This is a genomic window from uncultured Brachybacterium sp. (assembly GCF_947500705.1).
GTDB lineage: Bacteria > Actinomycetota > Actinomycetes > Actinomycetales > Dermabacteraceae > Brachybacterium.
This window is the reverse complement of sequence record NZ_CANMSY010000013.1, coordinates 1-56391: the sequence shown is the minus strand read 5'-3', so window position 1 is coordinate 56391 and position 56391 is coordinate 1. Positions and strand designations below refer to the sequence as shown.

Below are 56391 nucleotides of genomic sequence, written 5' to 3'. Positions count from 1 at the left end.
GGCGGCTTCGAGGCCCTGCTGAACGCCCAGGACGGGATCGAGGTGGTCGGCACCGCGGACGACGGCTCCGGGATCACGGAGGTGGTCTCTCGCACCCGCCCGGACGTGGTGCTGATGGACATCCGGATGCCGCACGTCGGAGGGCTCGAGGCGACCCGTGAGGTGCTCGGGATGCCGGGGACACCACCGAAGATCATCATGCTGACCACTTTCGATGCGGATGAGTACGTCTTCGCGGCGCTGCGGGCCGGCGCGAGTGGATTCCTGCTCAAGGATTCCACACCCCAGGAGCTGGTCCACGCCGTGCGGGTGGTCGCCGCGGGGGAGTCGCTGCTCGCGCCGCGGGTGACCCGGGCGTTGATCGCAGATTTCGTGGCCCGTCCCGAGCCGCCTGATGGTGCGGATGCAAGCCTGTCGGTGCTCACCGAACGGGAGCTGGACGTGCTGCGACTGGTCGCCCGCGGGATGGCGAACCGCGAGATCGCCGCCGAGCTGGTGATGGCCGAGCAGACTGTCAAGACGCACGTCTCCCGGGTGCTCGGAAAGCTCATGCTGCGCGATCGCACCCAGCTGGTGGTCGCCGCCTACGAGTCGGGACTGGTCCGCCCCGGCGAGTGAGCGGCCCGGACGGGCTCAGCCCAGCGCCGACCACAGCAGGACCCCGGCGCCGACGAGGCACAGCACCGAGATCACCAGCAGCAGCACGCCGGTCCACGTCACCCGGCCGCGACGCGGAGACGGAAGACGCGGAGACGGAAGACGCGGAGACGGAACCGGTGGCGCAGGCGCCGCGGGCTGCCCCGGCGATTGCTGCATCGCGGGCCTCCGCCTGGTCGGATCGTGCACGAAGCGCTCCGTGGTGTTCGCCGACGAGCCCGTCGCACTCCCCGAGCTGCCCGAGGTGCCAGCAGGATGCTGTGGCTGCACGGGCTGCACGGGCTGCACGGGCTGCACGGGCAGCACGGGCAGCACGGGTGGCGCTGGGGGAAGGCCGGCGGAGGACGCCGCCGGTGGCGAGCTCGCGGACTGGGACAGGGCCGTCAGCCGCTCGTGAAGGCCCGGCGCGAGTCCGGCGAGAGTGCCGGGTCCGTCGAGAGGAACTTCTGGCAGAGAGTCCGACGTCTCGATCTGGTCGGTGACGACGAAGAGGGCACCGTTCGCGGTGCGCGACCACGAGGTCGCCGGGGACGACGGCGGGGGGATCCGGTCCCTGGCCTGCGCTGCGTCCGGTCGGGCCGACGGATCGGCGGCCAGCATCTCCTGCAGCAGCCACGCGAGTGGCCGTGCCACCGGGTCCGAACTGGGGGCGAGAACATCGTGCAAGCGTCCGGGAAGCTCAGCAGGCAGCAGCCGCTCCCGGGGCTGCGGCGGCGCGAGGGTCTCGAGAGCGCAGGCCGCGGCGGCCCACACATCCTGGGAGGCCGAGGTGCCCAGTCCCTCGAGAACCTCCGGTGCCATGAAGCCCGGGGTGCCGTGGGCGAAGCCGGTCTCTGTCAGCCGCACGTCCGTGTCGTGCAGGGCGATCCCGAAATCGGCGAGCAGCAGGTGCGGGGAACCATCCCCGGTGGGTTCCAGCAGGAGGTTGGCGGGCTTGACGTCGCGATGAACCCAGTTCGACTCATGCATCGCTGCCAGCGCGTCCAGCAGCTGTCGCAGCAGCTGGGCGACCAGGGTGGGCGACAGCGCGCCGTGCTCCGTGAGGGCTCCGGCCAGCGTGCCGCCGTGCGCCAGCGGCATCACCAGCACGATGGTGTCGTCCTCCGCGACCCAGGTATAGGGAGGGAGGAGGTGAGGGTGCTTCCCCAGGCCCTGGGCGGAGCCGACCGTCTGCTCCCGCACGAAGCGCAGCACATCGGCGCCGTCGCGCTGACGCATCACCTTGGCCGCGCAGACCGCTCCGTAGCGACGGTCGATCGCACGCCACAGGGAGCCCGATGCACCCCGGGCGAGGGGAGCGAGCAGTTCGATACGACCAGCGATGACATCGGACATGATGGACGTCATGGTAGGGCACACCGTCCGCAGCTATCGGCCCGAGGGCACAGGATCTGGCACCCTGTCGTCTGAAGAGTTCCGCCCCGTCCACCGACCTCAGGAGAACGCATGAGCCGTACAGCGCGCGGCCCCGGCAGACAGGATGCCTCCGTCCCTGCCGCCGTGCTGATGCTCGTGGCAGCTCTCGTGCTGTGGGGAGGGCTCCCTGCCGCGCAGGCTGAGCCGACGCAGGATCCGGCAGCAGCGTCGGGCCATGCCTACCAGGCTGTCGGACCGGCGGTCGTCGGCGCGGGCTCCCAGGCCCAGGCGCCGCTGCTGCTGCCCGGGATCCACCTGGACACCTTCGCCCTCGGGGCCCAGAGCGACCGGGACGATGCCGGCACCTCGAAGTACTACCGCATCGCGGTGGGCAATGGGCAGCGGGTGCACGCCGCGGCGACCATCGCCGCTCCGCCGTACGTCGATGGGGTGCCCGGAGGCACTGATGAGCTGGGGCTGGCAGTCACCTTCCTCACCGCGGGCGGTGATGTGTGCGAGGACAGCGGGATCGATGACGTCGGTCAGTGGCAGACGGGCGACGGCCCGATCACCTCGAGCGTCGTCTCCGGTGTGATGAGCTTCGACGGCTGCCCGGGTGAGGAACTCTTCCTGCGGGTCACCCGCACGGGATCGCGGGCGAACGACAGCCCCCTGCCGGTCGAGATCCAGGTCGCGATCGAGCCCGCCGGAGTGGGCGGCGGTTCACCCGCGGTCACCGAGGAGATCGAGGATGACGGTGCCGCCCCGGTGCCGCCCGCACAGGATGAACCATTCACTGCCGGACGCTCCTTCGCGACGGCGCCGGAGGTCGCGCCCGGTTCCTACGTTCTGGAGCTGGTGCCGGGGGAGGTGGGCCTGGTGCGGATCCCGGTGCAGGAGGGACAGCGCCTGCGCTGGCGCGTCGAGGTGACGTCCCAGCCCGAGGGCGCCGGTGAGCTCGCCCTGCGCGTCACCAACGCCGCCCGTGAGCAGGTGACGGCGGGCGGCGGCAGCTGGCGGATGACTCCTGATGACCGGGTGGCAGGCGGGGGTATGACCACCCCGGTCGATCGCGGGAACCGCAGCTCCGAGCTGTCGTCCGTCGCCTCGGCCTGGCTCCCGGGAATGCAGACCGTCCTGCTGCAGCGACTGCAGCGCCCCGCCGATGCGGAACCGGCCGGGGAGGAGCCCGTCACCGTCGTGCTCACGCTCGAGGTGGAGGGGGAGGTGGCCGAGAACGCGCCCGAGGGATCAGTGCTCGAGCTCGGGGAGACCACCCTCGAGCGCGGCCCCCTGGCCTCACTCGGCATCGAGGCCTCGTGGGGCCGACTGGCCATGTTCGCCGGTGCCGGGGTGCTGACGGTGCTGGGCCTGCTGGCGGGTATCGCGGGCGTGCTGGTGCTGCGCCTGCGGAGGCCCTAGCTGCTCCACGCCTCCCAGAGCCGCGCGTAGTCCCCGCCGCGGGCGACCAGCTCGTCATGGGTGCCCTGCTCGACGACGGCGCCGTCGGCCATCACCAGGATGCGATCGGCGATCCGCGCCTGCGAGAGCCGGTGCGCCACGATGACCGTGGTGCGGCCCCGAGCCACCTCGAGCGCGGCCCGCTCGAGCACCCGTGCTCCCGAGGAGCCCTCGTCGGCCGTGGCCTCGTCGAGGATCAGCACCGCGGGATCACGCAGGGCGATCCGGGCCAGGGCGAGCTGCTGTGACTGCTCGGCGGTGAGCCGGGCGCCCTTCTCGCCCACCTGGGTGTCCAGACCCTGGGGGAGCCGGTCCACCCAGGTGAGTGCATCGACCCGGCCCAGCGCCTCCCGCAGTTCCTGATCGGTGGCCTCAGCGGCCGCGAGCTTCAGGTCCTCCCGCAGGGTCCCGCGGAACACGTGGACGTCCTGGTTGACGATCGAGGCGTGCGACCTCATCGCCTCGAGGTCGGCGCGCACGAGGTCCGCGCCGCCGTGGAGCACCCGGCCGTGGCGCGGCTCGAGGGTGCCGGCGAGGATCGCGGCCAGGGTGGACTTGCCGGCACCGGAGGCGCCCACCAGCGAGATCGTCTCCCCGGAGGCGATGTCCAGGTCGAGCGGCTGCAGGATGATCCGTTCGACGCCCTCCTGGTCGGAGGTGTAGGCGTGGGAGACCTGCTCGAGCCGGATCGAGGCGTCGGCGGGGCGTTCGGTGCCGGGGGAGGCGGCGGGATCGATCGAGGTGATCACCCCGACCATCCGGGACAGGCTCGCGAGCGCCGACTGCACCTCATCGAGATTGAAGATCACCGACATCATCGGCCAGAACAGGGTGACCAGGTAGATCGCGGCGGCGGTGACCAGACCCACCGGTGCCCCACCGACCTGCACCATCACGAAGCCCAACAGGAGCACCATCGCCAGCGCCAGGTTCTCCGGCACGTTCAGGCCCATCACCAGGCGGCCCACCAGGTACATCACGCGCATGTTCAGGACCGAGGCGGTCTCCGAGAGCACCGCCACGTGGCGGGTCTCGCGCCGTTCGATGCCGTAGGCATGGACGGTGGGGATCCCGTGGATCGCCGAGAGCAGACCCTGGGCGCGGGCCCCCATCGCGATCCGCTCCCGCCGATAGATCGGGGCGGTGCGGCGCAGGTACCAGGTCGCGGCGAGCACATACATCGGCACGATGATGACGACCATCAGCAGCAGCCAGGGAGACAGGGTCGCCATCCCCACCAGCGTGATGAGGACCAGGAAGCCGAGCTGGATAAGGTTCGGCACCAGGTTGTTGACCGCGCGCGCGGCGACATCGACGTCATCGGCCACCCGCGAGAGGGCGTCCCCGATGCCGGTGCGCTCCATGGTCTGCGCGGGCAGGTCCAGCGCCCGATCGATGACGTCCTCGCGCATCCCGGCCAGGATCCGCTGGCCGAGCGCCGAGACCATCGCCCAGCCGAGCGCCATGAGCACCGCCTGGAGGATGCCGACGCCCAGGATCTGGCCGCCCAGCAGCCACACCTGGTCCTTCGGGCCGCCATGGACCACCACATCCACGGCCGCGCCGATCAGCCGCGGCAGCATCGCCGCGGCGACTGCACCGCCGACGGTGATCAGCAGGGTGGCCAGCGCCGAGCCCCAATGCTCCCGCAGCCGGGCCGCGATGAACCGCACGGAGGTGCGGGCGTCGGCGATCGGCAGCAGCTGAGCATGTTCGGCGAGCTGCCGGCGTGCGGTGGCGTCGTCCCCCAGCACCTCATCCAGCGGGCGCTTCCAGTCGATGTCGCTCATCGCCGCACCACCTCCGCGTAGGCCTCGATCCCCATCAGGTCTGTGTGCGCGCCCTCAGCGGCGACCGCTCCGTCCTGCATGAACACGACCCTGTCCGCCTCCCGCAGGAGTGCCGGGGCGCGAGTGACCAGCAGGGTGGCCCGGTCCGTGCGGCGGCGAGCGGCGACCAGCGCCTCGGCGATGTTCTGCTCGGTGACCGCGTCGACCGCGGTGGTGGGATCGTGGAGCACCAGGACCGGAGCATCTGCCGCCACCGCCCGGGCCAGGGCGATACGCTGGCGCTGGCCACCGGAGAGGTTCGAACCGCGATCCAGGATGCGGGTGTCATAGCCCTCGGGCAGGATCCGCAGCAGGTCCTCGGCTCCAGCGGCGTGGAGGGCATCGTCCGCCCACGAGCTGTTGCCGGCGTCCGTGGTGCCGAGGGGTGCACGGGTGGCCAGCTGCTCGCGCAGGGTGCCGTCGAAGAGGTCCACCACGTGCGGTTCGACCAGCAGCACCGAACGCAGCCTGAGTCGATCGGCGGGGGTGATCGGGGTGGTCCCCACCCGGGCTCCCGCATCGACGTGGCCGCTGACCGCGTCGATGGCGGCGTCCGCATCACGAACGTCCGCGCAGGCCAAGGCCACGACTTCGCCGTCGGCCACCGCGAGCTGCGGCAGCTGCAGGCCCCCCGCGGCGCCGAGCCGGCCGGTCACAGCGCCGAGCCGGCCGGTCACGGCGCCGAGCCGGCCGGTCACGGCGCTGAGCCGGCCGGTCACAGCGTCGAGCCGGCCGGCAGCCGAGCCGGAAGCGGCACCTGCACCTGCACCTGCGCCGGCGGCGTCGCCGCGGTCGTCGCGCTGGACGGTGAGCACCTCCAGGCCCAGCTCCGGGTCATCGACCGAGCGACCCAGGTCCGTGTACAGATCGCGCACCCGTCGCGCCGAGGTGGACATGCTCGCCCACCACACCGGTGCCCCGGAGAGCCCCTGGAGCATTCCCATCACGTAGCGGGCCACGCCCACCACCGCGATCAGCACGCCGAGGGAGAGGGCGCCGTCGAGGGTGCGCAGCGCGGCGAGCACCACCACGGCGGCGAGCATGGTGCCGGTGACCAGGGTGGTCAGTCCGGAGGAGATCCCTGAGTAGCGGGCATTGACCAGTGCCGCCTGCAGAGCGATCTGGGAGCGTCGGCGGTAGGTGGCGCGGGCTCGGCTCTGCACGCCCAGCCCCTGCAGCACTCGCAGCCCGTGGACCAGGTCCGTGGCGGTCGCGGCGGCCTCCGCCGCCTCGGACTGCTGATCGTCGTAGCGGGCAGACAGGGTCGGGGTGATCACCCGGATCACCACCACCATCACGACGATCCCGCACAGCATCGCGAGGCCCAGCCAGAGATCCGACACCGCGAGATAGACCGAGGCGGCGAGCACCGCGATCGTGGAGGGAACCACCCACGGCAGCATGTCCAGCAGATCAGAGGCTTTGTCGGCGTCCGACGTGGCGATCGAGAGCACCTCTCCGGCGGGCCGCTGCACCGCCAGCGAACGAGGGTCGAGCACGGCTCCGGTCAATCCCACCCGCAGGCGATGGCGCTCGAACATGCAGGCCTTCTGCGACTGTAGGAAGGTCCAGACCCACAGCAGCACTCCGAGGATCCGCATGACGATCAGCCCCACCGCGCCGAGCACCGTCAGCCGCAGGTCTCCGGCCAGGATGCCGTGGTCGATGACCAGGCCCAGCACGATCGGCATCAGCAGCTCGATGCCCTCGGAGAGCGTCGCCAGCGGTAGCACCACCGCCAGCATCCGGCGGTGGTTGCGAACGATCGAGCGCATCACCCCGGGAGCGGAGGCACGGGGCAGAGCGGGAGCCGCGGCAGCGGCGGGGGGACGGGAATCGAGCACTCCCCGATCAAACCTGTCCGCCCAGCGCAGTGCAATGTTTTTTGGCGTCGAGGGGTGTCGTCCCGGTCACCTCCCGGGGCTTCTTCCCGGACGCCACTGCGGTCACCACGACGTCGCCTGCCCGCGCGGAGCCCGCGAATGACAGAATGGCGACATCACCCCCGTATCGAGGAGACCCTGTGACTGCGCGCCCCGTCGAGCTGTTCGTCGACCCCGTCTGCCCTTTCGCCTGGATGACCAGCCGCTGGCTGCTGCACGCTGCGGAGGTCCGCGAGATCACGCCGAAGTATTCGGTGATGTCCCTGTCCGTCCTCAATGAGGGTGCTGAGCTGGACTCGGGCTACCGCGCGATGCTCGACGACTCCTGGGGACCGGCCCGCCTCGCGATCGCGATCGACCGGTCCGAGGGCAATGAGGCGTTCGCCCGCTGGTACACCGCCTGGGGCGAGCGCTACCACGTCGGCGGTCAGAACAACGACCGACGGGCCACGGCGATCGCCGCGCTCGCCGATGCAGGACTTCCCGACACTCTGATCGGCGCCTACGACCCAGTCGCCGGCGACGAGACCGACACCGCGCTGCGCTCCTCCCATGAGCGAGGGATCTCGCAGGTGGGCAACGACGTGGGCACACCGGTGATCTCCTTCGGCGAGGGCACCGCATACTTCGGGCCGGTCGTCTCCCCGGCACCGAAGGGCGAGGACGCCGGGAAGCTGTTGGACGCGCTCTCGACCCTGGCCTCCATCAATGGCTTCTACGAGCTCAAGCGCGCCCGCAGCGGCGGCATCGACTTCAGCTGACCCGACGACGGCCGGCCTGAGGGATGGTGACGGCTCCGCCGTCGTCCCGTCGCAGGCCGGCCGCTCCGCGACCCTCCCCGTACGCCCCGAAAGAGAGACCCCTGACATGCGCGTGCACATCGGCACCGACCACGCCGGCTTCGAGCTCAAGAACCGCCTGGCGGCGGTGCTCGAGCAGAAGGGCCACGAGGTCACCGACCACGGTGCCCACGAGTACGACGCCCTCGACGACTACCCGCCCTTCTGCACCGACGTCGGCGAGGCCGTGGTCGCGGATCCGGAGTCGCTCGGCATCGTGATCGGCGGCTCCGGCAACGGTGAGCAGATCGCCGCGAACAAGGTGGAGGGTGTGCGCGCTGCGCTGGTGTGGAACGAGGACACCGCACGTCTGGCCCGCCAGCACAACAATGCGAACGTCATCTCCGTCGGCGCGCGTCAGCACACCGAGGAGGAGCTCGAGTCGCTGATCGACATCTTCCTCGCCGAGCCGTTCCCGGGCGAGGAGCGTCATCAGCGCCGGATCGACCTGGTGGGCCTCTACGAGCGCACCGGCGGGTACTCGCAGTCCGCAGCGCCCGCCACCGAGTAATGCCCGAGGGTCACACCGTCCATCGGCTGGCCGCCGCCTTCGCGCAGGCCTTCGGCGGGCAGAGGGTGCGCACCTCGAGCCCGCAGGGCAGGTTCTCCGATGCCTCGCAGCTGGACGGGATGGTGCTGCTGGGCGCGGAAGCGGTCGGCAAGCATCTCTTCCTGTCCTTCGCCCCGGAGGAGGACGTCGAGCACGATTCCCCGGCGGTCCGGCACGTCCACATCCACCTGGGCCTGTACGGTTCGTGGACCTTCGCCGGCGAGCCCGGCTTCGTCGATGCCCACGCGATCGGCGCACCGCGGCTGCGGATCGGGGAGCAGGAAGTGGAGCTGGACGGAGAGTCGCTAGGGAGCGAGGCGCTGGACGGAGAGGCAGGGCGGACTGGCGCCGCCTGGTGCCGCGGCCGACCGTCCGGCTGCGGGTCGCCGGGCCGCAGGGGCTCGCGGACCTCACCGGGCCCACCGCCTGCGAGATCATGGATGCACTGGAGCGGCAAGCGGTCCTGGACCGCCTGGGTCCGGATCCGCTGCGGGCCGACGCAGACCCCGCGCGCTTCATCGATGCGGTGCGCCGCTCCCGCACCACCATCGGTGCGCTGCTGATGAATCAGAAGATCGTGGCCGGGATCGGGAACATCTACCGTGCCGAGCTGCTGTTCCGGGCCCGCCTGGACCCGTTCGTGCCCGGGAGGGATCTGAGCACCGGGACGCTCGAGGAGATGTGGGAGGACCTGGTCGCGCTGATGACCTACGGGGCCCGCACGGGCAGGATCGTCACCACCCAGCCCGAGCACCGCGACCTCGAGGCCCGCATCGTCGAGCGCTCGCGCGGCACCCGGCAGAACGGGGATGAGGATCCGGACGCGGTCTCCCGCGAGCGGTCCTTCTACGTCTACCACCGCCAGACCCTGCCCTGCCGGCTGTGCGGCACCACGGTGCGCTCGACGGATCTCGCCGCCCGCACCGTGTTCTGGTGCCCGCGCTGCCAGAGCGTCCGCAGCCGCCGCGCGAACTGGACCCGCGAGCACCCGGCGGCGCCGTGGGCGCTCACCCGCGGAGCGGCCGCGCAGGAGGCGGCGTGAGCATCCCGCCGCCACCCGCCACGACGGCCGAGGGCCTGCTCCCCGTCGGCGACGGACACGAGATCTTCTGGGAGGAGTCCGGCACCGCCGAGGGCGTGCCCACCCTCTACCTGCACGGCGGCCCGGGCGGTCGGCTCACCCCCGGATACCGGCGCAATTCCCCGGCGGACCGTGCCCGGATCATCGGCCTGTGCCAGCGCGGCGCGGGCCGCTCCACCCCCTTGCCGGGGGCTCCCGGACCGGTGGATCTGACGGGCCACACCACCGCCCACCTGGTGGCAGACCTCGAGGCGCTGCGGGAGCACCTCGGGATCGACGCCTGGATCGTGCAGGGTGTCTCCTGGGGGAGCACCCTCGCCCTCGCCTATGCCCAGCAGCATCCCGAGCGGGTGCTCGGCGTGGTGCTCTTCGCCGTCACCACCACCTCCCGGCGCGAGATCGACTGGATCACCGAAGGGGTCGGCGCGCTCTACCCTGAGGCCTGGGACGCCGTCGCCGCGCTCGCCGAGAAGCACACCGGATTCGACCGACGCGACCACGGTCCGGAGCGCCTGCGACTCATCGAGGCCTACCGACAGATGCTCATCGGAGCGGACCCAACCCTGGTCGATGCCGCCGCCCGTGCCTGGATGACCTGGGAGGATGCACACATCGGGATCGGTGGGGGAGGACCCTCCGCCGCGCATGCCGGAGCCGGGGACGAGCCGGTGACCGAGTACGAGCGCGGCTTCGCCCGTCTGGTCGCCCACTACTGGGCCCACGACGGGTTCGTCGCCGACCGGGCCGTGCAGTCGGGTGGTGAGCAGTGGGATGGCGCGTCCGGAAGTGGGCTCCTCGGCGGGATGGCACGGCTGGCGGGCATCCCCGGGGTGCTGATCCATGGCCGCCGCGATGTCTCCGGCCCTGCCCTGACCGCCTGGGAGCTGCACCGGGCCTGGCCCGGCAGCGAGCTGATCATCGTCGAGGAAGAAGGCCACGGCGGACCGCTGATGGTCGAGCACTGGCGCGCCGCCGTCACCCGGATGGTCGACGCACAGCTCGCGCGCCGGCAGTAACCTTCTCGCCATGCCTGTTCCCGACTCCACCCCTTGCGCGCACTCCGGCTCCGTGCTGCGCCACGCCGCCCTCGCCGACATGGACCCCCGCACGCTGTACCTCCTCGCGAAGCTCCGCCAGGACGTCTTCTCCCTCGAGCAGCGGGCCACCGACGTCGATCTGGACGGCCGCGACCTCGACCCCACCACGACACTCATGTGGCTCGAGCTGCCTGACACGGAGTCGGCGGCGCTGGGCCTGCCGGGTACGCCGGTGGCACACCTGCGCGTGCTGCGCGAACCGGAGGGCGTCGTGAGGATCGGCCGAGTGGCCGTGCACGCCGCGCACCGTCGTGGCGGGTACGGACGGCAGCTGATGCGCGCCGCGCTCGAGCATGCCCGCGAGATCGCACCGGACGCCGAGGTGCACATCGACGCCCAGGCCTACCTCGAGCAGTGGTACGCCGCGATGGGCTTCGAGACAGTGGGCGGGCTGTTCATGGAGGCCGGGATCGAGCACGTGGCGATGGTGCTGAGGCCGAATCGAGGCTGAATCGCGGCGGAGAGGCCCGACGCGACAGCCGGGCGGGTGCGCCGGGCTACTTCCCGCGAGACTCGATCAGCGCCACGATCTCCGCGCGCTCGAAGTACTTCGCGGTCTCCAGGGCGCTGGGGGTGCCCAGATCCGGATCGGCGCCTGCCTCCAGGAGCACCTGGGCGACGTCGGTGAAGCCCTTGAAGGCGACGCCTGCGAGCGGGGACTGACCGCGATCGTTGCCGAGATTCACATCGGCCCCGCGGGCGGCCAGCTCACGCACCAGATCGGCGTGCCCGTGGTACGCGGCGAGCATCAGCGGGCTGTTCCCGGAGCTGTCGCGCAGATCCACCGGTGCGCCCTGATCGATCAGGGCCAGCAGGGGAGTGCTGTCGCCGTTGCGGGCGGCATCCAGCAATGAGTTGGCCAGCGCGATCGCGGCCTCGTCGGTGATGGGTTCGTGGTCCGTCATGGCTTGAGAATACTGCGGACCTCTGCAGGGCACCGCGCGCCACCATGCGCTCTTGGCTGCGGAGAGGGGTGGCTGAGCGGGTCGGCAGGGCTCACCCCACCAGCACTTCCGCGAGCAGCGGCCACACCGCGAGCCCGAGCGCGATCACGACGCCCAGCAGGTCCGCACGCCGCAGCCGGCTGGGCAGCGCCCAGGTGCGGGTGGTCGCGGTCGCGAATCCGCGCGAGTCCATGGCGAGCGCCTGCTCCTGGGCGCCGCGCAGGGCGTCGACCAGCAGGGCCAGGGTGGCGTTGGCCAGCATGCGCGGGGAGGTGCGGCTGCCGAGCCCACGCAGCACCCGGGCGTGGGTGATGATCTCCCACTGCCGTCCCAGATGACCGGCCCGGACCAGCCCTGCGACCGAGGCGGCGATCATGCGGGCGGGCATCCGCAGCCGACCGCCGAGCGCATCCCCCAGTGCGGTGGGATCCACGCTCCCGAGCGCCAGCACTCCGGGCGCGACGAACACGGTGATGCGTGCGGCCTCCTTGGCGCCCAGCAGCCAGGCCTCCCCGGAGAGGGAAGGCGCATCGCCGAGCAGCGCGGTGGTCCAGGCCAGGCCTGCGGCCGAGAGCAGGATCGGGGTGAGCCGCAGCAGCCCGCCGCGGAAGGACCGCACCGCCAGCGGTCCCAGCAGCACGATCGGAAGCAGCGCCAGCAGCCCGCCCTGCCAGCTCTGCACCGCGAAGGAGCCGATCGCGGCGAGGATCCCGATCAGGCTCAGCACCAGGGGGTTCAGTGCATCGGCCGGGATCGTGCGAGCGCGGGGGACTGGGCCGATGGTGCGGTCGGGTCTTGTGCTGCCTGCCTCATCGCTGTCATCTGCCTCGCCGTCCGCTGCCTCCCGCCCGCTCAGGCGGTGCTCGACATCGCTCCGCGCGATCAGTGCCGGGTCATGGGTGGCGGCGACGACGGCGCAGCCCTCGGCCCGTGCGGCATCCAGCAGCTCGAGCACCGCCAGATGGCGCGCGGCGTCTAGCCCGACGGTGGGCTCATCGAGCACCAGCAGACGAGGATCCTGGGCCAGGGCGGCGATGATCGCGAGGCGTCGCTGCTCCCCGCCGGAGAGGGTGTGGGGGTTGGCCTGCCCGAGTTCGCTCAGGCCTGCTCGCTCCAGCAGCTGATCGGCGAGCTGCTCATCGCGTGCCCAGGGGGAGGCGAGCACCTCCTCGCGCACGCTCGCTGCGACGAAGGAGTGCGCCGGGTTCTGGGGCACGAAGGCGACCTGCTCCGGCGAGGGCCGCTCGACGCTCCCTGCGGAGGGAGCGGTCAGCCCGAGCAGCGTGCGCAGCAGGGTGGTCTTGCCGCTGCCGCTGGGGCCGGTGACCACGCTCAGCTCCCCGCCGCGCAGCTCGAGGTCCAGATCCTCGAGCACAGGCCGTCCGCCCCGCTCCGCGGCGACGCCACGCAGAGCCGCGATCACCTCACCGTCTCTCTGCGTGAGCAGCGCTGGTCGGACGGGAACGGTGGGGGAGTGGTCCAGACCGGCCGCGATCTCGTGGGGTGGCCCGTCGGCCATGATCCGTGCCTGCTCGCCGAGCACGATCAGGCGATCCACATGGTCCAGCCACGGCGCGAGGCGGTGCTCGGCGACCACCAGGGTGCGGCCCGCCGCGGTCGCCAGGATCGAGGCGCGCACCGCGGCGGCGGTGTCCCCATCGAGCATCGACGTCGGCTCATCCAGCAGCAGCACAGAGGGATCCAGTGCGAGCGATCCCGCCAGTGCGAGGCGCTGCTGCTGCCCGCCGGAGGCGTCCAGCGGCGCGCGGCCGGAGGGGAGATCCACCATGGCCGCATCGAGTGCGGCCGTGGTGCGTGCCTGGATCTCCTCGCGCGGCAGCGCGGCGTTCTCCGGACCGAAAGCGGCTTCGCGGCCGACGGTCGCAGCGACCAGGGCATCCACGGGATTCTGCAGCAGCAGGCCCCGCTCGCCGGGGCGGGCGGGGCCAGGGGTGCTGCCGGTCAGTTCCCCGGCCTCCTCGTCCAGCAGTCCGGCCAGGGCCCGCAGCACGGTGGACTTCCCGCTGCCGCTGGCCCCGGCCAGCAGCACGCGCTGCCCGGCAGGGATCTCCAGGTCGAGGTCGAGAACGGTGGGCTCGGTCCGGGAGTACGGATGCCAGGTGAGCCCCCGCAGGGACAGGTTCGTCACGCCCGGGCGTCGTCCCGAGACATGCCCTCAGCGGGTGCGCCAGCCGGTCCTGCTGGTCCCGCTGGTCCCGCCGATCCCGCTGATCCGGCTGGTCGCCCAGCGGCTGCTGCGGCCCGTGCCCGCTGGGCGCGTTCCCTGCCCGCCGGCATCGCGTCCAGAGCACCGGTCGCGGCCAGGGCGCGGCTGGCCGCCCATCCCAGCACGCCGCACAGCAGCGCCCCGGAGAGCAGGAAGAAGCCGAGCATCACGAGGGAGTAGGTCCAGCTCATCTCCTGGTAGTACGCGAACTTCTCCCACCCCCATTCCAGCAGTGCCGAGAGCATCCCGCCCAGCACCGCGACCGGCAGCGTGAAGCGGCGATAGCGGAAGGCCAGGAACGCGAGCTCCACGCCCCCGCCCTGCATCAGGCCGGAGATCGCAGTGCCCCAGCCCCACTGGCTGCCCAGCAGCATCGACAGCACAGCCGCGATCATCTCGGCCAGCAGCGCTGCGCCGGGCTTGCGCACGATCAGGGCGGCCAGGACGGCGGGCAGGAACCAGATCCCGGCCAGCAGTCCCTCGGCCGGTTTGAAGGCTGCGGTGAGCGGGCCGATCAGGGTGTACAGCTGCCCGTACCCCAGGAACGCGACGCCGAAGGCGGCGCCGATCAGAACCGTGACCAGAAGATCCACGGTGCGGAAACGAATCATCACTTCTCCTTCCTCAACGGAAGGGGCGTCCAGCGCCGAGGGCGCTGCACGGATATCCCGACTCCCTACGCCGGTGTGAGCCGGATCAGGTTCGAGGGTCTGCGCTCGGTGCGCACTCTCAGCACCGCTCGGTGCTCCCCTGTCAGTGGATGACAAGGAGCCACTCTACCCCGGCCGGCGCTCCTGGGCTGCCCCGGCGGCGCGACCGGCGGGGGCCCTCAGCGGCGGGCGCGGATCGCCTGGTCGACGGCCTCGGCCGTCGCCTGCGGATCCACCGGGGAGATGATGAAGTGGGTGGTGCCGCGGCCGACGATCTCGACCATCAGGCCGGGCCGGGTGACCATCACCCGATACGGGGCACGGGTCTCGTCCAGGGTGAAGATCTTCCGCCTCCCGACCGGGGTGAGCTCCTCGGCCTGGGGTGTGATCACGGTGCCGCGCCGCCACCCATAGCCGCCGAGGGTGACCCCGGCGCGCTGGGCGGGCAGGTCGCGCAGCTGCACGGTGCGGAACTCCTCGAGCGGCCATGGCTTGCGCGGCAGGAAGCCGCCGAGGCTCACGGTGAGTCCGTGCTCGTCGACGATGAAGCGCGTCCACTGCCCCATCCAGGTCCACACCGCCAGGGCGAGGAACAGCGCGACCACCAGGAGGACTCCCGGCAAGCTGGATCGCTGGGCCATCAGCACTGCGAGGATCACGCCGAACACCAGCGTGATCCCGATCCGGGTCCAGCCGATCCGGGAGGGCCGGGTGCGTCCCAGGTAGAACGGCGGCTCGGGCCTCACCAGATCGTCACCCGCTCCTCGGGAGCGCGGTACATCGCATCCCCCTCGACCACGCCGAAGGCGGTGTGGAACTCCTCGAGATGCCCCACCACCGTGTTGCAGCGGAACTCCATCGGCGCGTGGGGGTCCACGGCCAGGCGACGGATCGCCTCCTGGTCGCGGTTCTTCCCGCGCCACACCGTGGCCCAGGACCAGAACACGCGCTGCAGCCCGGTGAAGCCGTCGAGCTCGGCCTCGACGTCCGCGGCGTCGTGGCTGGCGAGGTAGGCCTTCACCGCGATCGAGAGGCCGCCCAGGTCGCCGATGTTCTCACCGATGGTCAGCGCACCGTTGACGCGATGCGCATCATCGAGGTCCCGGGGCGAGAGCTCGGAGTACTGGGTGATGAGCTGCGCGGCACGGGCGTCGAAGGCCTCGCGGTCCTCGGGGGTCCACCAGGAGAGCAGGTTGCCGTCGCCGTCGTACTTGGAGCCCTGGTCATCGAAGCCGTGACCCACCTCGTGGCCGATCACCGCGCCGATCCCGCCGAAATTCACGGCGTCGTCCGCCTCTGCATCGAAGAACGGCGGCTGCAGGATCGCGGCGGGGAAGACGATCTCGTTGCGGCCGGGGTTGTAGTAGGCGTTGACCGTCTGCGGGGTCATGTGCCACTCGGTCTCGTCGATCGGGCCGCCCACCTTGGCGTACTCGATGGCCGCTTCGAAGCGGCGCGAGGCGCGGGCGGTGGCCACCAGGTCGCCGGGGACGATCTCGAAGCCGTCGTAGTCACGCCACACCTCGGGGTAGCCGATCTTCGGCGTGAACTTCTCGAGCTTGGCGAGCGCCTTCTCACGGGTCGCCGGAGTCATCCACGGCAGCTGCTCGATGGAGTCGCGATAGGCGTCCATCAGGGCGTCGACCAGTTCGGTCATCCGCTCCTTGTGGGAGGTGGGGAAGTGGCGGGCGACGTATTCGCGGCCGACGGCGAACCCGGCGGCACCTTCGACGAAGGCGACGCCGCGCTTCCAGCGCTCACGCAGCTCCTCGGCACCGGAGAGCACCTTCCCGGAGAAGGCGAAGTTCTCCTCCACCAGCGCGGCCGGTCCGTAGGGCGCGTAGGAGGAGACGGCGTGGATCGCGAGCCAGGTGCGCAACACCGCGAGATCCTCTCCCGCCAGCAGCTCGGCTGCGGCGGAGACGAACTCGGGCTGGCTCACGGAGACCACCTCGAAGGCCCGCGCGGGCGCACCGGTGCCCTCGAGGAAAGCGTCCCAGGGGAAGGAGGGGGCGAGCTCGTGGCGCGAGGCGGAGTCCATCGGGTTATAGGACTTCTCCCGATCTCGCAGCCGGACCACATCCACATGGCAGGCGGCGAGACGAGTCTCGAAATCCATCACGGCGCGAGCGAGGTCCTCGGCGCCGCCGGCGATCAACCCGTCCCGGCCGGGCAGCCCGGTGAGCTCGCTGAGGCGGGCGAGGTGGCCCTCGTACGCCTCGCGGATCTCGGCGTAGCTGTCCTCGCGGTAGTAGGACTCATCCGGCAGACCCAGCCCACCCTGATGGATCTTGACCTGGTAGTTCGTGGAGTCCCGGTCGTCGGTCCAGACGTAGGAGAGCAGCGCTGAGGCGCCCGAGTCCGGGGCGGCCATGACGGTGACGATGGACTCGAGGTCGGTGGCGGAGGTGATCGTGGCGAGCAGGTCGTCGAGCACCCGCACGCCGGCCTGCTCGATCGCCTCGGTGTCCATGAACATCCGGTACAGGGCGCCCACGCGGCCATGGTCGGTGGCGGGGACCTCGCCGCTCGGCGCGTCGGCCGCATCCGCGGCCGCCTCCTCGATGATCTCCCGCACCCGCTCCTCGGAGAGGTCCCGGAGGGCGTGGAAGGCGCCGTCGCTCGAGCGGTCCGCGGGCATCTCGTGCTCCCGCAGCCACGTCCCGTTGACGTGGCCGAAGAGGTCGTCCTGGAGGCGGACGGACTGATCGACCTGATCCAGGGAGAGGCCCGAGGGGCGGGCGGCGGAGGTGAGGGCAGTGGTCATCATCGGCTCCTGCGAGTGGTGAGGGTACGGGTGGGGCGTGTCATGCAGTGTTCAGCGAGGAACAGGAGCTCAGAAGGAGCTCAGCCCGAGCGCGGCGAGCACCAGGGCCAGGAGACCGAGGGTGAACGGCACATAGGCCCACGACGTGCGTGACCGTTCGGCGGGGGCGCGACGCTGGAGCACCAGGGTGGACAGACCGGTGCCGATCGAGAGCACCACGGTGCCGATCACCAGCACCGGCGAGAGGATCACCAGCACCGTTGCGCCGACCTGGAACATCACGGTGCCGAGCACATCGAGCAGTCGCATGACCACGGTGGAACGAGCGCCGACCCGCTGCGCCAGCAGGGTGGAGATCGCGGCCTCGGACCAGTCGCCGGGACGGGCGATCCGCTGCCTGGTGGTGACGGTCTGCACGGTCGCGAGGATCAGCCACACCAGCGCGCACCCGGCACCGATCCAGATTCCCAGCTCGGTGCTGATGGCGGCGGGCCACAGCAGCAGGGCCACCAGCACCGTGGCGAGGCGCAGCAGCTCGTCGACGACGCTGCGCACGGCGAGCAGGCCGGGGTTGATGGCCAGATGCTTGCGGGTGCGTGCCACGAACAGGCTGGTGGCCACCAGCGAGACCAGCTGGAGAGCGCCGAGGGCGAAGCCGAGCAGCAGCGGTGCCGGGGTCACCGGCGCGAAGGGAAGGATCGCGAGCAGCAGGACGACGCCGAGCGCGGGGATCAGCAGCGCTTGGATCGACAGACCCTTGACGAGATCGCGGACCAGATCAGCACCCGTGGGCGGGTGGTCGTGGCCGGTGTGGTCGTGGGGGTCGTCACAGTGCGGCGCGGGCGCTGCGGGCGAGTCGGTCATGGAGCTCCTTCTGGGTCCCCACCAGCGTAGCGGGATGGACGCAGGTGAGGTCATCCAGCGCAGGTGTGGAACGATGGGGGCGTGGCGACGGATGCGATGAACACCAGCGAGGCGGGTCTGTCTGCCGCTCAGCGACAGCGTGCCATCGGCGCTGTCGTGGGGGCCGCGACGGGCGATGCGCTGGGCGCACCGTACGAGTTCCAGCCGCCGGTGCTCGACTCCGAGGAGATCGGCATGATCGGCGGCGGCGTGCTGGGCTGGCAGCCGGGGGAGTGGACTGACGACACCGCGATGGCGATCGTGGTGCTCGAGGCGTCCGTGGCGGCTTCAGACCGACATGACCTGCGCATCGACACCGCTCAGGACCACATCGCCCGCGAGTGGTACTCGTGGTCGCTCGGCACCCCGGACATCGGCACTCTCACCTCCCAGGTCGTCCGCACCGCAGCCGATCTCGCGCGGGTGGACGGCCACTACGCCCCCCGGGCCAAAGATTTCCGTGCAGCCGCCGCCTCGGTGTACGAGGAGATGCCGGCTTCTGCCGGGAACGGCTCGCTGATGCGCACGCACGCCGCTGTCCTTCCCTACCTGCTCTCGCCCGTCGAGGATGCGGTGGATGCCATCGAGGCAGTGTGCTGCTTGACACACGTGCATCCGGACACGATCGAGGCCTGCGTCCTGTGGGGCCTGGCCGTGCGGCACGCGATCCTCACCGGCGAGGTCGATGTGCGCGTGGGGCTGCCCGAGCTTCCCGAGGAGAGCCGCCAGCAGTGGATCGAGCGGATCGACGAGGCCGAGGAGTCCACGCCCGCGATGTTCCGTCGCAACGGCTGGGTGGTCGGTGCCTTCCAGGCCGCCTGGGCAGCGATCTCGGGGGTCTCTCCGATCCCTGAAGAGAAGTTCGCGCAGCGCGATACCCTCGTCGCCGCTCTCGAAGCCGCTGCCCGCTCCGGCTATGACACCGACACGGTCGCCTGCATCACCGGCTCCCTGATCGGCGCTGCTCTGGGCTACAAGGCGGTGCCGCCGGAGTGGCGACGCACGCTGTTCGGCTGGCCCGGGTACGAGATGGATGAGCTCAAGGGCCTGGTCGAACGGGTGATCGCCCCGATGGTCCACGACGCCGGGGCAGACGCGTGATGTCGACGCCTGCAGCTCTTCCGTCGGCTCACCCGTCCGCACTCCTCTCGACCGACCAGCCCGCGCTGCCGTCGGACCGTCGGCCTGCCCTTCAATCGTCTCTCGAGTCGATCCATCAGTCGGCGCCCTGGAACCTGCGGATCCTCGCCTGGAACCTGTGGGAGCTGCGAGGTGACCTCTCGGCCCTGATCGAGGCGGTCCAGGATCTGCAGCCTGATGTGCTCCTGCTCCAGGAGGCGCCACGCTTCGTGCTGCCGACGGCGCGGCTGCGATGGTTCGCCCGACAGATCGATCGCCGGATCCTGCTCGGTGGCGCAGGTGGGCGCGGGCTCGCGATCCTCGCGACCGACGAGGTCGCGGCGCAGGTGATCCGGCGCGGTGCGCATCCGGTGGCGCAGACGGTGTCGGACCTGAACTCCACGTACCCGCGCGGGGTCGCCGCGGTGCGGCTCTCCGTGCCCGGCGGAGGGGCGGTGGTGCTCGTCTCGACTCACCTCGCGCTGCAGGAGGACAACCGAATGCGACACGCCGAGCATCTCGCGGCACTGGTGCGCAGCGCGGGAGCCCCCGTCATCGTGGGCGGGGACCTGAACGAGACGGCCACCGGCACAGCACGGAGCTTCCTCGCGCCGCTGCTGATCGATCCCGCGGACCAGACCGAGCACACCTTCCCTGCAGCCTCTCCGACGCGGCGGATCGACGCGATCCTGACCACCGCTGGGGTGAGCGCGCAGGAGGCACGCGCCGTACGCGCCACTGTGCGGGTGAGCGCAGAGCGACTGTCGGGAGCCTCCGATCATCTGCCGACCCTGCTGAGCGTCTCGCTCTGACAAGACTCACTCTGACAAGGCTCGCGCTGACAAGGCTTGCTCTGATAAGGAGCCTCAGGCATCGGCCCCCAGCGATCGGCCCCCAGCGATCGGCTCTCAGCGGCCGGCTCTGGGCGGCAGGTCCTGAGCAATGGGTCCTGGGCGGCGGGTCCTGAGCGGCGGGTCGTGAACGTCAGTGGCTGCGCCGCAGCCCCGTTCGCAGCACGACCACATCCTCCTGGCCGCCCACGTGCCGGATGGCGATGCCACCGGGGGCGTCGCCCACGACGGTGAGCTGGGTGCGGTAGGCATCGATGGCCCGGCGCACAGCCTCCGCGGAGGCCGGCTGCTCGCGCCAGAAGAATCCGTGGGCGTCGGAGGTGGAGTCGGCTCCGTACCCGAGGCCTGGATCCGCAGGGACCTCGCTCGCGATCTCCAGCATGGGCGTGCCGGTGCGGGCGCAGGCTCCGGCCGTGACGTGGTGGGCTCGAACATGGTCCGGGTGCCCGTAGGTGCCGGCGTCGTCGTAGCCGATGACCGCATCGGGCTGGAGCTGGGTGACGAGGGCGGCGAGGTCCTCGACAGCATCGTCGATCGGACGATGGGAGAAGTTGTCGGCACCCGCGGTCTCGGAGGGGCCGGCTAGGCCCTCGCGCACCCACTGCATCCCGGAGTCCCGGTAGCGTCGCGGGCTCACCCCCGGGGCCAGGGCGGGCGCGGTGCCGAGCCAGTGTCGCTCGGAGATTCCGAGCGCGCGGGTCGCCGCCTCGATCTCGTGCTCCCGGATCTCCTCGAGCGGGCGGGGATCATCGGCGGGGACAGCTCCCGTAACGACTTCTCCTTCCTCCCCTCGGGTGGCCGTCACCAGCACGACCCGGGTGCCGGTTGCGACCAGCGAGGCGAGCAGCGCACCGGTCGAGAGGGACTCATCATCGGGGTGGGCATGGACCGCGAGGACCAGCCGAGCCGTGTCCAGCAGCTCCCAGGGATCGACGGTGGGTGCAGCTGCGGGGTCGCCGGCAGCATTCATGACGGCTCCTCGGTGGCGCGGACTTCGAACAGTCGGGCGTACTGCGACTCGAGGGTCAGTGCGGTGGCCTCCCAGGTGCGGGTGGTGGCGAACTCGCGGGCGGAGCTGACGGCATCTCGGTACCCGTCGGCGTCCCGCAGCAGGGACTGCAGCGCCTCGGCCCAGACATCGGGGTCGCGGCTGTCCAGCACGAGCCCCGAGGGGTCGACGGCTTCTTGGACCCCGCCGGCGAAGCGCCAGGCGATCACCGGGGTGCCGCTGGCCTGTGCTTCGAGGGCGACGAGACCGAAGGTCTCTGACCAGCTGGTCAGCAGCAGAGCGCCTGCGCAGCGCATCGTCTCGGCGAGCTGGTCCCGGTCCAGCGACCCCACGAAGTCGACCCGGTCCTCGATGCCGAGGTCCCGGGCGAGCGCGCGCAGCTGTTCGGCATAGTCCGCGAAGTCCTGAGAGGCGCCCCCGGCGAGCACCAGGCGGGCTCCGAGTTCAGGATTCAGGTGCGCGAGGATCTCGAGGGCGAGATCCGGACCCTTGAGCGGCTGCAGGCGTGCGGTGAACAGCAGCGTGGGGCGTTCTCGCCGCGCGGTGAGATCCGAGCAGGGATGGAACCGGTCGACGTCCACCCCGGGGCGCACGACGGTCAGCCGCGAGCCCGGCACGCCGTAGCGCTCACCGATGGTGCGTGCCTCCGCCTCGGAGACGGCGACCACGAGGTCGGAGCCGGTGGCGACGAACTGCTCGCCGGGGATCCTCCCGGTGGACTCGGCCGGCTCGCCGGCATCCAGGGTGCTGGAGCCTTCGGGGGCGGCCACGGAGTGGAAGGACTGCAGGTGGGGGATGCCCAGCTCGCGGGCGAGGGGCAGCGCGGCGACACCGCTGAACCAGTGATGGGAATGGATGAGGTCCCAGCCGGTGGCAACAGGCGCGTCGTTCGCGTCGCTGTTCGCTGGCCGGCCTGGTGCACCGCTGGTGGTGAGGGCTTCGCGCAGGGCTGCGCGGAAGGGGGTGATCGTCTGGTCCATATCGCTCTTGGCGAGCGGGGAGGCGGGGCCGGCGTCGAGGTGGAAGAGGCGCACCCCCTCGGCGATCTCCACCACGGACGGGGCCGTGGGGTCGGTGCGTCGCGTGAACAGATCGACCTGATGACCCCGCTGGGCCAGGGCCAGAGACTGCTCGAGGACCACCACGTTCATGCCACCGGCGTCGGCGCCTCCGGGCGCCTCAAGCGGTGAGGTGTGGAGGGAGACCGCAGCGATGCGCAGAGAGGTGGCCGACATGCCCGCCATCCTAGGCGCGCAGAACGTTTCTTCGGTGTTCGAGTGTGCAGCAGCGGGGCGGGGGAAGGGAGGGAGCTCCTGGTGTTCGCCCTCGACGAAACTTGGGGCGGCTTGCGTCACGGGAAGTTGAAACGGGCATGAACAAGGTGCGAGTCTGAAACGCATGGATACGGCGGAGAAGGTTGACTGGGCTGCGTTGAACGCCCACGCGGCGGGCCGTCCTGCCCGCCGACTGGTGTCGAAGGCGATCACCGCGGCGGGTGGTTCCCGGAGACCGGGGACCGTGCTCGATCTCGGTGCCGGTGCGGGGGCGGACTCGCTGCAATTCGCACGACAGGGCTGGACCGTCCATGCCTACGACAGTGATGACACCCTTGCCGCGCGGCTCGTGGAGAACGAGCGGATGACCGGGTCGGTGCAGTTCCACCACGGCGATCTCGCGACCGTTCCCACCTTCCCCTCGGCGCAGATCGTCTACTCGACATACACGTTGGGCCTGCTGGGCCCGGCCGTACTGCCCGGAGTCTGGCGGAAGCTGGTCGATGCTCTTCCTCGCGGAGGCGTGATGGCGGTCGACTTCTTCGGCACCAACGACTCATGGGCGGAGCGCCCGGATGTGGCGACTCTGCCGCTCGAGCAGATCGACGAGATGTTCCGCGGCTTCCAGGTCATCGACCGGTCGATCCGCGACGAAGACGGACGATTCCTGGCCGACAAGAAGCACTGGCACGTCATCACGACCCTCGCCCGCAAGCTGCACTGAGCCAGCCGGCATGCAGCCAGAGGAGGTTGCGAGCTGGACGCGCGATGAGCCGCGAGCAGCATCTCCCGGCTGCGGGCGGCACGTCGAGACCGCGACCGCTGGGCTAGGATCGCGAGCGCTAGGACCGCGAGCGCTGCGCCGTAGCCTTCGTGCCTCCCGCAGGTGAGATTCCGGCCCGGACCGTCTCCACCCCCTCGAGCACTCGATCACGCAGATCAGCGTGCTCCTCCATCATCGCGAGCCTCATCATCAGCTCCGATGCCACGCGCCACCCCTGGCCGGGCAGGGCCCGGCGAAGCGGGTAGAGATGCAGCCCACGACGCACCAGCATCGGCGAGGTGGCCCGTGCCGCGGCGCGACCATCGAGCACGTCGCGGATGGACGTTCCCAAGGCATCGGCATCCGCCAGCGCTGTATTCGCCCCGTGCCCGAAGTTCGGGGCCATGGCATGCGCGGCATCTCCCAGCAGCACCACGTTCTCCCGCACCGGGCTGAGTGCTGGCGCGGTATGGATCCCGTGGACGAGGGTGCTCTGCGCGGTTGCTGCGGCCAGGACCTCATCGATCTCTTCGCGATGACCGCCCACCACCTCGCGCAGGTGGGCGAGGTCCTCGGTGCGAGAGCTGGTGCGATGTTCCGAAACGCAGGCGAACCAGTTGGTGCGACGGCCGGGCAACGGCGTGATGCCGAACAGCCACCCGTGCCCCCATGTCTCGGAGATCTCCGGTGGGGCGAGGTCCGTGATGCCGCGCAGGACGGTCAACCCATGGGACCGTGCCCCTTGCGCGCCGGGCCACCCGGAGCGTCGCACCAGGGAATGAACACCATCTGCGCCGACCAGGAGGTTCGCTCCCTCGCGCAGGGGACGCACGTCCTCGATGCGGCGACGCTCGAGGTGCACGGTCGGTGGGAGCGATCCCCACAGGATCCGCACCAGCTCGGAGCGCGAGATGAGTAGAGCGTCGTCGGCAGGCATCGAGAGCAGAATGCGCCCTTCGGCCGTTCGCAGCGTGCCGGCTTCGGGGGCCACGGCCGCCGCCCGTACCTCCTCCACTATCCCGAGTCGTTCGAGCGACCGCTGTGCCGAGCTGAACAGGATCAGCGCCGTACCGACGGTGGGGACTGCGAAGCTCTCATCGTTGAGCTCCACGCGGTGGCCACCTGAAGCGAGCCGGATCGCAGATGCCAGCCCGGAGACCCCGGCGCCGAGGACGCGGACGGTGAGTACTGGTGGCATGGAGACGACTCCGGAGTCGAGGGCGGCAGACGAATTCCGGCTCATCGTAGAGAGCCGACAGCTCTAGGCGGGAGCGAGATCCGTCGGTGGCAGGTCTTCGGGAGGTTCCTGGGCGTCCGGAAAAGGCTGCTGCGGTGGGGTATTCCATCGTTCGGGAGCGTCGGGAGCGTCGGGAGCGTCGGGAGCGTCGGGAGCGTCGGGAGCGTCTGGAGCGTTCGCGGGCGGGCCCTGTCCCTCTGCGGGGTGGGGTTGCGGCGTGAAGATCGCGGGGGTGTACGAGATGCCCTGGGCTCCGTGCGGGCTCGACCAGAACCAGGCCTCCGGTGGTCTGTCCGCACGGAGGGCCGGCGCGGGGGACGACGGGCCGGCCTCGGCGGAGCTCATGTCCGTGTCTTCCCACGGCACGATCACCCACAGCCCATGCTCCTTGAGCAGGTTGCAGCGCACGCACAGCCCCTGGCCGTTCGCATAGCTGGTGCGCCCTCCGCGATGGTGAGGGATGACGTGGTCGCTCTGGCGGATCTTCGCGTTGCACCAGGGCGTGCGACAGGTGGTGTCCCGCCATCGGATCATCCTCGCCAGTCCAGTGGGGAACGCCCGCGATCGAGATTCCATCGCGATCAGCTCGCCCGTGCGAGGGTTGGCGTAAAGGCGCCGGTAGAAGGCGCTGACCTCTTCATCGGGGTGTTCCGTCTCGTTATGGCGCAGGTGACCTGGTGGCCTGCCGAGCAGAGTGTCGGAGACGATGTGGGCGGGGATGACGCCGTATCCCTCGAGCCGTGCGCTCTCGGCCTCGTCATCTCGGCCCAGCAGGGCGGTCTCGGTGATGACGATGCCGACTTCGATGCGGGGAGTGGGGCGAGGGCGACGGAAGGCGGAACCCTCGTCCGCAGTGCCCGGAAGTGCCTCCGGATACGGCCCCGACTCCGCAGGGTACGGATGCAGCACGGCATCGACCAGCAGGTCGGCTTCGAGGGCAGGGACGGACGTCTTCTCCCCGGCAGCGCGCAGCGACTCGGCCTGTGCGCTCAGAGTCTGCATCAGCCCGACGGCGTCGATCCCGCGCAGCACGGCAGAGATTCGTGCCATCCCATCGGCCAGCGGGGTCATCGTCACATGCCGCTCTCGCGCGGCGCGCTCCGCCCTCTGCCGTGAGGTTTCCGGTTCGAGCCTCTGAATCATCTCGTCGACGTCTTCGCGCAACCGCTTGTGTCCTTTCCCGGACAACAGCTGAGGGGCCTCGGAGATGATCTCGTCCAGGCGTGCGCACGTGGCGGGAGAGGCTGTGGAGAGAGCACCGGCCACCGTGGAGGACTGCTGCGCGGTGACCGAACCTTCCCAGAGACGGGTGATCAAGCGCGGCATGTGCTGTGTCAGCCGCCGAGCCGAAGCGAGGGAGAGGGAGGACGCGGCAGGGGTGATACGACGAGCCAGGGCGATCTCATGGCTCGCACCCTTGCCCTGCGAAGCGGTCGCCACCCCGCGTTCCGCATCGCTGCGCCGGATCCGCTGTTCAGCTGCGACCTGCCAGGTAGCGTCCATCGCAGCCAGCGAGGCGCGTAAATGGTCGATGCCGGCGAGGACGGCGAGAGCCTCTTCGGGAGAGTTCGGTGCAGTGTCCGGCAACGGGTCGCGGACCGAGCGGGTGTGGGAGAACGCCACCAACGTCGCAGTGAGGATCTGTGCGAGCACGGTGCGGGCTTCGCTGCTCGCCTCGATCTGGGTGAGGTGGGTGGCCACGGTGGCGAGGACATCCGCTGACGGCTCGGCCGCGGCCCGGCGAGGTTCGTCCTCGCCGGGGCCGTCCCCGCTGCTGTGCGGTGTCTCTGCGGTCATGCCTCGATCGTACGGAGGTTCGAATGCGTCAACCACCCCTGATCGGAATATGTGGACAACTCTTCTGTGGGGCGATAGATGTGTATGAACATGTGGATATGTAGGCTCGGTGGAGGATCGGTCGCACGGCTGCGCGGATCTCCTTCGGCGCACGGCTCCAGGGGTGAGTCTGCGCCTGTCGGGCACCTGATCTGCATGTGACCGGCGGTGAAATTCCGCTGTCGTGCGCCTCACGGCCTGAACAGATGTCCACGGGGCGAGCGCTGTGTTCCGCACGATCTTCGGCGATCTCGCTTTGTGCCGAGCTTGGAGAAGCCGTCGAAGGTGAGGAATCGAGATGCCGTCAAGAATGTTGTCGAATTTGTGGATAACTCGCCCTGGGGAGGAGCGGTCGATCTTGCCGGTCCGTTGCCGACCTCGATCCCGCCGATCTCGATGTCGCCGACCTCTGACCCTCCGTCGGTCAGCTTGCGGTCACTTGCCGCCCAGCAGCGTCAGCACTGCGGTGACCCGCCGGTGCACACTCGCACCCTCGCTGAGTCCGAGCTTCGCGAACAGGCGCTGGGTGTGCTTCTCCACCGCGCCGCCGCTGATGAACAGCCGCTCGGAGATCCCTGCGTTGGTCAGGCCCTCGCCCATCAGCTCGAGCACCTCGCGCTCGCGCGGGGTGAGCTCGTCCAGCGGTGTGCGCCGACGGGAGGAGATCACCTGACCCACCACGTCCGGGTCGATCGCGACGCCTCCAGCGGCGACCCGTTCGATCGACTCGAGGAAGGAACGGATGTCGAAGATGCGGTCCTTCAGCAGGTAGCCCGTGGCACTGGCTCCGGATTCGATCAGCTCGGTCGCATAGCCGACCACCACGTACTGGCTGAGCAGCACGATCGGCGCCTCGGGCCACTGTGCTCTGATCTGCTGCGCGGCGCGGAGTCCCTCGTCGGTGTGGCTGGGAGGCATACGGATGTCCGAGATCACCAGATCCGGCCGCAGCTCGAGGGCGCGGACCACCAGCTCCGTGCCGGTCGACGCGGTGCCCACCACCGTGTGGTCGGCCTCCTCGAGCACCAGGCGCAGGCCTTCACGGATCAGTGCCGAGTCGTCGGCGATCAGGATGCGCATGGGATCACGGCTTCGATCCTGGTCCCATGAGCGGGCGGCGAGGTGACCGTCAGGCGTCCCTCCAGGGAGGCGACGCGGCCTGCGAGCCCTGCCAGGCCGCCGCCGGTGCGCATCTCGGCGCCTCCGCGCCCGTCATCTTCGATCCTCACCCGGGCATCATCCCCGATCCGCGCCACTTCGACCAGGATGCGGCCGGCACCGGAGTGCTTGGCGGCGTTGGTGAGTGCCTCGGAGACCACGTAGTAGATGCCGATCTCGACGTGCTCGGGGAGTGTCAGGTCGGGGCTCTCGACCGCGGTGGGGATCGGGGAGATCGCGGCCAGCTCGGTGAGTGCCGCGGCGAGACCGCGATCGACCAGGACCGGTGGAGCGATCCCGCGGGAGAGCCGACGCAGGTCGTCCAGGGTCAGTCCCAGCTGCTCACGGGTCTCGCGCAGCACGGCCTGGGCTTTCGTCGGATCCTTCACCGCGAGGGCTTCGACCCGGGCGAGGTCCATCGATGCTCGCACAAGACGCTGCTGGGGACCGTCGTGAAGGTCCCGCTCGAGGCGGCGCAGGGCGGTGGACTCGGCGGTGCGGCCGGCGGCGCGCGACTGTTCGGTGCGCAGCAGCTGCTGCTGTTCGTGGTACCGCGAGCTCAGGAGGCCGCTCGCCACACCTCGGTGCAGAGCGGTCAGGCCTCGCATCACGGGGTTGAGTGTGACCAGGAACAGCAGGCCGATGAGGAACTGCAGGCCCATATCCACCGGAAGTGCAGAGGCCTCCGGAACCCCGAACAGCTCACCCAGGCCGCTGTTGTCCGCGGGAGGCAGCACCCGATCCAGGATCAGGGCCGAGACCGGCCCTCCTATCGTGGCGATCGCTCCGACGGTCCAGGCGATCCCCAGCGGGAAGGTGATCAGCACCAGGAGGAAGTTCACCAGCACCCACAGCGAGTCCAACCAGTTCTGCGGGTCCGTCAGAGGGGTGACGAGGCGGCGCATCCAGCCAGCGCCTGAGCGAGCGGTCCGGGGCGCGGGCGTCGGCAGCTCCGTGCCGAGGATCGAGGACTGCAGGGCGCGCTCGGCCGCCGCGAACCCGCGAGCGACCAGCACGCCGCCGATCAGGATCGGCAGGCCCACCCAGACGATCACGGTGGAGACGCCAGCGGCGAGCAGGGCGAGGACGAGGGAGAACCCGATCGTGCCGAGCACCAGGGCGGTCAGCGAGTAGGCGAGGAAGCGGCCGATCGGGGCGGCCCAGCGGCCGACGGACCAGCGCTGCGTCGGCGGAGCGGCCTGTGGGGGAGGTGCATCGAGCGTCTCGGGCAAGGTCATGGTGGTCATGTCTCCACTCTGGCGGCGATGGACCGCGCGCCCCATCCTGGCACCAGGTCTGCGGATGTCGGGCTGGCCCGACATGGGGCCGGGTCCGGGAGCGCCTCAGCCCTGCTCGCAGATCTCCTTGAGCGTGACGAGGTCTTCGGCGACCGCCGCCGCGTCCTCCGCGAACTCGCTGTCGGACATCGCGCCGCGGCGCAGGGTGAAGACGACCTCGCAGCGGCGCTCATCCAGCCCCAGCACCCGCAGCGGATTCATCACGGACTCGCCGCTGGGAAGGGTGACGGTGTGGTCCATGACCCCGTACTCGTTCTCGGGGACGAAGCTGACCAGCACCCGTCCCATCGGAGAGCTCATCGACCACTGGGTGACGTCGCGCTTCACCTCGCCACCGGCGAGACCCGCCGCCCAGCGGGGCAGGTTCCGCGGATCGCTCGCGAACTCGTAGACCGCGCGCCAGGGGCGCTCGATGACGATGTCGAGATGGCGGGAGGCTCCGGCGGAGGCCGTCGTGCCCTCGGTCTGCTGCGTGCTGTCGCTCATGACGGCGACGCTAGCAGGAGTGGCCGACGGGCAGGACCTCACACCGTGGCGGGGCGCGTGCCTCTGGCCGCGGCCCGGGCCGCGAGTGCAGCCTGCGCTGTTGCCTCGAGCGCGTCCTCCCAGCTCGTCGGCTGCAGACCCTCCTGTGTGGTGAGGACTCCTGGGTGCAGCACGCTCGGTGAGTACCAGAGCCCGGCGATCCCGTGCAGCTCGCGCGCGAAGGCGACGGCAGCGGGATCGATGAGCGGCGACGCGCGTCAGCGAGGAGCTTCGGCCTCCTGCAGGGCGCCCAGCGCGGTACGGACCACGGCGCCCAGGGTCCTCGGTTCCCGCAGCATCGCACCGTCGGCCGACGGGGTCACCACCACCCAGCGAGCTTCCCCGCGCCGACGCATCCGGCCGATCTCGACGCTGCGCCCCGTGGGCAATGGGAGGAGCAGGGCCCCGCTCGGGCCGACCAGCAGGCGACGCTCGAGATCCGGGCGATGTTCCAGCAGGAGCGCACGGATCGTCTCCCGCTCCGCGTGGGCGGTGCCGCCCGAGGCGGGGTGGGCGAGGATCGAACCAGAGGAAGACATGCCCCCGAGAGTAGGAGTGGGGTGTGACAGTCCACGGAGACGCGATGAAGCCCCAGACGTCCCAGGCAGCGGTCAGCCGGCGGAGCCGAGATCGCCGAGGGCCCTCGCCCAGGTGGCCTCATGTCGCCGGACATGGTCGGCGACCCCGCGCCAATGGTCTCCGTGGCCCGAGGTGAACATCGCACCCCACGGCTCACGATCCTCCCGGTCGGCGTCGCGGAGCATCGCCCACATGGCCTCGGCACGGGCCGTCATCGCGCGTGGCAGTCGTGCCCGGAGGTCGGCGTCGGCGCCGTATCCGTCGACGAAGGCGGTCAGGCGTCGGGCTGCGGCGGCCGGTTCCTCCGCGACATCGTTCAGGGTGAAGGCCTGCGCGGAATACGCCAGATCCCACAGCCTGGTGCTCGGCGCGGCGCCATCCCAGTCGATGAACACCCACCGCTCGCCGAGGATCAGGTTCCACGGTGTGAGGTCCCCGTGGCAGATCAGGTCCGGTGAACCCTCCGGCACCGGGAGCAGCGCGTCCCACGGGGCCGGGGCCGACGGGGTGAAGCCCTCGCTCGCGTCGTGGAGCGAGCGGATCATCCGACCCACCCTCGCCAGCCCATCGAGGGCCAGGGGAGGGGCGTCGAGGGCAGGGGCGCCGGGCACGAACTCGAGGATCTGCCGACCCTGCTCGTCCCGGCCGTGGACGGCGGGCACGTCCACACCCGCCACGGCGACTCTGCGCATCAGCTCGTGCACGGCCGGTGTCGTCGGCCCCCAGGGCTTGCGCACCGTGTCCCCGACGCGCACCACGCCCGCAGTGGCGTTGCCGCCCTCGAGCGGTTGTTCGTCCACGATGCTCATCCGATGACCATGGTCTCGGCGCGTGATCCTGCAGCGCGTCGTCGAGACCCTCAGTCCCCGAGGATCGCGCCGGTCGAGGCGGACTTCACGAGCTTCACGTACTTGCCCAGCACGCCCTTGGTGAACTTCGGCGGCAGCGGCTCCCAGCCTTCGCGGCGCCGTGAGAGCTCCGCCTCGTCGACCAGCAGGTCCAGCGCTCCGGTGCTGACATCCAGCCGGATCCGGTCCCCGTCGCGCACGAAGGCGATCGGGCCGGCATCGACCGCCTCGGGGGCGATATGGCCGACGCACAGTCCCGTGGTGCCTCCGGAGAAGCGTCCGTCGGTCATCAGCAGCACGTCCTTCCCCAGGCCCGCGCCCTTGATCGCGCCGGTGATCGCGAGCATCTCGCGCATGCCGGGCCCGCCCTTGGGACCCTCGTAGCGGATCACGACCACGTCGCCGTGGGTGATGGTGCCGTCGTTCAGGGCGTCCAGCGCGTGCTTCTCGCGCTCGAACACGCGGGCGGTGCCCTCGAAGACGTCCTCCTCGAAGCCGGCGGACTTCACCACCGCCCCCTCGGGGGCGAGCGAGCCGTGCAGGATCGTGATCCCGCCGGTGGGTGCGATCGGCGCGGAAGCAGGGCGCAGCACCTTCCCGTCGGCCGGGCGGGGGGCGAGGACCTCGAGGTTCTCCGCGATTGTGGAACCGGTGACGGTGAGGCAGTCCCCATCCAGCAGGCCTTCGTCCAGCAGGGTCTTCATGACCACCTGGATCCCGCCCACGTGGTCGACGTCGCTCATCACGTAACGGCCGTAGGGCTTCAGATCCGCGAGGTGGGGGACCTTCGCGCCGATGCGGGCGAAGTCCTCGAGGGTGAGGTCGACGTCGGCCTCATGGGCGATCGCCAGCAGGTGCAGCACCGCATTGGTGGAGCCGCCGAAGGCCTGGACCACCGCGATCGCGTTCTCGAACGCGGGCTTGGTCATGATGTCGTGGCTGGTGATCCCCTGCCGGAGCATCTCCACCACGGCCTCGCCCGCGCGGCGGGCATCGGCATCGCGGCGGCGATCGGCCGACGGGGGTGTGGCCGAGCCCGGGATCGACATCCCGATCGCCTCGGCGGCCGTCGACATGGTGTTGGCCGTGTAGAAACCACCGCACGCGCCCTCACCCGGGCAGATCGAGCGTTCGATCCGGCCGACGTCCTCGCGGCTCATCAGTCCACGGGCGCAGGCGCCGACGGCCTCGAAGCCGTCGATGATGGTGACGTCCTTCTCCTCGCCGCTCTCGAAGGTGACGCGCCCGGGCATGATCGTGCCCGCGTAGACGAACACGCTGGCCAGGTCCAGGCGAGCAGCGGCCATCAGCATGCCGGGCAGGGACTTGTCGCAGCCGGCCAGCAGCACCGAGCCGTCGAGCCGTTCGGCGCTCATCACCGTCTCGACGCTGTCGGCGATGATGTCGCGGGAGACCAGCGAGTAGTGCATGCCGTCGTGCCCCATCGAGATGCCGTCGGAGACGGAGATGGTGCCGAACTGCAGGGGGTAGCCGCCGCCGGCGTGCACGCCGTCCTTCGCCGCCTGCGCGAGCCGGTCCAGCGACAGGTTGCAGGGAGTGATCTCGTTCCAGGAGCTCGCGATGCCGATCTGAGGCTTGTCCCAGTCCGCGTCCCCCATGCCCACCGCGCGGAGCATCCCGCGCGAGACGGTCGCGCCGAGCCCGTCGGTGACAGTGCGGCTGCGAGGCTTGATATCCGGGGCGGAGAACGTGGCGTCGGCGTCGGGGGAGGAAGTGTCTGCGGTGCTGAGGGCGTCGTCGGCGGTCATGGCCCGACTCTATGCCTGGTCCTCATACCGGGGAAACCCCGGCCGACTCAGCGGATCCGTGCGCCCTCGCCGATCCGGGTGTACCGGCTCAGCTGGGTGACGTGCTTCGGGGTGAGGTCGCTCAGGCTCGAGACCTGCAGCAGCTTCATGGTCCGCTCCACCTCCTCGGAGAGGATCTGGATCATCCGATCGACCCCTTCCCGGCCGCCGGCCATCAGGCCGTAGAGATAGGCCCGGCCGACCATCGTGAAGTCGGCGCCGAGGGCGATCGAGGCGACGATGTCGGCGCCGCTGCGGATCCCGGTGTCGAGGATGATCTCGAGGTCCTGGCCCACCTCGCGGGCCACCTCGGGCAGCAGATGGAAGGGCACCGGGGCACGGTCCAGCTGGCGCCCGCCGTGGTTGGACAGCACGATCGCGTCGACCCCGAGGTCGGCGAGCTTCTTCGCGTCCTCGAGGGTCTGGACCCCCTTGACGGCGAACTTCCCGGGCCACATCTCCCGGATCTGCGCGAGGTCCTCGTAGTCGATGCTGGGATCCATCGCGGAGTTCAGCAGCTCGCCGACGGTGCCGCCGGTCGCGCTGAGCGATGCGAACTCGAGCTTCGCGGTGGTCAGGAAGTCCCACCACCACCAGGGTCGCGGGATGGCGTTGACCACGGTGGACAGGCTCAGCTGCGGAGGGATCGAGAAGCCGTTGCGGGCATCGCGCAGGCGCGCCCCCGCCACCGGGGTGTCCACGGTGAAGAACAGCGTGTCGTAGCCGGCCTGCGCCGCCCGTTCCACCAGACCGTAGGAGATCTCCCGCTGCTTCATCACGTAGAGCTGGAACCAGTTGCGTCCCAGCGGGTTCTCGGCCTTGACGTCCTCGATCGAGGTGGTGCCGAGCGTGGAGAGGGTGAAAGGGATTCCGGCGGCACCGGCCGCGCCCGCCCCGGCGATCTCCCCCTCGGTCTGCATCAGCCGGGTGAACCCCGTGGGAGCGATGCCGAAGGGCTGGGCGGAGCTGCCGCCGAGAATCTGGGTGGTGGTGTCCACCTGGGAGACGTCGTGGAGGATCGAGGGATGGAACTCGACGTCCTCGAAGGCCTCGACGGAGCGGGCCATCGAGATCTCCCGCTCCGCGGCGCCATCGGTGTAGTCGAACGCCGCTGCGGGCGTGCGGTGCTTAGCGATCGTGCGCAGATCGTCGATCGACAGCGCGGAGCTGAGGCGACGGCGACGCGGGTCGAGGTCGAACTTCTTGAACCTCATGAGCTCGAGGAGCTCTGCGGGGCGGGGGACCTGACGCTTGACCATGGGGATTCTCCTTGGGGGTGGACGGTTGCTGTGGGAACGAGGACGGAGCTGGGTCAGAGGGTTGGGATCATCCACGACAGGACGGTGGACTGGAGGCCGACGAGCAGGCACAGGGCCAGGAGCATGCCGAGGCTCCACCAGATCACCTTGCGGAAGATGGCGGATTCCTGGCCGAGCAGCCCGACGGCGGTCGCGGCGATCGTGAGGTTCTGGGGGCTGATCATCTTGCCGACCACGCCGCCGGAGGTGTTCGCCGCGACCAGCAGGGCGGGATCCAGTCCGGCTTTCTCGGCCGCGGTCTGCTGCAGGGTCGCGAACAGGGCGTTCGCACTGGTGTCGGAGCCGGTGACCGCCGTGCCGAGCCAGCCGAGGATCGGGGAGAGGAAGGCGAAGGCCGCACCGGTGCCGGCGATCCAGGTGCCGATAGTGATCGTCTGCCCGGACAGGTTCATCACGTAGGCCAGGGCCAGTACCGAGGCGACGGTGAGGATCGAATAGCGGAGCTTGACGAGGTTTTTGAGGTAGACGTCCGCGGCGTCCCGGAGCGAGAGCTTGTAGACGATCGCGACGATGATGCCGGTGATCAGCAGCAGCGTGCCCGGGGAGGAGAGCCACTGGAAGGAGTAGACGGTGCTGCCGGCGATCTCGCCGTCGGCCGTGAACACCTTGCCGTCGAGTCCGGGCCAGGAGATCCTCAGGTCGGTGGAGGCGAGGAAGGAGCTGAGAAGCGGCACCAGCTTCGAGGCCGAGAAGATGACGATCACCAGGAGGTAGGGGAACAGCGCCATGACGACGCGCCCCGGGGTGAGCCGCACATCGGTGCGCGGGGTGGTGGCCAGGGCAACGCCCGCACCGCCGGCATCCACCGGGCCGGTGTCGGAGTCCTCCTGCTCGCGCTCGCCGCGCATCTTCTCCAGGGCGTCCCTGCCGCCCTCGGGCTTCCAGAACTGGAGCATGATCACGGCGGCGGCGAGACCGGCCAGCGAGGCGATGATGTCGGTGAGCTCGACCGAGATGAAGTTGGACGAGACGTACTGGCTGATCCCGAAGACGAGGCCGACCACGAGGGCGAGCGGCCATAGCTGTTTCACCCCGCGCTTCCCATCGACCAGGAAGACCAGGAACAGCGGGACGATGGCCGCGAAGAACGGGGTCTGGTGGCCGATGATGGCACCGATGTGCTCGTAGGGGATCCCGGTGAGGTTTCCAGCGGTGATGATCGGGATGGCGATCGCGCCGAAGGCGACCGGCGCGGTGTTGGCGATCAGCACCACCGTCGCTGCGCGCATCGCGGTGAAACCGATCGCCATGAGCATCACGCCGGTGATGGCGACGGGCGCCCCGAAGCCGGCGAGCGCTTCGAGCAGACCGCCGAAGCAGAACGCGATGATGATCGCCTGCACGCGCGGATCGTCGGAGATCGCGTCGATCACCAGGCGCAGGTCCTCGAAGCGGCCGCTGCGCACGGTCAGCTCATAGAGCCAGATCGCGTTCAGGACGATCCACATGATCGGGAACAGGCCGAAGGCGAGGCCCTCGGTCGCGGAGAGGGTGACCAGATCCACCGGCATGCCGTAGGCGACAGCCGCGACCAGCATCGCGACGCCGAGTGCGGCGAGGCCTGCCCAGTGGGCCTTCCAGCGCAGCACGCCGAGGGTGACGAAGATGGTGACCAGGGGGAGGAGCGCGACGAGCGAGGAGAGCAGCAGACTGCCGGCGAGCGGTGCGAGGTCTGGGGTGTACATGGGAGCCTCCGACACACATCAGCCGCGGTGCTGCACAGCATCGCCGTCGATGTCGTGCCTCGTGAGTCGGTGAGGAAAGGAATGGTAGACCGTCGTGTGGTCTGACCACACGACGGATACTAGGCTCTCGAGCGCCGGAGGACAAGACCCCGGTAGCCCTCGAGAGCCGGCTGTGCTAGAACGTGAGAATGGGCGACAACACGCATGACAATGAGGTCAGACCGCAGAGCGCCCGTTCAGGGACACCGGGAGCCGCGTGGAGGCCGGTCGCGCGCAGCAGCACGCACCGGCTGGTCATCGATGCGATCGAGGACCAGATCATGACCGGGGCGCTCGCCGTCGGCGACCCCCTGCCGCCCGAGCGCGAGCTCGCCTCCCGGCTGCAGGTCAGCCGCGCGGGGGTGCGTGAGGCGATCCGGGTGCTCGAGGCCTACGGGGTGCTGCGCTCCGAGGTGGGCTCCGGCCGGGGGGCGGGAACCTTCGTCTCCGCACTGCCGAGCGCCGCCCTGGAGCAGTTCCTGCGCCTCCATGTCGCGCTGTCGAACTTCCGTCTCCAGGAGGTCATCGAGACACGGATCCTGCTCGAAAGGGCCAGCGCCTCGCTCGCCGCCGAGCGCGCCAATGCCGAGGTGCTGGCCGAGCTCGAGCGACTGCTGGCGGTGATGGATGCGCCAGGCGTGAGCCGGGAGGACTTCAACGACGCCGATACCGCGTTCCACGTCGCGATCGCCCAGGCCGGCGGCAATGCGCTGTTCTCCGACATGACCGCGGCGATCCGTGCGTCGCTGCGGGCTCCGATCATGGAGGCGTTCACGAAGGTCGCGCAGTGGGAGGACATCGCGGGGATGCTGCGCGAGCAACATCATGCGATCTTCCAGGCGATCTCCCGCGGGCACGCCGAGGAGGCGGCGGAGCTCACCGCCGCGCACATCCGCGCCGCCTCGACCATGCTGCCGGACCTGCCCGCCGACTGACATCTATAGGAGCTCCCGCGGCTCGAACGCGCCCACGCCCCGTCGGCAGGACACGCCCCGTCGGCAGGGCGGGGCGTCGGCAGGGCGGGGCGTCGGGCGCTTCGCTCGGGAGGGCAGCTCCCCGAGGCGCTGCCCTCAGGCGCCGGGCACCTCGCGTTCATCCGGGCCGTCGTAGGCCGACAGCGGGCGGATCAGCGCGTTGGCCGCGCGCTGCTCCATCACATGCGCGGTCCAGCCCGTGACCCGTGCGGCGATGAACAGCGGCGTGAACAGCTCGGTGTCGAAGCCCATCAGATGATAGGTGGGGCCGGCGGGGTAGTCGAGATTGGGCTTGATGCCCTTGGCCTCGTCCATCGCATGCTCCAGCCCGTTGTACAAACCCAGGATCTCGGGACGGTCGAAGTGGGTGATCATCGCATCCATCGCCTGCTTCATCGTGGGGACGCGCGAATCTCCGTGCTTGTAGACGCGGTGCCCGAAGCCCATCACCTTCTTCTTCTGCGCCAGGGCGTCCTCCATCCACGCCTTGGCGCGGTCCTTGGCCTCGGTCTCGGACTCCTCGGGACGGATGCCGAGCTCGTCGAAGGTGTGCATCACCGCCTCATTGGCGCCGCCGTGCAAGGACCCCTTGAGCGCCCCGATCGCCCCGGTCACAGCCGAGTGCAGGTCCGACAGGGTCGAGGTGATGACGCGGGCGGTGAAGGTGGAGGCGTTGAAGGAGTGCTCGGCGTACAGGACCATCGAGATGCGGAAGGCATCGACCACCTCGGGGGCGGACTCCTCGCCGAAGGTCATCCACAGGAAGTTCTGCGAGTAGTCCAGCTCGTCGCGCTGCGGGATCGGATCCGTCGGCCCACCGACTCGCCGGCGCCGCTGCTCGTAGGCGATGACGGCAGGCAGCTGCGCGAACAGGCGCCTGGACTTCTCCAGCTCGGCGTCGGGGGAGGAGTCCTCTGCGGTGGGATCGAGCGCGCCGAGCACCGAGACGGCCGTGCGCACCGCATCCATCGGATGGCAGGTGGTGGGCAGTGAGTCCATCGCCGCCTTCACCTCGGGGGCGAGGGCCCGGTGGGTGCGCTCGTGGCGGGTGGCCTCGGCCAGCTCCTGCGCATCGGGCAGCTCGCCGGTCCACAGCAGGTGTGCGACCGCCTCGAAGGGCTGGGTCGCGGCCAGCTGCGGCACCGGGTAGCCGCGGTAGAGCAGCGAGTTGGTCTCGGGGTTGACCTTCGAGATGGCGGAGACGTCGGCGACGACCCCGTTCAGGCCCTTGCGGATCTCAGTGGTGCGGTCGTTCTCGCTCATGGCTCACTCCTGGGGATCGACGACGGTGTCTGGGGTGGTGGACGTGCGATGGGCGGCAGGGACCTCGAAGTCGAACACCGAGGCGTCGAAACGGTTGTACCCCTCATAGTCCACCAGTTCGTAGAGCCTGGCGCGAGTGAGCATCTCGGGAACGCGTGACTGCTGGGTGCCCTCGGCGAGGATCGACTCCAGCACCCGCTCGGCTGCACCCATCGCGGCGCGCAGCAGCGTGACGGGGTAGATCACCATCGCGACCCCGGTCGCGGCGAGCTGCTCGCGGGTGAACAGCTCGGACTTCCCGAACTCGGTCATATTCGCGAGCACCGGAACATCGAGCGCCGCACAGACCTGCTCGAACTCGCCCAGATCCTTCAGCGCCTCCGGGAAGATCGCCTCCGCCCCGGCATCGACCAGGGCCTTCATCCGGCCGATCGCGGCGTCGAGCCCGCCCGTCGCGCGCAGATCGGTGCGGGCCATGACCAGGAAGTTCGGATCTCGGCGGCCGTCCGCTGCGGCGCGGATCCGCTGGGTCGCGGTCTCCAGGTCCACCATGGCCTTGCCGTCGAGGTGGCCGCAGCGTTTGGGGTTGACCTGGTCCTCGATGTGGCAGCCGGCGAGCCCGGCGTCCTCGAGCTCCTGGATCGTGCGGGCCACGTTCATCGGCTCTCCGAAGCCGGTGTCGGCATCGATCAGACAGGGCAGGTCCGTGGAGCGGGCGATCTGCGCGCCGCGGGACGCGACCTCGCTCAGGGTCGTCAGGCCCACGTCCGGCAGACCCAGCTCGTTGGCGATCACCGCCCCCGAGATGTACACCCCGGGGAAGCCCTTCTCCTGGATGAGCTTCGCCGACAGCGGCGTGAACGCCCCGGGGAAGGGCTGCGCCGCGCCGGGCGTCAGCAGGGCGCGCAGGTCCTGCCGCTTCTGCGCGGGGGTCCTGGTGGAGGACAGCATCAGAACAGTCCCTTCGGTCCGGCCGACGCCTCGATCATGCCGGGGGCGGCCCGGATGTTCAGTCGACCCAGCTCCCCGGCGGGCAGCTGGGCGAGGTTCGCTGCGGCGTCGAGGAAACGCTCGATCTCGGCCGGCTCGACCAGGCCTTCGGCGAGGGTGCGGAACTTGCCGATGTACTGCTCACGAGCGAAGGGCCGGGCTCCCTGGGGGTGGGCGTCGGCGACGGCGATCTGATCCTCGATCACGGTGCCGTCGCTGAGGGTGATGACCACGGCGCCGCCGAAGGCCTTCTCGGTCAGGTCCAGCGAGTGGTACCGGCGGGTCCACTCCGCATCCTCCTCGGTGGTGACCTTGTGCCAGAGCGCCACGGTGTCGGGACGGGTGGCGCGCTCGGGGGCGTAGGAATCCACGTGATGCCACGCGCCGTCCTGCAGGGCGACGGTGAAGATGTAGGGGATCGAGTGGTCGAGGGTCTCCCGCGACGCCGTCGGATCGTACTTCTGCGGATCGTTCGCGCCGGAGCCGATCACGTAGTGGGTGTGGTGAGAGGTGCGGATCAGGATCGAGGCGACGTTCCCGGGATCGGTGGTCTCGGGATGCTCGCGGTGGAGCCTGCGGGCCAGGTCGATCCAGGCCTGCGCCTGGTACTCCGCCGAGTGCTCCTTGGTGTAGGTGTCCAGGATGGAGCGCTTGGCCTCGCCGGCCTCCGGCAGCGGCACCGTGTAGCGGGCTTCAGGGCCGTCCAGCAGCCAGGCGATCACTCCGTCCTCGCCCTCGTAGATCGGGACGGGGGAGGTCTGGCCGCGCATCGAGCGGTCCGCCGCCTCGACGGCGAGCTTCCCGGCGAAGGCGGGGGCGTGGGCCTTCCACGTGGAGATCTCGCCCTTGCGGGACTGACGGGTCGCGGTGGTGGTGTGCAGGGCCTGGCCGATGGCCTGGAACACGGTCTCGGTGTCCAGCCCCAGCAGGGTCCCGATCCCGGCGGCGGCCGACGGGCCGAGGTGCGCGACATGGTCGATCTTGTGCTTGTGCAGGCAGATCGCCCGCACCAGGTCGACCTGCAGCTCATAGCCCGTGGCGATGCCGCGGATCAGATCCCGGCCGGAGCGGCCGGTGTGCTCGGCGACGGCGAGGATCGGCGGGATGTTGTCCCCGGGGTGGGAGTAGTCCGCGGCGAGGAAGGTGTCGTGGTAGTCGAGCTCGCGCACGGCGACGCCGTTCGCCCAGGCGGCCCACTCGGGAGAAGTGGGCCGGGCGATGCCGAAGATGCTCGCACCTGAACCGCCGGTGGAGACCGGGTGGCTGAGCGCCTGGCTGCGCGCGGAGACGATCGGTGCCCGGTTCAGGGAGGCGATGGCGACCGAGGCGTTGTCGATGATCCGGTTGATGATCATCTCCTCGACGTCGGTGTCGACCTCGACCGGGTCGACGGCGACCTCCGCCATCTTCCAGGCCAGCTGGTCCTCACGGGGCAGGTTCTCGTCGGAGCGGTGGACGCGGACGGCGTGGTCTCTCATGCAGATCTCTCCTGGGAGGTCGAGGTGGGGTCGGTGGTGTCAGTGTTGATGGTGTCGGCGGTGTCGGCGGTGTCGGCGGTGCGGACTTCGGACTCTGGGCGGTCACCGTGCAGGTGGGCGAGGGCGTGGTGGAGATGGATGACGGTGGCGGCCGCGGCGAGCTCCGGATTCCCGGCGGCGATGGCATGAGCGATCGCGGCATGCTCCCGAGAGGAGGCGGCGAGCCTGGTGGGGGAGTTGCGGGCCAGGCGGCGCAAGCGTCCCAGATGCAGGCGCAGTCCGCGCAGGGATTCGGCCAGGTAGGAGTTGCCGGTGGCGCTGTCGAGCTCGGCGTCGAGCTCGGCGGTCAGGGCGTAGTAGCCGGTGGGGTCGGTGCCGGCGGCAAATTCCACGGTGGCTAGGTCGAAGCGGCCTGCGAGGCTGCGGAAAGTCTCGCGCAGTGCGGGGCCGTCGGCGGGGTGGGCGGTGTGCTCTGCGGCGCGCCGGCTGGCGAGGGTCTCCAAGGCGATGCGCAGATCGAACAACTTCGGGGCTTCGGCGAGTGAGACCGCGGTGACGACAACCCCACGCCCGGTCGCTGGTGCCGCCAGCCCATCGGCGACGAGCCTCGAGAGAGCCTCCCGCAATGGAGTGCGAGACAGGCCCAGGCGTACGGACTGCTCCACTTCACCGAGGACCGTGCCTGGCGTGAGGGCGCCGTCGATGATCTCTCCACGGAGGGCTCGGTAGGCCCGATCGCTGGCACGCATACCGCCAAGTGTATACAGAGACACGTGCTTTTCGGCTGGATCGGGGCCAATTCTCCGCTTCGCTCGTGCCGGTGTATACAGGGGCGCAGGGTGATCCAGGAAGGTCACAGCGCGCACGGGAGCGCGCCGGCTTGCTGTCTGGGGGCCGTCAGAGCTTGCGGTGAGTGGCGCCGGGATCCTTGGGACCTTCGGTGTTTGGGCTGCGTTCGGGGATCCAGGGGTCTTCGTCGTCCTCGACGGGGACGCCACCATTGACGAGACGGGATTCGAGGGATTTGGAATAGATGGGTACCGGGTTCGAGGCGATCTCGATGGTGCCGTCGATGTCCTGCCATTCACCGCCGTTGACGGAGAACTGCCCGGAGAAGGTGGTGGCGCTACTCAGGAGCGCTCAGGATCGCCATCAAGTCACCGAGATTGTGGATGACCGCGGAGTCCGAAGGCCTCGACGGTCTCGCCGGGATCGAGCACTGCGGCAGGGTGCGGTCCGGACTTCAGCCAGGCTGAACGCCACTGGGCGACTTCCGGCGAGGCGAGCGCGCCGCCGGTCAGCAGCACCATGTTCCCGTCGGCCGGAGTGCTCAGCAGCGAGGCGTGGGTCAAGGTCCACACTCCCGAGAGACCGGCGTCGGCGGAGGCGTCCTCGAGTTCACGCACCTGGGCGGCGAGGAACCGTTGGCCGGCATCGTCGCCGACATTGACCAGCAGCAGGCCATCCGCCTCGAGGTGCGAGAGAGCCTCGAGGTAGAAGTCCTTCGTGGCCAGATGCTCGGGGGACTCCTCGCCGGAGAACACATCCAGCACGATCGCGTCGAAGCGACGCCCTTCCATCAGGGCGAGCTGTTCGCGGGCGTCACCGATCACGACTTCGAGATCAGTTCCCTCCGGCAGTGGCAGGGCAGTGGTGACGAGCGTGGGCAGCTCCCGCTCGATCTCGATCACGAGCTGCGCGGATCCGGGACGGGTGGCCTGCACATAGCGCACCAGCGTCAGCGCCCCGCCACCGAGGTGCGCCACCCGCAGCGGCTTCCGCCACGGCCACGCCTCGTCGAGCACATTGGCCATCCGCCGCAGGTACTCGTGCACGATGTGCGTCGGATCCTCGAGGTCGACATGGGACTGCTCCACCCCGCCGATCTGCAGCGCCCAACCGCCGGAGACCTCGTCCTTGACGATCCACGCCGGCTGATCGGAGAAGCTCAGCTGGGCACTGCGCTGCGCGCCGGGAAGAAAATCACTGGTGGTCATGGAGCCATTGTCCGTGATGCGGCGGGCTCCCTCCCCAGCCTTCTTCGTGCTGCCCCGACAATGGAGCCATGCACACCCTCGAACTCGGCGACCGCTCCTTCCATCTCACCCGTGCGACCGGTGCCGAGCTGCCGGAGCTGGTCGCGCTGCTGGCGGACGACATGCTCGGCCGGGAGCGGGAGAGCGCAGCACTCGGACCCTATGAGCGGGCCTTCGCGCGTATCGACGGTGACGAGAACCAGCTCCTGCTCGCTGTGAGGGATGACGCCGGCACCATCGTCGCGACAATGCAGCTGACGCTGATCCCTTCGCTATCGCGCGGCGGAGCCATCCGGCTGCAGATCGAGGCGGTCAGGGTCGCCGCATCGACGCGGGGAAGCGGGCTCGGCACCGCCCTGTTCGGCTGGGCACACCGATGGGGTCGTGAGCAGGGGGCGCGGCTCGCGCAGCTGACCACGGATGCCGCCCGCACCGACGCCCACCGCTTCTACGACCGGCTCGGGTACGTGCCGAGCCATATGGGCTACAAGCTGCCCCTGTGACGCCGTCGGACCTGCCGCGGGTCAGCGACGCGGCCCCGAGTGCACGTGCACGTGGAGATGCTTCGAATCCTGATAGCTGCCGAGATTCGTGAGGACCGCGGCGGCCCCATGCTCGCGTTCCACCTCGCGCGCCACCTGCTGGACCACCCGGAGCAGGGCTCGCAGATCGTCCTCATCGGCCGCGCCCGCCGTGGTGAACGAGGCGATGTGCCGCCCCGGCACCACCACCACGTGCACCTGCCAGTACGGGCGGGTGTGGTGGAAGGCGGGAACGCGCTCATCGAGATGGATCACCTCGAGCGCACCGGGATCCGGGATCGCGACGTCGCAATAGAAGTCACTGCCGGTGTACGCGGGCGGCGGGGTCGGTGGCTCCATGGGCCCAGTATGTTCACCGCGTCATGTTCGCCGCCTCGCGACCTGAACGCTGCGCCCCGCTGCGGCGCCAGGGATCCGAGTGAGGGTCCGGTCGGGGGGATATTCGCAGAACCGGCGTGCCCCACGACGCCGGAGCCTAGGGTGGGCACATCCCGACGGCATGATGCAGGCGAGGAGGCTTCTGTGCCGATCTACGAGTTCCGCTGTGAGAGCGACCATGAGTACGAGCGCTCCGTGCCGATGAGCACCCGCGACCAGGACCTCACCTGTCCCCGCTGCGGAGCCTCCGCGCGCCGCCGGATCAGCGCCCCTCGGCTCGGCACCCTCGGCTCCGCGGCCGCGAAGCTGCTGGAGAGCACCGCCGCGAGCGCCCACGAGCCCGCCGTCGTCGACCGGGTCCCCGGCGCCCGGCGCACCCCGGGAGCCCGCACCACCCTGGACCCGCGCCACGCGCGGCTGCCGCGTCCCTGAGACCGGCACTGGACCTGGCGGGTCCATGCAGAGGGCCCGTCGCTGTGGAAGGAGAAGCATGCCCCAGAACGTGTTCCCTCTCGACTCCGCGAAGCCCTTCACCGAGCAGAAGATCCTCGGCCACAATCGCTGGCATCCGGACATCCCACCGGCTGTCAGCGTCAACCCCGGGGATGTCTTCCGCGTCGACTGCCGCGAGTGGTTCGACGGCTACATCAAGAACGACGACTCCGCCGAGGACATCGCCTCGGCGCCCCTGCACACCGTCCACACCCTGTCCGGGCCGTTCCGCATCGAGGGCGCCAAGCCCGGCGACCTGCTGGTCGTCGACATCCTCGACGTCGGCCCCATCCCTCAGGAGGACTCCGGCCCCCTGGCCGGTCAGGGCTGGGGCTACACCGGCATCTTCGCCAAGCGCAACGGCGGCAGCTTCCTCACCGATGAGTTCCCCGACGCCTACAAGGCCGTCTGGGACTTCCGCGGTGATCGGACCACCTCCCGCCATGTGCCCGGGGTCGAGTTCACCGGGATGATCCACCCCGGTCTGATGGGCACCGCCCCCTCGCCCGAGCTGCTGAAGGCCTGGAACATCCGCGAAGGGGCCCTGATCGCCACCGAACCGGATCGTGTCCCCGCCCTCGCCCTGCCGCCGGAGCCGCACGGCGCGATCCTCGGCGGGGTGGGCGAGGCCGACCGTGACCGAGTGGCGGGGGAGGGAGCCCGCACCGCCCCGCCGCGCGAGAACGGCGGCAACCAGGACATCAAGAACCTCACCAAGGGCACCCGGATCTTCTATCCGGTGTTCGTGGACGGGGCGAACTTCTCCGTGGGCGATCTGCACTTCTCCCAGGGGGACGGCGAGATCACCTTCTGCGGCGGCATCGAGATGGGCGGCTTCCTCGACCTCCATGTCGATGTCATCAAGGGCGGGATGGAGAAGTACAACGTCTCCGAGAACGCGATCTTCATGCCCGGTGACACCGCGCCGCAGCACAGCCGGTGGCTCTCTTTCTCGGGCACCTCGGTGACCCTCGACGGTGAGCAGCGCTATCTCGATTCGCACCTCGCCTACCAACGGGCCTGCCTGCACGCGATCGACTATCTCTCGACCTTCGGCTGGTCGAAGGAGCAGGCCTACCTGCTGCTCGGGGCGGCGCCCATCGAGGGCCGATTCTCGGGAGTGGTCGACATTCCGAACGCCTGCGCCACGGTGTACCTGCCGCTGGACATCTTCGACATCGACATCCGCCCTGGTGCGGGCGACATGCCGAAGATCGATCCGGGGATCGGCGCGCCGCGCGCGAGTGTGGGATGAGCTGAACGGGCTCGGCCCTCGGCCCCGCGACGCACGGCGTCGCGGGGCCTCACCCTGACCGAGGAGGATCGCCATGAGCGAGATGGCTGCAGATCCCGTCCTGCTCCTGCTCAACGGAGCCCCCGGCAGCGGCAAGTCCACGGTCGCGGCCCGGTTGGTCGCACAGCGGCCGCTCGCTCTCGCGCTCGAGATCGATGCGCTCAAGCACTCCCTCGGCGGCTGGGACCGGGACCTGCAGGCCTCCGGGCTGCAGGCTCGACGCCTCGCCCTCGCCCTCGCGCGGCGGCACCTGGAGGACGGTCACGACGTGGTGATCGGTCAGTACCTCGCCCGCCCCGCCTTCGCCCAGCAGCTCGAGGACCTTGCCGCGCACTGCAGCGCCCGCTTCGTCGAGGCCGTGCTGCTGCTCGATGCCGAAGCGCTCGCGCAGCGGCTCACGGCACGCAGGCACGCACCCGACAGGCCCGAGCAGGCCGCCAACGATCGTTTCGTCGGCCCCGAGGACGCCCCCGCACTCGTCGCCTCGATCGACCAGGTGCTCACGGCCCGGCCAGGTTTCCGGCGGATCGACGCCGCGCGCCCGATCGACAGGATCGTCGACGAACTCAGCGCGCTCCTGACGCATACCCTGGAACCTGGACCCCCTGGAGAGGATGCGACATGACGAGCACGACCGAAGAGAACGCGGACCTCGCCGCCGAGATCACGGCGCTGCGCGAGGAGCTGACCGCGCTCGCCGATCCCCGGGCCCTCGAGGTCAACCGCCGCCGCGGCGATGACCATGCCGTGAATCTCGGCAAGCTCCGCGCGATCGCGAAGCGGCTGAAGGCCCGGCCCGATCTCGCCCGTGCGCTGTGGCGGGAACCGGCCGAGGATTCGGCTCCGAAGCTGCTCGCGATCCTCCTGTCCCGTCCGTCCCAGTACAGCCAGGACGAGCTCGACCAGATGCTGCGCGGCGCCGGGACGCCGAAGGTCCGCGACTGGCTGCTGAGCAACCTCGTGAAGAAGTCCCGTCACAAGGAGGCTCTGCGAGTGGCCTGGTTCGATGACGCGGATCCCGCGGTCGCGAGCGCTGGCTGGGTGCTGACCAGCGAGCGCGTGCTGAAGAAGCCCGAGGGCATCGACCAGGTCGCGCTGCTGGAGCAGATCGAGGCCGAGATGAAAGCGGCCCCGGACCCGCTGCAGTGGGCGATGAACGACACCCTCGCCCAGATCGGGATCACCAACCCCGCGCTGCGCGAGCGCGCCCGCGGCATCGGGGAACGTCTGGAGGTGCTCAAGGGCTACCCGACGCCCCCGAACTGCACCTCCCCATACGCGCCCGTCTGGATCGACGAGATGGTGCGCCGCGCAGAGGCCGGCTGAGCGGGCTGTCACCGCTGCCTCGGTCCGATGCGGGCACTGCCGCTGCGGTCAGCGCGAGGACGGCCCGGAGGAAGGGAAATCGGTCCGCCATGAGGTCTCACCGAGGTCCTCGCTCCGCGAGGTCCACTCAGCCTCCTCGACCTCCTCCCACGGCTCGTCGAGCACGAGGCCTTCACGGCTGAGCGCGCCGTCCTTGTCCCGATACAGCTGGGCATCGAGCAGGTCGTTCCTTCGCTTCCACACCCTGGTGCGCAGGTGCACCGGCACCAGGATCAGCGCCACCGGGATCGCGTAGGCGATCACGACGGGCACGGCCTCCTTCACGTCCGACCACGACGCGAGGACCGCCACGGTGAAGTACCCGCACAGCGCCCACTTCAGGCATGCTCCCAGGAACCACCAGCTCGACCAGATGCCGTACAGGGGTGAGCGGACCGGTATGCCGGAGCGCAGCGCGACTCCCTCCTCCTGGGCGATGCGCAGCACGGCCCGGCCGTGCGTCCTCGCCCGCCAGTGCACCGAGACGATGAACAACAGATACAGCGGCACCAGCGCCGTCGGCGCCAGCAGCAGGAGCTCGATGGCGGGCAGGACACCGAACCTCTCGGGGGCGAACAGCGACAGTTCGTTCGCCGACCCGAAAGCGGTCCACGCCCGGACAAGAAAAGCACCGGCCCCTGCGAGGACGAGCAGGAACAGCGCGGTCGACACGGCGAGGGACGCGCGGAGGCCAGGAATGCTCTGGGTCTTCTCCGCCTCGTTGAAGCGCTTGCGCCGGGACTCATGGGCGTCGGCGTCCTGGTCCCAGTAGGGCAGCGTACGCAGGGCGAGGAATCGGTCCGCCGCCGCATCCTCGGTCTGCGCGTCCAGGAGCGTGAAGGACTCGGGCCGGTATCTGCGCAGGAAGTGCAGCGCGTCGGCGCGAGCGGTGGGCTTCTCGATGGCATGCAGGACGGGATCGGAGGCACTCACGCCCCGAGCCTAGATCGCGAGCCCGGAACTTCCATCATCCGTGGTCCGGACCGCCCGTGAAGAAGATGCTGCAGGAAGATAGACGAGCGCCTCGCCCGGAGCTGCAGCGACCCCGACAACCTAGACGACCTCGAGGACCTCCACGAGAAGTGCCTTGTGGTCGCTGCCGGTGACAGTCTCGTACTGCGGCACATCACCGAGCACCCCGCCGGAGACCAGCGCGTGATCGATGCGGGCGAACGACGGGATCCATGTGCCCGTGGGCCAGGTGGGATGCCATCCCGTTCCCTCGCCCTGTCGCCTCGCTGCGAGGTCGTGCAGGTCGCCGTCGGCGGTCAGCTCCCGCATCGTGTGGTGCTGGTCGATCGCGTTGAAGTCGCCGACCAGCAGCAGGTTCTCCCCGAGGTACGGCTCGGAGAGATCCTTGACCGCCGCGCCGTCGTGAGCCCAGGCGTCGGTGCCCATCTGCGGCGGCGCCGTGTGGATCACGCCGAGGTGCCAGTCCGTGCCCTCGACGGTGGTGGTCGCGATCAGGTTCTCGAACGCCGTGCCCTCGGCCCGGGCGACGCGCTCGACCGGCGTGCGGGACAGGAGCATCGTGCCGCTCGCGTCGGTGTCGGACGTGCCGACCTGATGCGGGAACTCCTCCAGCACACCGACCGCCGCGAGCTCCTCCTCGAACCCGGGTGTGTACTCCTGCAGCGCGAGCACATCGACGTCGGCGGTGATCAGCTCGGAGACCTCGTCGATGTCGGCCCGACCGAACTGCAGATTCAGCGAGAGCACCGTGAGGGTGCTGCCGACTGCGAGGGGGATGTCCGACCTCTCCTCCTGTGGCAGCAGCGGCCAGGCGAAGACTGTCATCGCGGCGATCAGGACGGCGGCACCGAGCAGCCGCCACCGGGCCCGCAGCACCAGCAGCAGCCCCAGGCAGCCGACGAGCACCGGGATCCAGAGCAGCGGCATGAAGGACGAGATCGCGATGACGTGGTGATGCCAGGTGTGCAGCTCGGTGACGAGCCGCAGGATCAGGAGCACTGCCGAGGCGAGCACCCCCGCCACCAGCAGCACCCACCCCAGGACCGATACCCCCGTACGCCTCATGCGGCGGAGTCTACGGGGACGGGGTGCTGCCCGGACGTGCGCCGAAGGACCCGGGATCCACCGGGCGCCGGGCCCGCGGCAGGCCCTCCACCACGAGCAGATACGACTCGGTCACCAGCTCCCGGACCAGCTCGGCATCGAGCTCCCCGCCTGGTTCGAGGGTGATCCAGTGCCGCTTGTTCATGTGATAGCCCGGCGTGATGTCCGAGTGGGCCTGCCGCAGCGCCTCGGAGTCCCGAGGATCCGCCTTGAGGACCACGATCCGCTCCCCGCGCACCTCGGTGAGCAGCAGGAACATCCTGCCGACGACCTTCGCCACGTCGTACTCGGGCCCGAAGGGGTGCGTCACCACAGCGGCGGGAAGTTCCTCGGCGCGGGTGCGGGCGATCTCCTGCAGGGCGTCACCGTCCAAGGCGCTGCTCCTTCTCGGTCCCGTTCTCCGTCTCGGTTGCGCGCCTGCTGCCGGGCTGTCCCCGTCGGGTCACCCGGCTGACAGCCCCGACCAGGTCCTGCAATCCGGGGTCCTCGAGGGGGAAGTGGCCGCATTCGCGCAGCATGACGAGTTCGGCCGGTGCGGCGATCCGGCTGAGCCAGCGTGTGCTGATCTCCACCGGTGTCCAGGTGTCCTTCGCCGGGTGGGCGAGAGTCACCGGGGTGGTCATCCGCTCCGGCGGGGTGTGACGGTAGGTGAGGTACGACGTGAGGAATCCGAGCGGGATCGTCGCGCCTCCTCCCCGAGGGTCGGTGGCGCACAGCCGCGACAGACCGGGGTCGCGACTCATCTTCGACAGAGCGGCGACCCAGGACATCGGGATGTGCCGTCCGGCGAAGCGCTGGGGGAGAAGCCGTGCCAGCGGTCCACCGAGCACGCCGAGGGGGCCGAAACGGGTGATGACGGCCCGCGCACGGGGGTCGCGCGGATCCAGCAGGGACGTGGTGACCACTGCTGCGGCGCGGCCGGTGCGGGCGGCGACCTCATAGGCGAGCATGCCGCCGATGCTGGCTCCCAGCAGCACGAGAGGTCGACCGTCATTTTCGGAGGCGACGACGTCGCACAGCAGGGAGACCCAGTCCTGGTAGCGGACCGCGCTCGGATCCGGTGACCTCGTCCCACCATAGAGTGGCAGGTCCACGGCGGCCAGCTCCACGTCGTGTTCGGGCAGGAGTGAGGCGATCGGCCAGAGCGCCGCACTGTGGCCCCCGGCCCCATGGATGAGCAGTACCCGCACGGGAGCATCGGGATTCCGGCGACGCCGCACATGGACGTCGTGCCCGCGCCAGCTCCACCACGTGCTCGCAGGCGTCAGGTCGACGCGATCCCGCCAGGACGCGGGGAGGAAGGCGGCATAGTCGGCGACGCCGGGGGAGAGCATGTCGTCACCGTACTGTCCGCGGCGCTACCGCGCTGCGTTGTGCGGCAGGCGTGACGGAAGCAGGCGCGAAGTTGTAGGTTCTCGCGCGATCTGTCAGAAGTGCGGCGCTGTGACCTGCGGTGCGAGACATTGGCAAGCTGCCCAAACTCTCGCCAAGTTGTCAGATTCCTCAGCGCCACAGCTCATGTGGCACTTATCGGCGCATCAGTCCCAGATGTTGCTGTGTGGTCAGAGCTCCGTCGCCTGCGCCGAGTTCAGTCGGCGTACCGGTAATACGAGAAGCGAGACCGTGACGAGGGCGAAGATAGCCCAGAGCGCGGTTCTCGCGTTAGTGGCCTGCATGACGAAGCCGAGTATGGGAATGAGGGCGGGGCCGGCGCCCATCGTCGCGATGCCCCAGGCTGCGCTACTTCGGGACATGAGGTGATCCGGGGTGAGCTCCATTCGTAAAGCTCCCATGGCCGAGTTGGTGATGGAGGAGAAGAAGAGCACGCCGGTGAAAGCGAGCAGGAGCATGACAAATCCGCTGATTCCTGGCTGGGCAAGCGGATAGAGCAGATACCAGGGAGTACGGAGAATGCTGGACCACCAGACGGTCGGGCCGAGCCGCCAGCGACGAGCGATCCGTCCGGTCACCCAGGCGCCGATGAGCCCGCCCAATGAGGGCAGGCCCATCAGCAGCCCGTACTGCACCTCGGTGAACTGCAGGTCCTGGATGTAGAAGACTTGAGTGATGGGGGTCAACGCTGCCACGGCGCCGGCGAAGATGAGCCACGACAGGAACAGCCTGCGCAGCATCGGCTCGCGCAGAAGGAAGTGCGCCCCGGCTATCGCTTCACGACCTCGGCGGGAGCTCTTACCACGTGCTGGAGCGGGACCTTCCGGACGTGGAATTCCACGAACGAGAGCCGCGCTCAGGATGAATGCCGCGGCATTGCCCAGTAGAAGGACTGCGGGTGACGAGACCCCTGCGATTAAACCTGCGACGACGGGGCCGAGGATCAGCGACGTCCAGTTCGCAGCTTGCAGCTTGCCCAGTGCGTCCGCTCGGTGTTCGGGGTCGAGAAGGGACTTGGTGTGCGCCGAACTGGCGCTGCTGAACAGGATCTGCATCGCGGCGTTCAGACCCAGGGCGACGAACATCCAGGCGACGTGCAAGCTACCCGTCAGGAGCAGCATCGCGATCACGGTGAACATCGTGGCGCGGACCAGGGCCGCACCGATCATTAGGGGGCGCTTACGGCGGAACTCGGCGATATAACCGGCGGGGAAGGCTGCGACGAGGAGCACGACGGCACTGGATGTGGCCAGGAGCGCCACGGTCGCTTCATTCATCCCGAGCTCGTTGATGGCGATCAGTGGGATCGCCACAGATCCCAGGGAGGAACCGGTCTGAGCCAGGATGGTGGCACCCCAGAGCCAGCGGAAGGCCGGATCGCTGAACGCATCTCCTGAAGTTGCTCGTGCGCTCACTAAACTCCCCGCGTTGAAGTTCGCCCCGATCAGGCCTCGTCGAGGTTACACGCTCCGTCGAGCACTGCGGGGAGATTTCTGTCGATCGTGCAAAGTCGCAGGGGACAGATCGATCCCTGCGAGCAAACCCCCTGGGTAACAGGTGCTGTAGCGGCTTTGGAACGGCAGTTCTGGCAGAGTCGGGCGGTCTGGGATCGGGGTCAAGCTGTTGAGATCGTTGTAGAGAGTGGCCGTCGGGCCTGCCCAGCGGTCGGCGGTGCCTGGGTCGAGGGCTCCGGGCTGTCCGGTTGACCGGGTGAGGGACGTGCGCGCGGCGATAGCGCGGGCTCCTTCGCGGGGCTGCTGGTCGAGAAGGCTAAGCACGGTGTTGGCGAGGACGTGGGGGAGCGGGTTGAGGGTGATGATCGCCCCGTCTGGTGGGGTGGGCTGGTAGGTGAAGTCTCCGCTTCAAGGTGGCTTCCAGCTCAGGGGTCTACCGAGCAGCAGAGGACTGGAGCGGTCGAGAATCTGAAACGCTGTCTCGAAGAGCTCCATCTGCTTGTCGTCGAGCTCGTGGCGTTCCTGTCTCCAGTGGGCGTGCTGGTCGGCGAGGATGGCGAGGGGGTTTGGTGCGAAGAGTGCGTCGCCGCCGGTGAAGAGCTCCCAGAAGCGCCGCTGGACCGCGAGGGCGGGCAGTCGCTGGTCGGGGTCAGCCGTGACCAGGACCCGTTCGAGGAGAAGGAGGTCGTCGGCGAGGATGCGGCGGTGGCGGTAGTTCGGCCACGGCGGGTGCGCCTGAAGATGTTCGAGGAGCTCGTCGAGCTGGGCCAGGAGGGTCGGCCAGGTGCCGTGGGCGCGTCGGGTGCGGATGCGCCGGGCGAGGGCGGAGTGGAAGGTGCGGGGGAGACCGAGGTCGAGGGTGAGGTGGGACCAGGGGCGGGTAGTGCCGAGGTGGGCGATTAGCAGGGAGATTTCGGCGCGGACGATCGGATCGGAGTCATCGAGGCCGGGTAGCGTGCCGGGCCAGATCACCTGGGGGACGCGGGTGAGGGGGAGCGGGAGCCCGGGCGAAGTGTGTTCGGGCAGCAGCAGGTGATGCACGGAGGCGCGTGGTGTCTTCGCTGGCAGCGGGTAGCGAGGGTGGGTGGCGCCGGTGCGGAAGGCGAGTTGGCTGGTCGCGGTCAGGTGTTCGCGGTGGCGGCCGAGTTGCAGCGCCCCGAGCAGTGGATTCTTCGCCGAGCTCGTCGCCGCGTTCAGTGTGATGGGGGCCTGGCGGTCGGTGGGCAGCACCAGTTCTTGGAGACGGTCCCCAGCTTCGCCGGGATCGGTGGTCTCGAGAACGAGGAGGGTGTCGGCCAGTCCCAAGGCGATCTCGCCGGTGGGTTCGGACAGGTCGAGGAAGCGGGTGCCGCGATCGTGGAGGGCTGCGGTCAGGAGTTCGACCATGGCGTCGAACCCGATCTGGCGAGTGATCGTGATCCCGCAGAGATCGATGGGGTCGTCGGGATCAATCGTGAGGTCGAGGAGCAGCCGTTGCGCCCGGGACTGCTCGCTCGTGGCGGTCGCAGCAGGTGTGGTGCGTAGGTCGTGGCCGCACCAGGGCCGCACGCGGCGCCCGGTCCCGGACATCGCGGAGGTGCGGGCGGTGCAGCGCCAGAGCTTGAGCGGCTCGCTGAGCCAGGCGGGGCTGGTGTAGGGCACGGCCTGGCAGGCGGGGCAGCGGTCGAGCAGCAGCAGGTCATGTTTGGGGCAGACGGCCAGCAGCGGGTTCGTCCAATCCTTGTCCCAGCTGGGTGTCTCGACGGCGAGGCAGGTCGGACAGAAGCGACTGGATGTTCCGGTGGTCGAGGTGTTGGGGTGCTGGTAGATGCGGGCGTAAGAGTCCAGGGCGTGTCCGAGCGGGGTGGGGTCTCGCAGTAGTCGGCGTTCGTCGGCGGACAGGCCGAGCCGGGTGGTGAAGGCGTTCCTGGGGGAGGTGATCCGGGTGGTGGCGGCGCGGGTGGAGGAGATCTGTCGGCTGGCGCCGCCGGCGCGCAGGACGTTGCGGGGGCTGATCTGGTAGCGCACAGCGGCACGGCGCAGCCATGAGACCGCGGATTCTCCCGGGAGCGGGGTGATGTGGATGGGCGGAGTGTCGAGGTCGTAGCCGCCGGGGATTAACCGCGGGCGCGGCCGCGAGTCTGGGGGTGGGTCAGGCGGTGCCGGCGCTGAGTTCGGCTGCATTGTCGATCGTGACCTGGGTGATGAGCTCGCGGGTGATGGTCTCGGTGCCGGTTGCGATGGCCAGGTGGCAGACCCGGTCCAGCAGGTTCGTCAGCGAGCCGATGCAGCCCTGGGTGCGCATGGCCAGCAGTTTCGCGTGGTCGGTCAGCATTCCGGGGTGGGCGTCGGCGAGGATCACGTGTGCTTCCAGGGCGGCCAGCAGCGCGCTCCAGGCCCGGGCCCCGGAGGTGGTGGCGTGGGTGAACGGTGCGACCTCGCAGCGGGTCGCGCGGCGGGAGGTCTGGGCGTAGACGGCGTCTTCGCCGAGTAGGCCTTCGTCGAAGAACTTCTTCTCTCGTAGCCGCACCCCGACGTACATGAAGGTCACGGGCATCTCGTTGGCGAGGCCCTTGAGGTGGTTGGAGACCTCGTGGCCGTGGCGGTGTTTGAAGTCGATGAAGTGCAGGTCATCGATGATGATCAGCTGGGTGCGGCAGGCCTGGACGCAGTCGACGGCCAGCGATCCGAGTTCGGCGCGGGTGGATCGGGTCGCGGCCGGGTGCCCGTAGAACCGCAGCAACTTCTGGTTCAGTCCCTTGAGCGTGGTGCCGGCGCTGAGTGGCAGGTAGACCACCGGCAGGCGCTGCTGACCCTCCGGGGTGCGCGGGCCGTACCGGCGCAGGATCTTGCGGTGGAGGTCGCGGGCGTAGCGGGTGGCGATGGTGGTCTTGCCCAGTGCCGGGGCGGCATAGATCACTACCGCCCCGCGCAGTCGGTCACTGTCGCGCCGGTTGGAGGCCATCACCTGATCCATCACGCCGTAGGCACGGGCGAGATGAGCGGTATGCACAGTCGTGGGGTTCGCGTTCCAGACGGCGCGGGCGTCGTTGTAGTCCTCCCGCTCCGCGATGCCGAGCCGGCCGATCTCAGCTTGGAACAGTCGCTCCAGGGGCGTGCGTGGCGCGGCATGGACGAACGCGTCCCAGCCCTGCTTGGTCGCCAGGTTGTACCGGGCCGGCTCGTTCTCCCGCAGTCACACCGCCCACCGATTCCCGGGCCCGATCATTCGTCGAACACCTCGAACGCGCCCTGGTCGGGATGCTCGGCCCAGAACTGTTCGAATACGTCGAGATCGTCCGTGACCTGGGCCTTGTTTCGGCGGTGCTCGAGACGGGCAACCAGATCGATCACTCCCGACGGGTCGTCGGCAGCCGGCGCGGCGCGGTCTGTGCCGGACACGGTGGCGAGGCGGCGGGCGAGGTTCTTCTCGCGACGGTTGGTGACCGCGCCTTTGCTGTAGCGGTCCAGCAAGTCGTCGAGCGCGGCGCCGGCATCGACGTGCCGGTCGGCGCTCTGGCTGAGCTTGCGGGTGTAGGCGGCGGCTTCGGCGCTCAGCGGGGCGTCCAGGCCTGGGGCGTGTTCCCACTCCAGGTCGTGCCAGGTCCGGGTGTCGGGGTCCTGGAAGTAGACGGTGCGCACGTCGTCGCGGTCGATCATGATCGGCCACTTGCTCGCGTGCGCGCCTCCGTAGGGTGACCGGGTGCCGCGGTGGAGGTTGAGCCCGGGCCCGTCATAACGGCGGCCGTCGATCTCGACGCCGTAGTGCTGGATCGAGCGCCAGGCGACATCCAGGAACTCCATCCGCAGATCATCGCTGGCCGGCAGTCGCAGTAGCCCGGCGGTGGCCATGCCGCGGGCGAACATCTCCGCCGGGGACAGCTCCACTTTCGGCAGCAGCGGATCGCTCAGGCCCTGGTGCGGGGTGTGGTGGTAGATCCCCACCCATTCGCGGAGGATCGCCTCGAGCTCGGGTACGTAGTAGAACGCCTGGTCCTCGATGCTCTTGCCGCGGGAGTAGATGTCCGGGCCCTTGTAGGCGGCCAGGTGCTCGAGCAGCTGCTGGCGCAGGGTACGGAAGAACCGCTCGATGGTGGGTTTGTCCGTCGGCTTGTGGGGGATCGCGGGCTGGATGTTGATCCCCAGTCGATGGCACACCGCCCTGGTGCGCTGAGAGAGATAGGCCTTCCCGTGATCGACCACGATCGTGTCCGGCAACGCACCGGTCTCCTGCGCCAGAAGAAAGTCCGGCACCCCGACGTACGGCGCCGGAACCTCTTCGCTGGACGGCGGGCCCCAGGTCTGTGGGGTGACCACCTGGAACATTACCGCCGCGACGTCCTGCGCGGTGGTAGAGATCGGACGCGAGGGTGTTTCATTAGCTGTGTAAGGGTCCGGTCTCGAACCGAGGTGTGACCTGCTGGCTCGCCTCTGAATAGGACCGAATACATGACCGATATTGCTGATGCCCAGAACCCGCTTGCTGGGGTGCTGAGCGCCGACCAGATCGACGCCCTCGTCAACGCTGCGGAGGACCTCGGAGAGGGCCGCCACGGGGTCGAGGAGCTGCTCTCGCGGATGACCCAGGCCGTGCTGGAACGAGCCCTGGAGACCGAGATCAGCGACCACCTCGGCTACGAGACCGGTGACCCTGCCGGCGCCGGAACGGGCAACTCCCGCAATGGCAAGACCACCAAGTCCGTCCATACCCTCCAGGGACCGGTGCAGCTCACTGTCCCCAGGGACCGCAACGGGTCGTTCGAGCCCGTGATCGTGCCGAAGCGGGCCCGCCGGCTGGGGAAGGTCGAGGACATGATTCTCTCGCTGTATGCCCGCGGAATGACTACCCGCGACATCGGCTCCCACCTCGAGGAGATCTACGGCTCGAAGGTCTCCGCCGCGACGATCTCCAGAGTCACCGACGTGGTCGCTGACGAGGTCGCCCAGTGGCAGTCCCGCCCGTTGGAAACGGTCTACCCGATCGTCTATATCGACGCGATCTGGCTCAAGATCCGCGACGGCGGGGTCGTGACCAACAAGGCCTGCCACGTGGCTGTCGGCGTGGATATGGAGGGCCGCAAGCAGG

52 protein-coding genes, 1 pseudogene and 1 riboswitch (1 of these 54 only partly in view) are annotated in these 56391 nt (G+C 69.7%); of the genes and pseudogenes, 18 read left to right on the top strand and 35 right to left on the bottom strand.

Annotated elements, in window-relative coordinates:
• On the top strand, positions 1-618 hold the 3' portion of the coding sequence (locus Q0937_RS16790; protein ID WP_299305998.1) for a response regulator transcription factor. 63 nt of this gene lie to the left of the window's left edge; the window shows 618 of its 681 coding nt (coding positions 64-681); its start codon lies beyond the left edge, outside the window; the stop codon is at positions 616-618.
• A 15-nt stretch (positions 619-633) separates the two neighbouring features.
• Here Q0937_RS16790 and Q0937_RS16785 read toward each other — a convergent pair whose 3' ends face one another.
• Positions 634-1992, bottom strand: coding sequence for a serine/threonine-protein kinase (locus Q0937_RS16785; protein WP_299305996.1), 1359 nt, complete (start codon positions 1990-1992; stop codon positions 634-636).
• Between the two features lie 111 nt (positions 1993-2103).
• Between Q0937_RS16785 and Q0937_RS16780 the strand changes: the two genes are divergently transcribed.
• Positions 2104-3435, top strand: a complete 1332-nt coding sequence (locus Q0937_RS16780) for a hypothetical protein (RefSeq protein WP_299305994.1) — start codon at positions 2104-2106, stop codon at positions 3433-3435.
• On the opposite strand, the gene Q0937_RS16775 is transcribed toward Q0937_RS16780, so the two are convergent.
• Both Q0937_RS16775 and Q0937_RS16770 read right to left on the bottom strand, forming a co-directional pair.
• Positions 3432-5264, bottom strand: a complete 1833-nt coding sequence (locus Q0937_RS16775; protein WP_299305992.1) for an ABC transporter ATP-binding protein — start codon at positions 5262-5264, stop codon at positions 3432-3434. The two genes, Q0937_RS16780 and Q0937_RS16775, sit on opposite strands and share 4 nt — an antisense overlap.
• A complete protein-coding gene (locus Q0937_RS16770) occupies positions 5261-7147 on the bottom strand; it encodes an ABC transporter ATP-binding protein (protein WP_299305990.1) in 1887 nt (628 codons plus the stop codon). Before Q0937_RS16770 ends, Q0937_RS16775 begins: the two co-directional genes overlap by 4 nt.
• A gap of 179 nt (positions 7148-7326) precedes the next feature.
• Here Q0937_RS16770 and Q0937_RS16765 point away from each other — a divergent pair, with 179 nt between their 5' ends.
• The 6 genes and pseudogenes from Q0937_RS16765 (at position 7327) to Q0937_RS16745 (ending at position 11204) form a co-directional block, all read left to right on the top strand.
• Positions 7327-7947, top strand: coding sequence for a disulfide bond formation protein DsbA (locus tag Q0937_RS16765; RefSeq protein ID WP_299305988.1), 621 nt, complete (start codon positions 7327-7329; stop codon positions 7945-7947).
• A gap of 106 nt (positions 7948-8053) precedes the next feature.
• Positions 8054-8536, top strand: coding sequence for a ribose-5-phosphate isomerase (locus Q0937_RS16760; protein WP_299305985.1), 483 nt, complete (start codon positions 8054-8056; stop codon positions 8534-8536).
• Positions 8536-8733: pseudogene (locus Q0937_RS18050) on the top strand (Fpg/Nei family DNA glycosylase); the annotation flags it as partial. The gene Q0937_RS16760 and the pseudogene Q0937_RS18050, both read left to right, overlap by 1 nt.
• A gap of 197 nt (positions 8734-8930) precedes the next feature.
• The gene (locus Q0937_RS18045) at positions 8931-9617 is read left to right on the top strand and encodes a zinc finger domain-containing protein (protein ID WP_363323243.1); all 687 of its coding nucleotides are present in this window, start codon (positions 8931-8933) and stop codon (positions 9615-9617) included.
• Entirely contained in the window at positions 9614-10672 is a 1059-nt protein-coding gene (locus tag Q0937_RS16750) for an alpha/beta fold hydrolase (protein ID WP_299305983.1), read from the top strand. Before Q0937_RS18045 ends, Q0937_RS16750 begins: the two co-directional genes overlap by 4 nt.
• A 10-nt stretch (positions 10673-10682) precedes the next feature.
• Positions 10683-11204, top strand: coding sequence for a GNAT family N-acetyltransferase (locus Q0937_RS16745; protein ID WP_299305981.1), 522 nt, complete (start codon positions 10683-10685; stop codon positions 11202-11204).
• A gap of 46 nt (positions 11205-11250) precedes the next feature.
• Here the strand turns inward: Q0937_RS16745 and Q0937_RS16740 are convergent, their stop codons facing one another.
• From Q0937_RS16740 to Q0937_RS16715, 6 genes are all read right to left on the bottom strand, one after another.
• Entirely contained in the window at positions 11251-11658 is a 408-nt protein-coding gene (locus Q0937_RS16740) for an ankyrin repeat domain-containing protein (RefSeq protein ID WP_299305979.1), read from the bottom strand.
• A 91-nt stretch (positions 11659-11749) separates the two neighbouring features.
• Complete coding sequence (locus tag Q0937_RS16735) at positions 11750-13846, bottom strand: ATP-binding cassette domain-containing protein (protein WP_299305978.1); 2097 nt, start codon at positions 13844-13846, stop codon at positions 11750-11752.
• The gene (locus tag Q0937_RS16730) at positions 13843-14535 is read right to left on the bottom strand and encodes an ECF transporter S component (protein ID WP_299305977.1); all 693 of its coding nucleotides are present in this window, start codon (positions 14533-14535) and stop codon (positions 13843-13845) included. The genes Q0937_RS16735 and Q0937_RS16730 overlap by 4 nt, the downstream gene beginning before the upstream one ends.
• Positions 14536-14580: 45 nt before the next feature.
• Positions 14581-14686, bottom strand: a riboswitch (TPP riboswitch).
• A 67-nt stretch (positions 14687-14753) separates the two neighbouring features.
• Positions 14754-15320, bottom strand: a complete 567-nt coding sequence (locus Q0937_RS16725; protein WP_299305976.1) for a hypothetical protein — start codon at positions 15318-15320, stop codon at positions 14754-14756.
• Positions 15317-17341, bottom strand: a complete 2025-nt coding sequence (locus Q0937_RS16720; RefSeq protein WP_299305975.1) for a M13 family metallopeptidase — start codon at positions 17339-17341, stop codon at positions 15317-15319. The genes Q0937_RS16725 and Q0937_RS16720 overlap by 4 nt, the downstream gene beginning before the upstream one ends.
• A gap of 69 nt (positions 17342-17410) precedes the next feature.
• Positions 17411-18205: a hypothetical protein gene (locus Q0937_RS16715; protein ID WP_299305973.1), complete on the bottom strand. Its 795-nt coding sequence runs from the start codon at positions 18203-18205 to the stop codon at positions 17411-17413.
• Between the two features lie 96 nt (positions 18206-18301).
• Between Q0937_RS16715 and Q0937_RS16710 the strand changes: the two genes are divergently transcribed.
• The gene (locus tag Q0937_RS16710) at positions 18302-19345 is read left to right on the top strand and encodes an ADP-ribosylglycohydrolase family protein (RefSeq protein ID WP_299305971.1); all 1044 of its coding nucleotides are present in this window, start codon (positions 18302-18304) and stop codon (positions 19343-19345) included.
• Positions 19345-20175 (top strand): endonuclease/exonuclease/phosphatase family protein, encoded by an 831-nt coding sequence (locus Q0937_RS16705; RefSeq protein WP_299305970.1) that lies wholly within the window; start codon positions 19345-19347, stop codon positions 20173-20175. Before Q0937_RS16710 ends, Q0937_RS16705 begins: the two co-directional genes overlap by 1 nt.
• A gap of 172 nt (positions 20176-20347) precedes the next feature.
• Here the strand turns inward: Q0937_RS16705 and Q0937_RS16700 are convergent, their stop codons facing one another.
• Together Q0937_RS16700 and Q0937_RS16695 are read right to left on the bottom strand one after the other, a co-directional pair.
• On the bottom strand, positions 20348-21184 hold the full coding sequence (locus tag Q0937_RS16700) for a PIG-L family deacetylase (RefSeq protein WP_299305968.1): 837 nt from the start codon (positions 21182-21184) through the stop codon (positions 20348-20350).
• Positions 21181-22458 carry a glycosyltransferase gene (locus Q0937_RS16695; protein WP_299305966.1) on the bottom strand — a complete coding sequence of 426 codons (1278 nt, stop codon included), beginning with the start codon at positions 22456-22458 and terminating at the stop codon, positions 21181-21183. The genes Q0937_RS16700 and Q0937_RS16695 overlap by 4 nt, the downstream gene beginning before the upstream one ends.
• 163 nt (positions 22459-22621) lie before the next feature.
• Between Q0937_RS16695 and Q0937_RS16690 the strand changes: the two genes are divergently transcribed.
• Positions 22622-23221, top strand: coding sequence for a trans-aconitate 2-methyltransferase (locus Q0937_RS16690; RefSeq protein WP_299305965.1), 600 nt, complete (start codon positions 22622-22624; stop codon positions 23219-23221).
• 118 nt (positions 23222-23339) lie between these two features.
• Here the strand turns inward: Q0937_RS16690 and Q0937_RS16685 are convergent, their stop codons facing one another.
• The 10 genes from Q0937_RS16685 to Q0937_RS16640 all read right to left on the bottom strand — a co-directional run bounded on the left by Q0937_RS16685 (position 23340) and on the right by Q0937_RS16640 (position 35553).
• Positions 23340-24503 carry an FAD-dependent monooxygenase gene (locus Q0937_RS16685; protein ID WP_299305963.1) on the bottom strand — a complete coding sequence of 388 codons (1164 nt, stop codon included), beginning with the start codon at positions 24501-24503 and terminating at the stop codon, positions 23340-23342.
• A gap of 18 nt (positions 24504-24521) precedes the next feature.
• Entirely contained in the window at positions 24522-26294 is a 1773-nt protein-coding gene (locus tag Q0937_RS16680; protein WP_299305961.1) for an HNH endonuclease, read from the bottom strand.
• A 474-nt stretch (positions 26295-26768) separates the two neighbouring features.
• Complete coding sequence (locus Q0937_RS16675) at positions 26769-27413, bottom strand: response regulator transcription factor (RefSeq protein ID WP_299305960.1); 645 nt, start codon at positions 27411-27413, stop codon at positions 26769-26771.
• The gene (locus tag Q0937_RS16670; protein WP_299305958.1) at positions 27401-28738 is read right to left on the bottom strand and encodes a sensor histidine kinase; all 1338 of its coding nucleotides are present in this window, start codon (positions 28736-28738) and stop codon (positions 27401-27403) included. Before Q0937_RS16670 ends, Q0937_RS16675 begins: the two co-directional genes overlap by 13 nt.
• 96 nt (positions 28739-28834) lie before the next feature.
• Complete coding sequence (locus Q0937_RS16665; protein WP_299305956.1) at positions 28835-29275, bottom strand: SRPBCC family protein; 441 nt, start codon at positions 29273-29275, stop codon at positions 28835-28837.
• Positions 29276-29532: 257 nt separating this feature from the next.
• A complete protein-coding gene (locus tag Q0937_RS16660; protein ID WP_299305954.1) occupies positions 29533-29853 on the bottom strand; it encodes a hypothetical protein in 321 nt (106 codons plus the stop codon).
• Positions 29854-29925: 72 nt separating this feature from the next.
• Positions 29926-30702: a phosphotransferase gene (locus Q0937_RS16655; RefSeq protein ID WP_299305953.1), complete on the bottom strand. Its 777-nt coding sequence runs from the start codon at positions 30700-30702 to the stop codon at positions 29926-29928.
• A 50-nt stretch (positions 30703-30752) separates the two neighbouring features.
• Positions 30753-32510, bottom strand: a complete 1758-nt coding sequence (ilvD, locus tag Q0937_RS16650) for a dihydroxy-acid dehydratase (RefSeq protein WP_299305951.1) — start codon at positions 32508-32510, stop codon at positions 30753-30755.
• 47 nt (positions 32511-32557) lie between these two features.
• Positions 32558-33808, bottom strand: coding sequence for an alpha-hydroxy acid oxidase (locus Q0937_RS16645; protein ID WP_299305949.1), 1251 nt, complete (start codon positions 33806-33808; stop codon positions 32558-32560).
• A 53-nt stretch (positions 33809-33861) separates the two neighbouring features.
• Complete coding sequence (locus Q0937_RS16640) at positions 33862-35553, bottom strand: L-lactate permease (protein WP_299305947.1); 1692 nt, start codon at positions 35551-35553, stop codon at positions 33862-33864.
• A gap of 188 nt (positions 35554-35741) precedes the next feature.
• Here Q0937_RS16640 and Q0937_RS16635 point away from each other — a divergent pair, with 188 nt between their 5' ends.
• The gene (locus Q0937_RS16635) at positions 35742-36527 is read left to right on the top strand and encodes a FadR/GntR family transcriptional regulator (protein WP_299305945.1); all 786 of its coding nucleotides are present in this window, start codon (positions 35742-35744) and stop codon (positions 36525-36527) included.
• Positions 36528-36662: 135 nt separating this feature from the next.
• Here Q0937_RS16635 and Q0937_RS16630 read toward each other — a convergent pair whose 3' ends face one another.
• The 5 genes from Q0937_RS16630 to Q0937_RS16610 form a co-directional block, all read right to left on the bottom strand.
• The gene (locus Q0937_RS16630; RefSeq protein WP_299305943.1) at positions 36663-37829 is read right to left on the bottom strand and encodes a bifunctional 2-methylcitrate synthase/citrate synthase; all 1167 of its coding nucleotides are present in this window, start codon (positions 37827-37829) and stop codon (positions 36663-36665) included.
• A gap of 3 nt (positions 37830-37832) precedes the next feature.
• Positions 37833-38780, bottom strand: a complete 948-nt coding sequence (prpB, locus tag Q0937_RS16625; RefSeq protein WP_299305941.1) for a methylisocitrate lyase — start codon at positions 38778-38780, stop codon at positions 37833-37835.
• Positions 38780-40297: an MmgE/PrpD family protein gene (locus Q0937_RS16620; protein ID WP_299305939.1), complete on the bottom strand. Its 1518-nt coding sequence runs from the start codon at positions 40295-40297 to the stop codon at positions 38780-38782. The genes prpB and Q0937_RS16620 overlap by 1 nt, the downstream gene beginning before the upstream one ends.
• A complete protein-coding gene (locus Q0937_RS16615) occupies positions 40294-41046 on the bottom strand; it encodes a GntR family transcriptional regulator (protein ID WP_299305938.1) in 753 nt (250 codons plus the stop codon). The genes Q0937_RS16620 and Q0937_RS16615 overlap by 4 nt, the downstream gene beginning before the upstream one ends.
• Positions 41047-41454: 408 nt before the next feature.
• Complete coding sequence (locus Q0937_RS16610) at positions 41455-42294, bottom strand: spermidine synthase (protein ID WP_299305936.1); 840 nt, start codon at positions 42292-42294, stop codon at positions 41455-41457.
• A gap of 68 nt (positions 42295-42362) precedes the next feature.
• Between Q0937_RS16610 and Q0937_RS16605 the strand changes: the two genes are divergently transcribed.
• The gene (locus tag Q0937_RS16605) at positions 42363-42836 is read left to right on the top strand and encodes a GNAT family N-acetyltransferase (protein WP_299305934.1); all 474 of its coding nucleotides are present in this window, start codon (positions 42363-42365) and stop codon (positions 42834-42836) included.
• 21 nt (positions 42837-42857) lie between these two features.
• On the opposite strand, the gene Q0937_RS16600 is transcribed toward Q0937_RS16605, so the two are convergent.
• Positions 42858-43214, bottom strand: coding sequence for an HIT family protein (locus Q0937_RS16600; RefSeq protein ID WP_299305932.1), 357 nt, complete (start codon positions 43212-43214; stop codon positions 42858-42860).
• 183 nt (positions 43215-43397) lie between these two features.
• Between Q0937_RS16600 and Q0937_RS16595 the strand changes: the two genes are divergently transcribed.
• From Q0937_RS16595 to Q0937_RS16580, 4 genes are all read left to right on the top strand, one after another.
• Positions 43398-43685: a zinc ribbon domain-containing protein gene (locus Q0937_RS16595; RefSeq protein WP_299305930.1), complete on the top strand. Its 288-nt coding sequence runs from the start codon at positions 43398-43400 to the stop codon at positions 43683-43685.
• 58 nt (positions 43686-43743) lie between these two features.
• A complete protein-coding gene (fmdA, locus tag Q0937_RS16590) occupies positions 43744-45000 on the top strand; it encodes a formamidase (RefSeq protein ID WP_299305928.1) in 1257 nt (418 codons plus the stop codon).
• 73 nt (positions 45001-45073) lie between these two features.
• A complete protein-coding gene (locus Q0937_RS16585) occupies positions 45074-45664 on the top strand; it encodes an AAA family ATPase (protein ID WP_299305926.1) in 591 nt (196 codons plus the stop codon).
• Positions 45661-46365, top strand: coding sequence for a DNA alkylation repair protein (locus tag Q0937_RS16580; protein WP_299305924.1), 705 nt, complete (start codon positions 45661-45663; stop codon positions 46363-46365). Before Q0937_RS16585 ends, Q0937_RS16580 begins: the two co-directional genes overlap by 4 nt.
• A 48-nt stretch (positions 46366-46413) precedes the next feature.
• Here Q0937_RS16580 and Q0937_RS16575 read toward each other — a convergent pair whose 3' ends face one another.
• The 8 genes from Q0937_RS16575 to Q0937_RS16540 form a co-directional block, all read right to left on the bottom strand.
• Entirely contained in the window at positions 46414-47337 is a 924-nt protein-coding gene (locus Q0937_RS16575) for a hypothetical protein (protein ID WP_299305922.1), read from the bottom strand.
• A gap of 120 nt (positions 47338-47457) precedes the next feature.
• Positions 47458-48441 (bottom strand): endonuclease/exonuclease/phosphatase family protein, encoded by a 984-nt coding sequence (locus Q0937_RS16570; RefSeq protein ID WP_299305921.1) that lies wholly within the window; start codon positions 48439-48441, stop codon positions 47458-47460.
• 10 nt (positions 48442-48451) lie between these two features.
• On the bottom strand, positions 48452-48853 hold the full coding sequence (locus tag Q0937_RS16565) for an MmcQ/YjbR family DNA-binding protein (RefSeq protein WP_299305920.1): 402 nt from the start codon (positions 48851-48853) through the stop codon (positions 48452-48454).
• Positions 48843-49814, bottom strand: a complete 972-nt coding sequence (locus Q0937_RS16560; RefSeq protein WP_299305919.1) for an alpha/beta hydrolase — start codon at positions 49812-49814, stop codon at positions 48843-48845. The genes Q0937_RS16565 and Q0937_RS16560 overlap by 11 nt, the downstream gene beginning before the upstream one ends.
• 228 nt (positions 49815-50042) lie before the next feature.
• Positions 50043-51287, bottom strand: a complete 1245-nt coding sequence (locus tag Q0937_RS16555) for an MFS transporter (protein ID WP_299305917.1) — start codon at positions 51285-51287, stop codon at positions 50043-50045.
• A gap of 447 nt (positions 51288-51734) precedes the next feature.
• The gene (locus tag Q0937_RS16550) at positions 51735-53489 is read right to left on the bottom strand and encodes a TniQ family protein (RefSeq protein ID WP_299305916.1); all 1755 of its coding nucleotides are present in this window, start codon (positions 53487-53489) and stop codon (positions 51735-51737) included.
• Positions 53458-54318 carry an AAA family ATPase gene (locus Q0937_RS16545; RefSeq protein WP_299305914.1) on the bottom strand — a complete coding sequence of 287 codons (861 nt, stop codon included), beginning with the start codon at positions 54316-54318 and terminating at the stop codon, positions 53458-53460. Before Q0937_RS16545 ends, Q0937_RS16550 begins: the two co-directional genes overlap by 32 nt.
• Positions 54319-54530: 212 nt before the next feature.
• Positions 54531-55622 carry a hypothetical protein gene (locus Q0937_RS16540; protein WP_299305912.1) on the bottom strand — a complete coding sequence of 364 codons (1092 nt, stop codon included), beginning with the start codon at positions 55620-55622 and terminating at the stop codon, positions 54531-54533.
• Positions 55623-55754: 132 nt separating this feature from the next.
• Here Q0937_RS16540 and Q0937_RS16535 point away from each other — a divergent pair.
• On the top strand, positions 55755-56391 hold a 637-nt coding region (locus Q0937_RS16535; RefSeq protein ID WP_299305910.1), incomplete at its 3' end, for a transposase.

Bases quoted from the DNA above. Each gene is read 5' to 3' on its own strand.
- Q0937_RS16785 (WP_299305996.1), bottom strand. From the start codon at position 1,992: ATGTCCGATGTCATCGCTGGTCGTATCGAACTGCTCGCTCCCCTCGCC.
- Q0937_RS16780 (WP_299305994.1), top strand. From the start codon at position 2,104: ATGAGCCGTACAGCGCGCGGCCCCGGCAGACAGGATGCCTCCGTCCCT.
- Q0937_RS16775 (WP_299305992.1), bottom strand. From the start codon at position 5,264: ATGAGCGACATCGACTGGAAGCGCCCGCTGGATGAGGTGCTGGGGGAC.
- Q0937_RS16760 (WP_299305985.1), top strand. From the start codon at position 8,054: ATGCGCGTGCACATCGGCACCGACCACGCCGGCTTCGAGCTCAAGAAC.
- Q0937_RS16745 (WP_299305981.1), top strand. From the start codon at position 10,683: ATGCCTGTTCCCGACTCCACCCCTTGCGCGCACTCCGGCTCCGTGCTG.
- Q0937_RS16740 (WP_299305979.1), bottom strand. From the start codon at position 11,658: ATGACGGACCACGAACCCATCACCGACGAGGCCGCGATCGCGCTGGCC.
- Q0937_RS16730 (WP_299305977.1), bottom strand. From the start codon at position 14,535: ATGATTCGTTTCCGCACCGTGGATCTTCTGGTCACGGTTCTGATCGGC.
- Q0937_RS16720 (WP_299305975.1), bottom strand. From the start codon at position 17,341: ATGACCACTGCCCTCACCTCCGCCGCCCGCCCCTCGGGCCTCTCCCTG.
- Q0937_RS16715 (WP_299305973.1), bottom strand. From the start codon at position 18,205: ATGACCGACTCGCCCGCAGCGCCCGCGCCGCACTGTGACGACCCCCAC.
- Q0937_RS16710 (WP_299305971.1), top strand. From the start codon at position 18,302: ATGAACACCAGCGAGGCGGGTCTGTCTGCCGCTCAGCGACAGCGTGCC.
- Q0937_RS16705 (WP_299305970.1), top strand. From the start codon at position 19,345: ATGTCGACGCCTGCAGCTCTTCCGTCGGCTCACCCGTCCGCACTCCTC.
- Q0937_RS16700 (WP_299305968.1), bottom strand. From the start codon at position 21,184: ATGAATGCTGCCGGCGACCCCGCAGCTGCACCCACCGTCGATCCCTGG.
- Q0937_RS16695 (WP_299305966.1), bottom strand. From the start codon at position 22,458: ATGTCGGCCACCTCTCTGCGCATCGCTGCGGTCTCCCTCCACACCTCA.
- Q0937_RS16690 (WP_299305965.1), top strand. From the start codon at position 22,622: ATGGATACGGCGGAGAAGGTTGACTGGGCTGCGTTGAACGCCCACGCG.
- Q0937_RS16685 (WP_299305963.1), bottom strand. From the start codon at position 24,503: ATGAGCCGGAATTCGTCTGCCGCCCTCGACTCCGGAGTCGTCTCCATG.
- Q0937_RS16680 (WP_299305961.1), bottom strand. From the start codon at position 26,294: ATGACCGCAGAGACACCGCACAGCAGCGGGGACGGCCCCGGCGAGGAC.
- Q0937_RS16675 (WP_299305960.1), bottom strand. From the start codon at position 27,413: ATGCGCATCCTGATCGCCGACGACTCGGCACTGATCCGTGAAGGCCTG.
- Q0937_RS16670 (WP_299305958.1), bottom strand. From the start codon at position 28,738: ATGACCACCATGACCTTGCCCGAGACGCTCGATGCACCTCCCCCACAG.
- Q0937_RS16665 (WP_299305956.1), bottom strand. From the start codon at position 29,275: ATGAGCGACAGCACGCAGCAGACCGAGGGCACGACGGCCTCCGCCGGA.
- Q0937_RS16660 (WP_299305954.1), bottom strand. From the start codon at position 29,853: ATGTCTTCCTCTGGTTCGATCCTCGCCCACCCCGCCTCGGGCGGCACC.
- Q0937_RS16655 (WP_299305953.1), bottom strand. From the start codon at position 30,702: ATGAGCATCGTGGACGAACAACCGCTCGAGGGCGGCAACGCCACTGCG.
- ilvD (WP_299305951.1), bottom strand. From the start codon at position 32,510: ATGACCGCCGACGACGCCCTCAGCACCGCAGACACTTCCTCCCCCGAC.
- Q0937_RS16645 (WP_299305949.1), bottom strand. From the start codon at position 33,808: ATGGTCAAGCGTCAGGTCCCCCGCCCCGCAGAGCTCCTCGAGCTCATG.
- Q0937_RS16640 (WP_299305947.1), bottom strand. From the start codon at position 35,553: ATGTACACCCCAGACCTCGCACCGCTCGCCGGCAGTCTGCTGCTCTCC.
- Q0937_RS16635 (WP_299305945.1), top strand. From the start codon at position 35,742: ATGGGCGACAACACGCATGACAATGAGGTCAGACCGCAGAGCGCCCGT.
- Q0937_RS16630 (WP_299305943.1), bottom strand. From the start codon at position 37,829: ATGAGCGAGAACGACCGCACCACTGAGATCCGCAAGGGCCTGAACGGG.
- prpB (WP_299305941.1), bottom strand. From the start codon at position 38,780: ATGCTGTCCTCCACCAGGACCCCCGCGCAGAAGCGGCAGGACCTGCGC.
- Q0937_RS16620 (WP_299305939.1), bottom strand. From the start codon at position 40,297: ATGAGAGACCACGCCGTCCGCGTCCACCGCTCCGACGAGAACCTGCCC.
- Q0937_RS16615 (WP_299305938.1), bottom strand. From the start codon at position 41,046: ATGCGTGCCAGCGATCGGGCCTACCGAGCCCTCCGTGGAGAGATCATC.
- Q0937_RS16610 (WP_299305936.1), bottom strand. From the start codon at position 42,294: ATGACCACCAGTGATTTTCTTCCCGGCGCGCAGCGCAGTGCCCAGCTG.
- Q0937_RS16605 (WP_299305934.1), top strand. From the start codon at position 42,363: ATGCACACCCTCGAACTCGGCGACCGCTCCTTCCATCTCACCCGTGCG.
- Q0937_RS16600 (WP_299305932.1), bottom strand. From the start codon at position 43,214: ATGGAGCCACCGACCCCGCCGCCCGCGTACACCGGCAGTGACTTCTAT.
- fmdA (WP_299305928.1), top strand. From the start codon at position 43,744: ATGCCCCAGAACGTGTTCCCTCTCGACTCCGCGAAGCCCTTCACCGAG.
- Q0937_RS16585 (WP_299305926.1), top strand. From the start codon at position 45,074: ATGAGCGAGATGGCTGCAGATCCCGTCCTGCTCCTGCTCAACGGAGCC.
- Q0937_RS16580 (WP_299305924.1), top strand. From the start codon at position 45,661: ATGACGAGCACGACCGAAGAGAACGCGGACCTCGCCGCCGAGATCACG.
- Q0937_RS16570 (WP_299305921.1), bottom strand. From the start codon at position 48,441: ATGAGGCGTACGGGGGTATCGGTCCTGGGGTGGGTGCTGCTGGTGGCG.
- Q0937_RS16560 (WP_299305919.1), bottom strand. From the start codon at position 49,814: ATGCTCTCCCCCGGCGTCGCCGACTATGCCGCCTTCCTCCCCGCGTCC.
- Q0937_RS16550 (WP_299305916.1), bottom strand. From the start codon at position 53,489: ATGCAGCCGAACTCAGCGCCGGCACCGCCTGACCCACCCCCAGACTCG.